General features: G+C 60.1%; 52 protein-coding genes and 1 tRNA gene (1 of these 53 running past the window's edge). 34 read left to right on the top strand and 19 right to left on the bottom strand.

Annotated features, from left to right (window positions below; genetic code table 11):
* The 4 genes from hemP to M0D68_RS34015 all read right to left on the bottom strand — a co-directional run.
* Positions 1-197, bottom strand: the 5' portion of a protein-coding gene (gene hemP / locus M0D68_RS34030; protein WP_266226683.1) for a hemin uptake protein HemP. Its footprint begins 64 nt before the window's first position; only the first 197 of its 261 coding nucleotides appear in the window; its start codon is at positions 195-197; its stop codon lies beyond the left edge, outside the window.
* A 129-nt stretch (positions 198-326) separates the two neighbouring features.
* Positions 327-809, bottom strand: a complete 483-nt coding sequence (locus tag M0D68_RS34025; RefSeq protein ID WP_200620843.1) for an SRPBCC family protein — start codon at positions 807-809, stop codon at positions 327-329.
* Positions 810-934: 125 nt separating this feature from the next.
* Positions 935-1,333 carry an OsmC family protein gene (locus tag M0D68_RS34020; protein WP_054042165.1) on the bottom strand — a complete coding sequence of 133 codons (399 nt, stop codon included), beginning with the start codon at positions 1,331-1,333 and terminating at the stop codon, positions 935-937.
* 193 nt (positions 1,334-1,526) lie between these two features.
* On the bottom strand, positions 1,527-2,405 hold the full coding sequence (locus M0D68_RS34015) for a pirin family protein (RefSeq protein WP_200620844.1): 879 nt from the start codon (positions 2,403-2,405) through the stop codon (positions 1,527-1,529).
* 123 nt (positions 2,406-2,528) lie between these two features.
* On the opposite strand from M0D68_RS34015, the gene M0D68_RS34010 reads away from it, so the two are divergent.
* Positions 2,529-3,518, top strand: a complete 990-nt coding sequence (locus tag M0D68_RS34010) for a LysR family transcriptional regulator (RefSeq protein ID WP_093646614.1) — start codon at positions 2,529-2,531, stop codon at positions 3,516-3,518.
* A gap of 403 nt (positions 3,519-3,921) precedes the next feature.
* Here M0D68_RS34010 and M0D68_RS34005 read toward each other — a convergent pair whose 3' ends face one another.
* The 8 genes from M0D68_RS34005 to M0D68_RS33970 form a co-directional block, all read right to left on the bottom strand.
* Positions 3,922-4,341, bottom strand: a complete 420-nt coding sequence (locus M0D68_RS34005) for a biopolymer transporter ExbD (protein WP_093646616.1) — start codon at positions 4,339-4,341, stop codon at positions 3,922-3,924.
* A 16-nt stretch (positions 4,342-4,357) separates the two neighbouring features.
* Positions 4,358-5,086 (bottom strand): MotA/TolQ/ExbB proton channel family protein, encoded by a 729-nt coding sequence (locus tag M0D68_RS34000; RefSeq protein ID WP_093646618.1) that lies wholly within the window; start codon positions 5,084-5,086, stop codon positions 4,358-4,360.
* A gap of 27 nt (positions 5,087-5,113) precedes the next feature.
* Positions 5,114-5,839 (bottom strand): energy transducer TonB, encoded by a 726-nt coding sequence (locus M0D68_RS33995; RefSeq protein WP_266226656.1) that lies wholly within the window; start codon positions 5,837-5,839, stop codon positions 5,114-5,116.
* Positions 5,840-6,127: 288 nt separating this feature from the next.
* The gene (locus M0D68_RS33990) at positions 6,128-6,364 is read right to left on the bottom strand and encodes a bacterioferritin-associated ferredoxin (RefSeq protein WP_054042125.1); all 237 of its coding nucleotides are present in this window, start codon (positions 6,362-6,364) and stop codon (positions 6,128-6,130) included.
* A gap of 216 nt (positions 6,365-6,580) precedes the next feature.
* Positions 6,581-7,468 (bottom strand): glutamate racemase, encoded by an 888-nt coding sequence (murI, locus tag M0D68_RS33985; RefSeq protein ID WP_266226655.1) that lies wholly within the window; start codon positions 7,466-7,468, stop codon positions 6,581-6,583.
* A gap of 101 nt (positions 7,469-7,569) precedes the next feature.
* Positions 7,570-8,049 (bottom strand): bacterioferritin, encoded by a 480-nt coding sequence (bfr, locus tag M0D68_RS33980; protein ID WP_054042121.1) that lies wholly within the window; start codon positions 8,047-8,049, stop codon positions 7,570-7,572.
* A gap of 198 nt (positions 8,050-8,247) precedes the next feature.
* The gene (locus M0D68_RS33975) at positions 8,248-9,771 is read right to left on the bottom strand and encodes a fumarate hydratase (protein ID WP_154565531.1); all 1,524 of its coding nucleotides are present in this window, start codon (positions 9,769-9,771) and stop codon (positions 8,248-8,250) included.
* A gap of 57 nt (positions 9,772-9,828) precedes the next feature.
* The gene (locus tag M0D68_RS33970; protein WP_200620848.1) at positions 9,829-10,437 is read right to left on the bottom strand and encodes a TIGR00645 family protein; all 609 of its coding nucleotides are present in this window, start codon (positions 10,435-10,437) and stop codon (positions 9,829-9,831) included.
* A gap of 803 nt (positions 10,438-11,240) precedes the next feature.
* Between M0D68_RS33970 and acs the strand changes: the two genes are divergently transcribed.
* The 5 genes from acs to M0D68_RS33945 all read left to right on the top strand — a co-directional run bounded on the left by acs (position 11,241) and on the right by M0D68_RS33945 (position 17,164).
* A complete protein-coding gene (gene acs / locus M0D68_RS33965) occupies positions 11,241-13,223 on the top strand; it encodes an acetate--CoA ligase (RefSeq protein ID WP_266226682.1) in 1,983 nt (660 codons plus the stop codon).
* Between the two features lie 148 nt (positions 13,224-13,371).
* Positions 13,372-13,764 (top strand): DUF4212 domain-containing protein, encoded by a 393-nt coding sequence (locus M0D68_RS33960; RefSeq protein WP_200653547.1) that lies wholly within the window; start codon positions 13,372-13,374, stop codon positions 13,762-13,764.
* A 4-nt stretch (positions 13,765-13,768) separates the two neighbouring features.
* The gene (locus tag M0D68_RS33955; protein ID WP_200620849.1) at positions 13,769-15,787 is read left to right on the top strand and encodes a sodium:solute symporter family protein; all 2,019 of its coding nucleotides are present in this window, start codon (positions 13,769-13,771) and stop codon (positions 15,785-15,787) included.
* A gap of 60 nt (positions 15,788-15,847) precedes the next feature.
* Positions 15,848-15,938: transfer RNA gene (locus M0D68_RS33950), tRNA-Ser, on the top strand.
* Positions 15,939-16,327: 389 nt separating this feature from the next.
* Complete coding sequence (locus M0D68_RS33945) at positions 16,328-17,164, top strand: cytochrome c (protein ID WP_256456270.1); 837 nt, start codon at positions 16,328-16,330, stop codon at positions 17,162-17,164.
* Here M0D68_RS33945 and M0D68_RS33940 read toward each other — a convergent pair.
* Positions 17,118-17,864 carry a molybdopterin cofactor-binding domain-containing protein gene (locus M0D68_RS33940; protein WP_266226654.1) on the bottom strand — a complete coding sequence of 249 codons (747 nt, stop codon included), beginning with the start codon at positions 17,862-17,864 and terminating at the stop codon, positions 17,118-17,120. The two genes, M0D68_RS33945 and M0D68_RS33940, sit on opposite strands and share 47 nt — an antisense overlap.
* A 242-nt stretch (positions 17,865-18,106) precedes the next feature.
* On the opposite strand from M0D68_RS33940, the gene M0D68_RS33935 reads away from it, so the two are divergent.
* The 20 genes from M0D68_RS33935 to M0D68_RS33840 all read left to right on the top strand — a co-directional run bounded on the left by M0D68_RS33935 (position 18,107) and on the right by M0D68_RS33840 (position 44,539).
* Positions 18,107-18,613: a filamentous hemagglutinin N-terminal domain-containing protein gene (locus tag M0D68_RS33935; RefSeq protein ID WP_256456271.1), complete on the top strand. Its 507-nt coding sequence runs from the start codon at positions 18,107-18,109 to the stop codon at positions 18,611-18,613.
* The gene (locus tag M0D68_RS33930; RefSeq protein ID WP_256456272.1) at positions 18,613-20,445 is read left to right on the top strand and encodes a ShlB/FhaC/HecB family hemolysin secretion/activation protein; all 1,833 of its coding nucleotides are present in this window, start codon (positions 18,613-18,615) and stop codon (positions 20,443-20,445) included. Before M0D68_RS33935 ends, M0D68_RS33930 begins: the two co-directional genes overlap by 1 nt.
* The gene (locus M0D68_RS33925) at positions 20,442-32,714 is read left to right on the top strand and encodes a hemagglutinin repeat-containing protein (protein ID WP_266226652.1); all 12,273 of its coding nucleotides are present in this window, start codon (positions 20,442-20,444) and stop codon (positions 32,712-32,714) included. Before M0D68_RS33930 ends, M0D68_RS33925 begins: the two co-directional genes overlap by 4 nt.
* Before the next feature lie 3 nt (positions 32,715-32,717).
* A complete protein-coding gene (locus tag M0D68_RS33920; protein ID WP_154561256.1) occupies positions 32,718-32,942 on the top strand; it encodes a hypothetical protein in 225 nt (74 codons plus the stop codon).
* Positions 32,943-32,961: 19 nt separating this feature from the next.
* Positions 32,962-33,768, top strand: coding sequence for a hypothetical protein (locus tag M0D68_RS33915; RefSeq protein ID WP_256456274.1), 807 nt, complete (start codon positions 32,962-32,964; stop codon positions 33,766-33,768).
* 2 nt (positions 33,769-33,770) lie between these two features.
* A complete protein-coding gene (locus tag M0D68_RS33910; protein ID WP_256456275.1) occupies positions 33,771-34,043 on the top strand; it encodes a hypothetical protein in 273 nt (90 codons plus the stop codon).
* On the top strand, positions 34,040-34,168 hold the full coding sequence (locus M0D68_RS33905; RefSeq protein ID WP_266226649.1) for a hypothetical protein: 129 nt from the start codon (positions 34,040-34,042) through the stop codon (positions 34,166-34,168). The genes M0D68_RS33910 and M0D68_RS33905 overlap by 4 nt, the downstream gene beginning before the upstream one ends.
* Positions 34,169-34,172: 4 nt before the next feature.
* A complete protein-coding gene (locus M0D68_RS33900; protein WP_256456276.1) occupies positions 34,173-34,994 on the top strand; it encodes a hypothetical protein in 822 nt (273 codons plus the stop codon).
* Positions 34,978-35,361, top strand: coding sequence for a hypothetical protein (locus M0D68_RS33895; protein ID WP_256456277.1), 384 nt, complete (start codon positions 34,978-34,980; stop codon positions 35,359-35,361). Before M0D68_RS33900 ends, M0D68_RS33895 begins: the two co-directional genes overlap by 17 nt.
* Before the next feature lie 21 nt (positions 35,362-35,382).
* Entirely contained in the window at positions 35,383-36,420 is a 1,038-nt protein-coding gene (locus tag M0D68_RS33890) for a hypothetical protein (RefSeq protein ID WP_256456278.1), read from the top strand.
* Positions 36,417-37,043 carry a hypothetical protein gene (locus M0D68_RS33885; protein ID WP_256456279.1) on the top strand — a complete coding sequence of 209 codons (627 nt, stop codon included), beginning with the start codon at positions 36,417-36,419 and terminating at the stop codon, positions 37,041-37,043. Before M0D68_RS33890 ends, M0D68_RS33885 begins: the two co-directional genes overlap by 4 nt.
* A 76-nt stretch (positions 37,044-37,119) precedes the next feature.
* Positions 37,120-37,899 carry a hemolysin gene (locus M0D68_RS33880; protein ID WP_256456280.1) on the top strand — a complete coding sequence of 260 codons (780 nt, stop codon included), beginning with the start codon at positions 37,120-37,122 and terminating at the stop codon, positions 37,897-37,899.
* A gap of 33 nt (positions 37,900-37,932) precedes the next feature.
* Positions 37,933-38,337, top strand: coding sequence for a hypothetical protein (locus tag M0D68_RS33875; RefSeq protein ID WP_256456281.1), 405 nt, complete (start codon positions 37,933-37,935; stop codon positions 38,335-38,337).
* A gap of 18 nt (positions 38,338-38,355) precedes the next feature.
* The gene (locus M0D68_RS33870) at positions 38,356-39,231 is read left to right on the top strand and encodes a hypothetical protein (RefSeq protein WP_256456282.1); all 876 of its coding nucleotides are present in this window, start codon (positions 38,356-38,358) and stop codon (positions 39,229-39,231) included.
* 2 nt (positions 39,232-39,233) lie between these two features.
* Positions 39,234-39,710, top strand: coding sequence for an Imm42 family immunity protein (locus M0D68_RS33865; RefSeq protein WP_256456283.1), 477 nt, complete (start codon positions 39,234-39,236; stop codon positions 39,708-39,710).
* 104 nt (positions 39,711-39,814) lie between these two features.
* Positions 39,815-40,894, top strand: a complete 1,080-nt coding sequence (locus M0D68_RS33860; protein WP_266226647.1) for a hypothetical protein — start codon at positions 39,815-39,817, stop codon at positions 40,892-40,894.
* 385 nt (positions 40,895-41,279) lie between these two features.
* Positions 41,280-41,510, top strand: coding sequence for a hypothetical protein (locus tag M0D68_RS33855; protein WP_256456285.1), 231 nt, complete (start codon positions 41,280-41,282; stop codon positions 41,508-41,510).
* Positions 41,511-41,524: 14 nt separating this feature from the next.
* Positions 41,525-42,964 (top strand): hypothetical protein, encoded by a 1,440-nt coding sequence (locus M0D68_RS33850; protein ID WP_266226645.1) that lies wholly within the window; start codon positions 41,525-41,527, stop codon positions 42,962-42,964.
* A 134-nt stretch (positions 42,965-43,098) separates the two neighbouring features.
* Positions 43,099-43,659 (top strand): hypothetical protein, encoded by a 561-nt coding sequence (locus M0D68_RS33845; RefSeq protein ID WP_256456287.1) that lies wholly within the window; start codon positions 43,099-43,101, stop codon positions 43,657-43,659.
* 406 nt (positions 43,660-44,065) lie between these two features.
* A complete protein-coding gene (locus M0D68_RS33840) occupies positions 44,066-44,539 on the top strand; it encodes a hypothetical protein (RefSeq protein WP_266226643.1) in 474 nt (157 codons plus the stop codon).
* 138 nt (positions 44,540-44,677) lie between these two features.
* Here M0D68_RS33840 and M0D68_RS36665 read toward each other — a convergent pair whose 3' ends face one another.
* The 4 genes from M0D68_RS36665 to M0D68_RS33825 form a co-directional block, all read right to left on the bottom strand.
* Positions 44,678-45,007: a DUF6678 family protein gene (locus M0D68_RS36665; RefSeq protein WP_367619321.1), complete on the bottom strand. Its 330-nt coding sequence runs from the start codon at positions 45,005-45,007 to the stop codon at positions 44,678-44,680.
* A gap of 193 nt (positions 45,008-45,200) precedes the next feature.
* Positions 45,201-45,419 (bottom strand): DUF6434 domain-containing protein, encoded by a 219-nt coding sequence (locus M0D68_RS33835; RefSeq protein WP_266226642.1) that lies wholly within the window; start codon positions 45,417-45,419, stop codon positions 45,201-45,203.
* Between the two features lie 165 nt (positions 45,420-45,584).
* Positions 45,585-46,127: a hypothetical protein gene (locus M0D68_RS33830; protein ID WP_266226640.1), complete on the bottom strand. Its 543-nt coding sequence runs from the start codon at positions 46,125-46,127 to the stop codon at positions 45,585-45,587.
* 193 nt (positions 46,128-46,320) lie between these two features.
* Positions 46,321-46,995 carry a hypothetical protein gene (locus M0D68_RS33825; RefSeq protein WP_266226639.1) on the bottom strand — a complete coding sequence of 225 codons (675 nt, stop codon included), beginning with the start codon at positions 46,993-46,995 and terminating at the stop codon, positions 46,321-46,323.
* 147 nt (positions 46,996-47,142) lie between these two features.
* Between M0D68_RS33825 and M0D68_RS33820 the strand changes: the two genes are divergently transcribed.
* The 6 genes from M0D68_RS33820 to M0D68_RS33795 all read left to right on the top strand — a co-directional run bounded on the left by M0D68_RS33820 (position 47,143) and on the right by M0D68_RS33795 (position 53,406).
* A complete protein-coding gene (locus tag M0D68_RS33820) occupies positions 47,143-47,481 on the top strand; it encodes a hypothetical protein (protein ID WP_266226637.1) in 339 nt (112 codons plus the stop codon).
* 48 nt (positions 47,482-47,529) lie between these two features.
* Entirely contained in the window at positions 47,530-48,102 is a 573-nt protein-coding gene (locus tag M0D68_RS33815; protein ID WP_266226635.1) for a hypothetical protein, read from the top strand.
* A gap of 165 nt (positions 48,103-48,267) precedes the next feature.
* On the top strand, positions 48,268-49,530 hold the full coding sequence (locus M0D68_RS33810; protein WP_175054312.1) for an MFS transporter: 1,263 nt from the start codon (positions 48,268-48,270) through the stop codon (positions 49,528-49,530).
* Between the two features lie 109 nt (positions 49,531-49,639).
* Positions 49,640-50,584 carry a LysR substrate-binding domain-containing protein gene (locus M0D68_RS33805; protein ID WP_093646638.1) on the top strand — a complete coding sequence of 315 codons (945 nt, stop codon included), beginning with the start codon at positions 49,640-49,642 and terminating at the stop codon, positions 50,582-50,584.
* A gap of 204 nt (positions 50,585-50,788) precedes the next feature.
* Positions 50,789-52,096: an MFS transporter gene (locus M0D68_RS33800; protein ID WP_093646641.1), complete on the top strand. Its 1,308-nt coding sequence runs from the start codon at positions 50,789-50,791 to the stop codon at positions 52,094-52,096.
* 62 nt (positions 52,097-52,158) lie between these two features.
* Entirely contained in the window at positions 52,159-53,406 is a 1,248-nt protein-coding gene (locus M0D68_RS33795) for an amidohydrolase family protein (protein ID WP_266226632.1), read from the top strand.
* Positions 53,407-53,451: 45 nt separating this feature from the next.
* On the opposite strand, the gene M0D68_RS33790 is transcribed toward M0D68_RS33795, so the two are convergent.
* A complete protein-coding gene (locus tag M0D68_RS33790) occupies positions 53,452-54,363 on the bottom strand; it encodes a DMT family transporter (RefSeq protein WP_266226631.1) in 912 nt (303 codons plus the stop codon).
* A gap of 124 nt (positions 54,364-54,487) precedes the next feature.
* On the opposite strand from M0D68_RS33790, the gene M0D68_RS33785 reads away from it, so the two are divergent.
* Positions 54,488-55,408, top strand: a complete 921-nt coding sequence (locus tag M0D68_RS33785; RefSeq protein WP_266226630.1) for a LysR family transcriptional regulator — start codon at positions 54,488-54,490, stop codon at positions 55,406-55,408.
* Positions 55,409-55,556: 148 nt separating this feature from the next.
* A complete protein-coding gene (locus M0D68_RS33780) occupies positions 55,557-56,666 on the top strand; it encodes an asparaginase (RefSeq protein WP_266226629.1) in 1,110 nt (369 codons plus the stop codon).
* Positions 56,667-56,690: 24 nt separating this feature from the next.
* Here M0D68_RS33780 and M0D68_RS33775 read toward each other — a convergent pair whose 3' ends face one another.
* Positions 56,691-57,470, bottom strand: coding sequence for a hypothetical protein (locus M0D68_RS33775; protein ID WP_266226627.1), 780 nt, complete (start codon positions 57,468-57,470; stop codon positions 56,691-56,693).
* Positions 57,471-57,671 lie beyond the last annotated feature (201 nt).

Here is a 57,671-nt window from a genome sequence, read left to right as displayed (position 1 = left end):
AGGATGCTGACGTGGCTATGTCCTTGCAGCAGCGCGTCGCTGCGCACCACCCGATCCGACTTCTCGCTCGTACCGCTCGCGTGATTCGCTGCAGGCTTCGCGGCGGTTGCCGTTGCCGTCGATGCTTTCGGGCGGCTGGTCAGCGCGGCCGCCGGGCGGCGCAGGCTGAGTGTGGAAGAGCGGTTGAGATCGGTCATTCGTTTTTGCTGTTGGTCGATTCGATGGATTAATTCTAAATGATAACTATTCCCATTTACAAGAAAGAGAAATTCATCGGATTCGACTTTCGATAGTTGAATGACGCGGGCGGAATGCCCGCGCATGCATCAATGCAATGAACCGGGTTCCTGCTTGGCCTGCACGTACTGGCGGATCAGCCGCACGGTATCGATATCGTTCTCGCGATACGCCGACTTCACGATTTCCTGCGTCTGCACGGCGTCCTGGTCGTCGGACACGGGCAGGGTGGTCGTGTATTCGAAGCGCAGGAACAACTGCAGTTCGTCAGGCTGCTCGATCGTCATGGTCAGCGAGCCGCCGACATAGTCCGCCGTCGGCAGAATGTCGTAGCGCACGCTCTGGCGATCCTCCAGCGTGACACGGTCGCGTACGGTGGCCTGGCCGTAGTGCAACTCCCGTTCGAGCGTGTCGCCTTCTCGCGAAAGGATGGTGCAGCTGTCGAGTCCGATCACGAACAGTTGCGGCTGTTCGGCGCGCAGCACGAGACCCTCCCACAACTGCTCGCGGGTCATCGAGTCGACAAACGGATTCAACGGATCGTTGATCTGGATAAGGTGTTCGAAATTCAAAACGGCGGCTTCCTATGAAAGCGTTGCATAACGTTCAGCCCGGTTGAGCCGATCACGCCATTGTCGCGCTCCGCGAGCTATCGCGCCAATGTGCCGGCAACGAGGCCCGAATGGCCCGCACGACTTCAGACAACGGCAAGACCCGAGCGGATCGTGATCGAATGCGTGAGGATCTTGTGAACCGGGCACGCATTGGCAATTTGCAAGAGCCGTTCCCGCTGCTCGTCGGATAGATCGCCTTCCAGCATGATCTTGCGGTCGATGGTCGAGCCCGCGTCGCCGGTTTCGAGCGACAGCGCCACGCGCACGTCGGCGAGCGGCCAGCCCTTGCGCTGAGCGTACATCTTCAGCGTGATCGACGTACAGGCACCGAGGCTCGACAGCAAGAGCGAGACGGGCGTCGGCCCGCGATCGCCGCCGCCAAGCGACTCGGGTTCGTCGGCGAGCCATGTGTGCTTGCCGTCGTCGAAAAGGACCTGGAAATTCGTCGAACCGATGTGGGCGGTGACGGTGGACTCTGCCATGCGCGCTCCTGAACAGGGACGGAAATCGCCGCGCGCCACAATCCGTCACGCCTGGACGGTGTGGTGCGCGGCATGAATTGCTATTGTGAACGAATTCACCGGCCTTCGCGCCCATGCGCGGCGGCGGCGCGGGCGGCGTGGTGAGCGCCGCGCCACCGCAATCGTGAGCGGCGGCGCGTGCCGGCGTGGCAGATCAGTGGGTGATCGCGCCCATGCGCCCGGCCTGGTAATCGGTCACAGCCTGACGGATTTCGTCTTCCGTGTTCATCACGAACGGACCGTAGCGCACCACCGGTTCTTTCAGCGGCACGCCACCCAGCAGCAACACTTCAAGCGGCTCGGCGCCGGCCGTCAGCGTGATCGAGTCGCCGTCGTTCCCAAACACCACCATCTTCTGCGCGTCGATTTCCTGGCGTGCTTCCCCTTCGCCGTAGAAGCCCTTGCCGGACAGGCTGTAAGCAAACACGCGATAGTCGGCCGGCACCGGTTGCTGGATCGTCGCGCCCGGTTGCAGCGAGAAATGCTGATACAGAATCGGCGTGCGCGTTTCGATCGCTGCCTTCACGCCGAGCGCTTCGCCCGCGATTACCTTGACGCGGACCTTGCCGTCCGCGGACGTTGCGACCGGAATGCTGGCCGACGGTATCTCCTGATAGCGCGGCGCGATCATCTTGTCGCGGCGCGGCAGATTCACCCACAGTTGCACGCCATGCACGCGCCCACCGTCGCGCACGAACGACGGGTCCGGCATCTCACTGTGCACGACGCCTGCGCCCGCGGTCATCCATTGCACGTCGCCGGCACGCAGCGTGCCCGAATGGCCCGCCGAGTCCTTGTGGCCGAACTGACCCTCGAGCGCATACGTGACCGTTTCGAAGCCGCGATGCGGATGATCCGGCGCGCCTTTGGCCTCGCCCGGCGCGTAGTCGATCGGCCCCATTTCATCGAGCAGCAGGAACGGATCGAAATCCATCAGCAAACGGGTCGGAAACGGTCGGTGGACGATAAAGCCGCCGCCTTCGGTCGTGCGAACGGCGGGAAACGTGCGTTCGATCGTGCGTGTCGTGCTCATCAAAAGTCACCTTAAAAAATGGGGAATAGCGTTATTTTTGAAACATAGAGCTATTATAGGGACCGTTTTCCTAGGCGCCAGCCACCCTCACGCAATGGATTGTTCTATTACTGGAACGATGAGATGAAGATCGATTCACACAATCTGAATGACCTGATGTATTTTTCGCAGGTCGTCGAACATGGCGGTTTTTCTGCCGCCGAGCGCGTGCTGGGCATTTCCAAGTCGCGCCTGTCGCGCCGGCTCACTGAGCTGGAGGCGTCGTTAGGCGTACGTTTGTTGCAGCGTTCCACCCGCAAGCTGGCGCTCACTGAAGCCGGCCAGCTCTTCTACCAGCACTGTCAGGCGATGCTGAGCGAGGCTCAGGCGGCGGTCAATGTCGTGCAGCAACTGCGTTCGTCGCCGCGTGGCACGGTGCGCGTCAGCGTGCCGGTGACGATTTCGCAGACGATCCTGTCGCAGATCCTGCCGGAATTCATGCATCGCTACCCGGAAGTGCGGGTGGTGATGCGCGTGACGAACCGTGTGGTCGATCTGTTCGAGGATTCGATCGATATCGCGTTGCGTGTGCGCTCCGCTCCGCCTGAGAACGCCAACATCGTCGTGCGTCCGTTGTGGCGCACTCAGCAGATGCTGGTCGGCGCGCCGAGCCTGTTGCAGCAGAATGCGCCGCCGCTATTGCCTGCCGATCTGAGCCGCTTTGAAACGCTCGACGTGCCGACCGGCGACGGACGCCACGTCTTCGATCTGATTGCCCCCGACGGCACGCGCCACGCGCACGAACACGAGCCGCGCCTCGTCACCGCCGATCTGATGACGATTCGTGAAGCCGTGCTGTCCGGCGTGGGTATCGCGGCATTGCCGGAGATGATGTACGGCAGCGCGCTGCGCGCGGGGCAATTGTCGCCGGTGATGCCCGGCTGGACCCTTCCGACGCCACAGTTGTACGCCGTATTTGTGTCGCGGCAGGGAATGGTGCCGGCTGTGCGCGCGTTCGTCGATTATCTGGTCGAAATGCTCGATCCGGACGAAGGTAAGCATATTACGGGCGAGTGCCCGACGCGTGCGGCGGCGCAAGACGCAGCGCAGCCTGTTCTTGCAGTTGCGTCATAGCACTTATTAGACACGGCAACATCGCTTTTAGCATTTAAGCGCCGCCTGTCATGAGTACTTTCAATGGCAGTTTGCTTGAATGCGCGCGCTCGCGGGCCTATAGTGAAATCCCTTCGCTAAGGAGTCTCTTATGCGAAAACTCATGGCCTCTATGATAGTGGGCCTGATAGGGCTGACCGCGCTGTCCGTGTCGATCACGGCTGTCGCATGCGGTGACTCGAGCTATCAGTCATCTTCTGATGGTAAATGATCCCGCCGCCCGAAGGCGCCGAGTGCGCAAAAAAAAGGCCTTCATCTGACGATGAAGGCCTTTTACTTTTAGCCCTTGAAACAAGGGCTTTTCTGTTTTTTCGGCAGGCGCTGCGTAACAAGGGCAGCATTGCTGCGCTCAGATCGCTTGCGCTTATTTGCCTTTGGGCTGCGTGACGAAACCGATCTTCGTGAGACCGCCGGCCTGCGCCGCCGACATCACCTCCGCCACTTTCTCGTACGCGACCTTGCGGTCCGCATCCAGATGCAGCTCCGGCTGCGGATTCGCTTGCGCAGCCTCTGCAATCTTCGCGCGCAGCGCTGCGTCGTCGACCTTCTTGTCGTCCCACAAGACGTTGCCGTCAGCATCGACGGAGACCGTGACTTGCGCGGGCTTGGTGTCTTCCTTCTGACTGCTCGCGTGCGGCAGATCGATTTTGACCGCGTGACGAATCACCGGAATCGTCACCATGAAGACGATCAGGAGAACCAACATCACGTCGACGAGCGGCGTCATGTTGATTTCGTTCATCAGGCCGTCGTCATCGTCGCTGGCGAAAGGGCTCATTGCCATCGGAGTGCCTCGTCGATCAGTTGGCGCGCGCGAGGCGCAAACCGTCGCCGCGCTTGGATGACGACAGGCGGGCGCCCGTCACGAAGAACGCATGCAGACCGTGTGCAAAGCGGCTCAGCTTGGCGACGATCGCCTTGTTGGCGCGCGTCAGTGCGTTGTAGCCGAGCACGGCCGGAATTGCGACGAAGAGGCCAAACGCGGTCATGATCAGTGCTTCACCCACCGGGCCCGCGACCTGATCGATCGACGACTGGCCGCTCGCGCCGATCGCCAGCAGTGCGTGATAGATGCCCCACACCGTGCCGAACAGGCCGACGAACGGCGCCGTACTGCCGATCGAGGCGAGAATCGCCAGACCGCTTTGCATGCGCGCAACGCTTTCGTCCATCGTATCCTTCAGGCAGCGCGTCACCCAATCTGACACGTCCATGCGATCGTGCAGATGCGGCTGCGTCTGATGATGGTGATCGGCGGCTTCCTGGCCCGACAGTGCGAGTGCGAGGAACGGGTTGTCGTGCGGCGTCGACGCTCCGGCGCCGAGCTTCTTCACGCCGTCGGCGAGATCGTCCGAATGCCAGAACTGCTGCTCGGCATTCTTCGTGAGACGCTTCAGGCGCATCACATTCCAGCCTTTGATGACGATCACGCTCCACGACATAACCGACATGATCAACAGCGCGAGCGCGATACCGCGCGTCACGAAATCCCCTTGCGCCCACACGTGCGCCAGTCCGTAGTTTTGCATTGCAATTCCTTGTTTTTAAAATCTGCCTCAATCGTTCAGATTGAAGTTATAAGGCTGGGTGGCCGTGGCCCGAATGGCCTGGCCGTTCTCGAGATAGGGCTTGCACGAGCTCGCATGCGCGGCGGCGATGGCGGCGTCGTCCAGGCGGCTGAAGCCGCTGCTCTTTTTGAGCGAGATGCTTTCAACCTTTCCTGTCGGTCCGATGACAAACGTCACATAGGCCGTACCGGTTTCGCCGCGGCGCTTCGACAGCGCGGGGTAGTCCGGCGTGATCATGCTGCACTCGATGTGCGAGACGTTCTTCGGCGCCGTGATGTCCATGGTCGGACGGCCGATCGCCGGCGCGGCCTGAGCGGCTGGCGCCGCCGGTGCGGCAGGCGCGGGCGTCGGTTCGGGCGCGGCGACAGGCGTCGGCGACGGAGCCGCGGCGACCGGCAGCGGCGTGGGTGTCGGCGTAGGAGTCGGCTTGGGCTGGATCTTCGGCTTGGTGTGAACCGGCGGTGTCGGCTTGGGCGGCGGCGGGGCGATCGATTGCACCGCGACGGGCGCGGCGACCGGCGCCGGCGCCAGCAATTGCGCGGTCATCACCTTCGCTTCGATCACGGGTTGCAGCGGTTCATGACGCAGCGTCAGGATCACCGCAAGCAAAGCGATGTGAATTGCCGCGACCGCAGCAGTCGCGGTCAGCGCACGGGAATTCATTCGGGGGGACGAAGCCGACGTGGCGGCTGAAATGGTATGCGAGGCCTGCATGTTAGCGTGGCGGCGTGCCGTCGATGCGGCACGTCAGACAAGACATCGTCATGTTCGAAAGATCAGCAGCGAAATGAACAAAGTAGTCACGAAACCAATCAGCAATTCCATCTCGAACTCCTTTTAACGGGTGAGCGGGTAGCTGGCTGGTACGGATACTGGCTTGCTGACGGCAGTGGGATAACGCGTGAAGCAGCGCGTGAAACCGCGCTTAGAAACTGAGCATGAGGCAGTGAGGCAGTGAACACCCAAGGCGCGCCGCGTGGCGCCGCGCCCTCAAGCCGCGATTCAGGCGGCCTTGCGTTCGTAAAACGTCAGCGGGATAGCCTGCGAGTGATGATCGAAGCCGCAGCGGCTCGCGCACACGCCGCTTTCCATCATGACGCCGCGCACGGAATCCGCGCACTTGCCACAGCAGGAAGCGACGCCGAGTTCGAACTGGAGTTCGTCGAACGAGTCGACGCCATCCGCGATCGAGGCACGGATCTTTCGGTCAGAAACAGACTTGCAGACACAGACAATCATGGCAGGGCGTCATAGCTAACGTTAATGCGAACTATTATCATTTTGATTGGCCGGTTTGGCAAGCGTCCTGCATGATTTTTTGTAACAAAACCAGACTCTTAGAAGGGTTTCGCCTAAGGAACGGGCGTCCGGGCAAGCGGCGGAGAAGGGGCGAAAACGGCTAAAAAGCGCGCAAAAAGGCCACGCGGCGGCGCGAAAACGCGCTGGCGAGAGGTTTTATGCGGCTTGGGAATCCGGCGCTGCCGTGCGGCGCGACGGGATTACAACCTGGTCGACTGCGGCGTCGATTTGCAGAAGGGTCGCGGCGAGCTGTTGCTGATGGGTGCCGTCGCTGGTCGAATAAAAGCGGGGCAGAACAGCGCCGGCGCCTTCCGGGGCGGCGCGCAATCCGTGCTGGTCGAGTACCCGCTCCAGCTGACGCGCAATGGCCACGCTCGTATCGATCAGCATGAGCCGGTCGCCGACGATATCGCGGATCGCCGCATCGAGAAACGGATAGTGGGTGCAGCCGAGCACCAGAGTGTCGGCGCCGGCATCCAGCATGGGCTGCAGGTAGCTGCGCAGCAGCGCGCGCAGTTCGGCGGAGTCTACGTCGCAGCGTTCCACTGCCTGCACGAGCCCGTGGCCCGGCTGGCAAAGAAAACGGCAATCGGCGGCGTAGCGCTCCAGCAGCCCCTGAAAGCGGGCGCTGCGCAAGGTGACCTGGGTGGCGAGCACGCCGGCTACGCGTGTTTTCGACTGCAGCGCGGCCGGTTTGATGCCGGGCTCGACTCCCACCAGCGGAATTGCCAGCTTTTCGCGGACCAGTGCGATCGACTGCGCGGTCGCCGTGTTGCATGCGACCACCAGCGCCTTCGCGCCCTGGCTGGCGAGCCATTGCCCGATTGCAAGGGTGCGGTCGGCGATGAAGTCGTCGTCGCGTTCGCCGTAGGGGGCGTGGAGCGAGTCGGCGACATAGATGAGCGCCTCGCCGGGCAGTTGCGCCCGGACCGCCCGCAGCACCGACAAACCGCCCAGACCCGAGTCGAATATGCCGACCGGCGCTCGCGAACCGCCACCTGAGGTGGCAACCCTGGCACTTGAGGACGGCGATTCTGCGGTCATAGGCGATGAGGACACGCGCGGCACAGCGGTCACGGCAAACTCACGAAAACGGGGAAGTGCGCAAGTATACCGCTCGCGCGGGCCGTTCCAACGTGGTCCGATCAGGACTCGATCGAACCCATTGCGGTTTGCTGGTAGTTCTGGATGCCGACCTTGTCGATCAGGTCCAGTTGCGTTTCGAGCCAGTCGATGTGTTCTTCCGTGTCGTCGAGAATCTTCACGAAGATTTCGCGCGAGATGAAATCACGCACGGATTCGCAGTACGCGATGGCTTCTTTGCAGGTGCTTTGCGAAATCTGTTCGAGCTTCAGATCGCACTCGAGGATTTCTTTGGTTTCTTCGCCGATCAGCAGCTTGTGCAGGTCTTGCAGGTTCGGCAGACCGTCGAGCATGAAAATGCGTTCGATCAACCAGTCGGCGTGCTTCATTTCGCCGATCGATTCGTCGTATTCATGCTTGCCGAGTTTCTCGAGTCCCCAGTGCTTGTACATCCGCGCGTGCAGGAAGTACTGATTGATGGCGGTGAGCTCGTTCTTGAGCTGGGAGTTCAGATACTCGATAACTTTCTTGTCGCCTTGCATGGGGTTTCCTTATTAGAGACTTGAATTTCCCAGAACAATAAACGCCGAAGGGCAAAAAGCCAAGGCAAAAAAACAGTTTTTTGCCTTGATTTGCAAGGTTTTGTGCGTGATGCGTACCGTTCTCATTTCATCATAAAAAAGCCGGGGTTCGAGGCCCCGGCTTCTACTTTCCAGCTGTTACCGCCGATCAAACGCTGATCAAACCGTCGCGACAGGAATCTTGCCAATCTTGGCTTGCCATTCCTTCGGGCCAGTCTGGTGCACCGAGGTGCCGTTCGAATCGACGGCGACTGTCACCGGCATATCCTGCACGTCGAACTCGTAGATGGCTTCCATGCCGAGGTCTTCGAACGCGAGAACCTTCGCGCTGCGAATTGCTTTCGACACGAGGTAAGCGGCGCCGCCCACGGCCATCAGATACGCGGCCTTGTGCTTCTTGATCGCCTCGATCGCAACCGGGCCACGCTCGGCTTTGCCGATCATCGAAATAAGACCGGTTTGCGACAACATCGTCTCGGTGAACTTGTCCATCCGCGTGGCGGTGGTCGGGCCTGCCGGGCCGACGGCTTCGTCGCGCACCGGATCGACCGGGCCGACGTAATAGATCACGCGATTCGTGAAGTCGACCGGCAGCTTTTCGCCCTTCGCGAGCATGTCGGCGATGCGCTTATGTGCCGCGTCGCGGCCCGTCAACATCTTGCCCGACAGCAGCAGCGTCTGGCCCGGCTTCCATGCTGCGACTTCTTCCGGTGTTAGCGTGTTCAGATCGACGCGCTGGCTCTTTTCCGTGTCCGGTTCCCACTGCACTTTCGGCCATGCGTCGAGCGACGGCGCTTCGAGCTTGGCCACGCCGGAACCATCCAGTGTGAAGTGCGCGTGACGGGTCGCTGCGCAGTTCGGGATGATTGCGATCGGCTTGCTCGCCGCGTGCGTCGGCGCGGCCATGATCTTGACGTCGAGGACCGTCGCCAGACCGCCGAGACCTTGTGCGCCGATACCGAGCGCGTTGACCTTCTCGTGCAGTTCGACGCGCAGTTCTTCGATCCAGTCCTGCGGGCCGCGTGCGATCACGTCCTGAATGTCGATCGGATCCATCAGCGATTCCTTCGCCATCACCATCGCTTTCTCAGCGGTGCCGCCGATGCCGATGCCGAGCATGCCCGGCGGGCACCAGCCTGCGCCCATGGTCGGCACGGTCTTCAGAATCCAGTCGACGATCGAATCCGACGGGTTCAGCATCGCGAACTTCGACTTGTTTTCCGAGCCGCCGCCCTTCGCTGCAACCTGCACGTCGACCTTGTCGCCCGGCACGATCTCGTAGTGGATCACGGCCGGCGTGTTGTCCTTCGTGTTCTTGCGCGCGCCTTCCGGCGGGCTCACGATCGATGCGCGCAGCACGTTGTCCGGGTTCAGATAACCGCGGCGCACGCCTTCGTTGATCATCTCGGTGACGCCCATCGTCGCACCGTCCCAACGCACGTCCATGCCGACCTTCACGAACACCGTGACGATGCCGGTGTCCTGGCAGATCGGGCGTTTGCCTTCGGCGCACATGCGGCTGTTGGTGAGAATCTGCGCGATCGCGTCCTTCGCGGCGGGGCTCTCTTCGAGCTCGTAAGCGCGGCCCAAGGCCTGGATGTAATCGAGCGGGTGGTAATAGCTGATGTACTGAAGCGAATCAGCAATGCTCTGAATCAGATCTTCCTGTTTGATGACGGTCATGATGGCTAGCTCAGTGGGGACAATGGCGCTTGTTATCAGACTCGCAGGGCAGTGCGGTCAGTCGTGCGCCTTCAGGGGAGTGGAACCGTTAGAACCCAGCGGCTGTATGCCGACGGGTTCCTGAAAATGTTTTGGATGCGTATGCGTGGTCAGGCGGTCGACCAGCGCCATCACCACCGCCGAGAGAAGGAACGCGACGTGGATGATGACCTGCCACATGATGGTGTGCGTCGAATTCTGGTCGGGGCTGATGAAGGTCTTCAACAGATGGATCGACGAGATGCTGATCAGCGCCATCGACAATTTAACTTTCAGCACGCCGGCGTTCACGTGGTCGAGCCATTCCGGTTCGTCCGGATGACCCTCAACGCCCAGGCGCGACACGAAGGTTTCATACCCGCCGATGATCACCATGATCAGCAGGTTCGAGATCATCACCACGTCGATCAGGCCGAGCACCACCAGCATGATGTTGGTTTCGTCGAGCGTCATGGACGCGCTGACCAGATGCCAGACTTCTTTCAGGAACAGGACGACGTACACGCCTTGCGCGACGATCAGGCCGAGGTAGAGCGGCACTTGCAGCCAGCGGCTCATGAAGATGAGGGCGGGGAGCGGGCGCAGCGGACGGCGCTGACGGGCTGAGTCGGGGCGCGGAGCGGACATAGGCAAGAGTCAGATGAAACGCAGGTGACGGAACACGGACCAAATGCGCTGACCCGCGGCGCAAACCAGACGCGCGGATCAAGCACGCAAACGAGGCGCAGACGGCGCGGTACGCGGCCAGGGAGGCCGGAAAAGCTCGCGTCAGGCGCGCTATTGTACAGCGTCGGGTGAATTTGCTGCGCCGCGGCGGGCAGTGCGGTGCTTACGAGGCCACCGGCGGCATCGCTCGACCTTCAGGCTCGCCGGTCCGATCCCTGCCGTCGCGCATCACGCAGGCGAGGTAATGAGACGCAGGGAGTAGCGATTCAAGCTGGAATCCACACGGCTAGTTCAGTTAGCATTGTAAGAGGGCGTGTGAGCCAGCATAAAGGCGAAGTGCCGGTGGGGCGCAAGTGATGCTTCCCGTGGACCCGATTTCGGCATGGATCGCTTGTATCGGCATGTCGATCAGCACGCATGAACGGACCGTAACGCGTAGCATGCCGTGCGTGACCAGTCTGAACCGCGTAAGGGTTTTCGCCCGTCACGCGATGCACCGCGCGTAAGTGGCCGGTAAGTTGCAAAGTTTATGTTTAAGCATGAGAGCGGAACGCCAGCCATTCATTTATGTTGCGGTGCGGCATAGATGAAAGTGAAAGGTGAACGGGCCGCGGCGCAGCGATCGGTGATTGTTGCGCGAGGGATGGAGACAGCGCGCGGCCTATCGATCACGAATGATCACGAATGGCGGCGGCATCATGACATGGCGAGCCACAGGCGCGCCGGCACAGGTTTTACGTTTCATCTTCACCAAGGGGTTGTCGATGTCTGCGATTGAATCGGTTCTTCAGGAACACCGTGTTTTCCCGCCCTCCGCTGAAGCTGCGGCTGGCGCGTCGATCTCCGGTATGGATGCGTACCGGGCGCTTGCCGCTGAAGCGGAGCGCGATTACGAAGGTTTCTGGGGGCGCCTCGCTCGCGAGACGCTCAGCTGGAACAAGCCTTTCAGCAAAGTGCTCGACGAATCGAAGGCGCCTTTCTACACATGGTTCGAAGACGGCCAGCTGAACGCGTCGTATAACAGCATCGACCGTCATGTCGAAGCCGGCAATGGTGGGCGCGTCGCGATCATCTTCGAAGCCGACGACGGCACCGTCACCAACGTCACCTATCAGGATCTGCTGCAACGTGTGTCGCGCTTTGCGAACGCGCTGAAAAAACGCGGTGTGAAGAAGGGCGATCGCGTCGTGATCTATATGCCGATGTCGATCGAAGGCATCGTCGCGATGCAAGCATGTGCGCGGATCGGTGCAACGCATTCGGTCGTGTTCGGCGGCTTTTCGTCGAAGTCGCTCAATGAACGGCTGGTGGATGTGGGCGCCGTCGCGCTCGTCACCTCCGACGAACAAATGCGCGGCGGCAAAGCATTGCCGCTGAAGAACATCGCTGACGAAGCCATCGCCATGGGCGGCTGCGACGCAGTGAAGAGCGTGATCGTCTACAAGCGCACCGGCGGCAAGATCGCATGGGACGAAAGCCGCGATCTGTGGATGCACGAACTCACGCAGGCTGAATCGGATCAATGCGCGCCCGAGTGGGTCGGCGCCGAGCATCCGCTTTTCATCCTGTACACGTCGGGTTCGACCGGCAAGCCGAAGGGCGTGCAGCACAGCACCGGCGGCTATCTGCTGTGGGCCGCGCAGACCATGAAGTGGACGTTCGACTGGAAGCCCACGGATGTGTTCTGGTGTACCGCCGACATCGGCTGGATCACCGGCCATAGCTACATCACGTATGGTCCGTTGGCGCTTGGCGGCACCCAGGTCGTGTTCGAAGGCGTGCCGACCTATCCGAACGCCGGCCGCTTCTGGGACATGATCGCCAAGCACAAGGTCACGCTGTTCTATACCGCGCCGACCGCGATCCGCTCGCTGATCAAGGCGGCCGAAGCGGACGAGAAAGTGCATCCAAAGAGCTACGACCTATCGACGCTGCGCATCATAGGCACGGTCGGCGAGCCGATCAATCCGGAAGCGTGGGTGTGGTATCACGAGAACGTCGGCGGCGGCCGTTGCCCGATCGTCGATACGTGGTGGCAAACCGAAACCGGCGGCCACATGATCACGCCGCTGCCGGGCGCGACGCCATTAGTGCCGGGTTCGTGCACGCTGCCGCTGCCGGGCATCATGGCGGCCGTGGTCGATGAAACCGGTCAGGACGTGCCGAACGGACAGGGCGGCATTCTGGTGGTGAAGCGTCCATGGCCATCGATGCTGCGCAACGTGTGGGGCGATCCGGACCGCTACAAGAAGAGCTACTTCCCTGAAGAACTCGGTGGCACGCTGTATCTCGCCGGCGATGGCGCGGTGCGCGACAAGGAAACCGGCTACTTCACGATCATGGGTCGCATCGACGATGTGCTCAACGTGTCTGGTCACCGCCTCGGTACGATGGAGATCGAATCGGCGCTCGTGTCGAACCCGATCGTGGCGGAAGCGGCCGTGGTGGGCCGTCCTGATGCGACCACCGGCGAAGCTGTGTGCGCATTCGTGGTGCTCAAGCGCGCGCGTCCTGAAGGCGAAGAAGCAGTGAAGCTCGCCAACGAACTGCGCGCCTGGGTCGCCAAGGAGATCGGTCCGATCGCCAAGCCGAAGGACATCCGCTTCGGTGAGAACCTGCCGAAGACGCGTTCGGGCAAAATCATGCGCCGCTTGTTGCGCTCGCTCGCGAAGGGCGAGGAAATCACCCAGGACGTCTCGACGCTGGAGAACCCGGCGATTCTCGATCAACTCGGCGAGTCGCTCTGAGCTTAGGTTTGCCTGGGTTTGCAGCAAGGGTGTGTCGAACGATATGCCCTTCGCTGGACCCAGGTATCGATCACTTAGGTCAGGCAGTTAAAGCCACCGCGCGGACAATCCCGATTGCCTGCCCGGTGGCTTTTTGATACATAGGCGCATGGCTGCGCCACACCACACCTCTCACGCTACGCTCAATCCCGCACCCGAACCCCCTCCGGTCTCGGCAGCGATGGCGCGCGCGCATCGGAAATACTGGCGCTTCAATCTCGCGTTGATCGCGACGTTGATGACCTTGGGCTTCGTGGTGTCGTTCGTTTTGCCGCTGGTGGCGCCGGCGTTGGACCAGGTGCGCTTCATCGGCTTCCGGTTGCCGTTCTACTTCGGTGCGCAAGGGGCGATTCTGATCTACGTGGCGTTGATCGTCGTTTATATCCTGCTGATGCAGCGCGCCGACCGCCGTCTGCAACGCGCTTTCGATGCGGATGCCAGTGCTGGTGACGGTGCCAACGCCAGTGCCGATTCCACCGCGCCCGCTGCGCGCGGAAGCTGAGCCGATGAAGCTCACGAACCGGCTGATCCGCTCATACGCGCTCTATACGCTCGGTTTCCTGCTTTTCATCTATGTGATGTGGCGCATCGAGCGGACCACCGGTCCCGGCGTATGGATCGGCTATGTGTTCCTGTTCGTACCGATCGCGGTGTATGCAGTCATCGGGTTGCTGTCGCGCACGTCTGACCTCGTCGAATACTACGTAGCCGGACGGCGCGTGCCGTCCGTCTTCAACGGCATGGCGACTGCGGCCGACTGGTTGTCCGCCGCATCGTTCATCGGCCTCGCCGGATCGATCTATGCGACCGGATATGACGGTCTCGCGTATCTGATGGGGTGGACCGGCGGCTATTGCCTCGTCGCGTTCCTGCTGGCGCCATATGTGCGTAAACTCGCGCGCTATACGATCCCCGACTTTCTCGGCACGCGCTTTTCGAGCAACGCGGTGCGGGGACTCGCTGCGTTAGCGGCGATTCTCTGTTCGTTCGTTTATCTGGTCGCGCAGATTCAGGGCGTCGGCTTGATCGCGACGCGGTTTATCGGCGTGGATTTCGCTGTCGGCATTTTCTGCGGACTCGCGGGCATTCTCGTGTGTTCGTTTCTGGGCGGCATGCGTGCGGTGACGTGGACCCAGGTCGCGCAATACATCATCCTGATCGCGGCGATTCTGATTCCTGTTTCGATGATCGCGCATAAGGATGGTCTCGGCTGGGTGCCGCAGTTCAACTATGGGCGCTTGATGGAGCGCGTCGAAGGTCTGGAGAAGCAGGTGCGCGACGCGCCGCTCGAGCAGACCGTGCGCGACGACTATCGGCGGCGCGCCGAGCTGATGCAGATGCGGCTCGACACGTTGCCGCAATCGTTCGTCGACGAGAAGCTGCGTCTCATGCAGGAAGTCGCGGACTTACGGCGCCACAATGGTCCGCTGCGCGAGATCAAGGAACGCGAGCGCGCGCTCGAACAATTTCCACGCGATGCCGCCGCCGCGCAGATCGTCTGGACCCAACGCCGCGATGAGATGCTGATGCGCGCGGCCGCGCCGGTGCCGATGCACGAGCCGTTTCCCGTCACGACCGAAGAAGACAGGCGCACCCATGAACGCAATTTTCTGTCGCTGCTGCTGTGTCTCTCGCTTGGTACGGCGAGCCTGCCGCATATCCTGACGCGCTACAACACGACGACCTCGGTGGCGTCCGCACGACGCTCGGTCGGCTGGACGCTGTTCTTCGTTGCGCTGTTCTATCTGACGGTGCCTGTGCTGGCGGTGCTGATCAAGTACGAGATGCTGACCAACCTGGTAGGTCATCACTTTTCCGATTTACCGCAGTGGCTTACGCAATGGCGCAGGGTCGAGCCGAGTCTGATCAGTCTTGCTGACACGAACGGCGACGGTATCGTGCGCTGGAGCGAGATCCAGATGCAGCCGGATATGGTGGTGCTCGCCGCGCCCGAGATAGCGGGGTTGCCGTATGTGATGTCCGGGCTGATCGCGGCCGGTGCGTTGGCCGCGGCGCTCTCGACGGCGGACGGTTTGCTGCTGACCATCGCCAACGCGTTATCGCACGACGTCTACTACCACATGGTCGATCCGACGGCATCGAGCCAGCGGCGCGTGACGATCTCGAAGATTTTGTTGCTGGGGGTGGCGTTGTTCGCCTCGTATGTGGCTTCCCTGAATACGGGGAATATTCTGTTTCTGGTGGGCGCGGCGTTTTCGCTGGCGGCTTCGAGTCTGTTTCCTGTGCTGGTGCTGGGGGTGTTCTGGAAGCGGACTACGCGGCTTGGGGCCGTGGCGGGTATGGTGGCGGGGCTGGTGGTGTGCATCTACTACATCGTGTCGACGTATCCGTTCTTCACGCAGATGACGGGCTTTGCCGGCGCGCGGTGGTTCGGGATCGAGCCGATCAGTTCGGGCGTGTTCGGCGTGCCCGCGGGGTTTCTGGTGGCGATCGGGGTGAGCCTCGTGGACCGAAAACCGGATGCCTATACGAGGGCGCTGGTGGACTACATCCGGCATCCTTAGGCCGGTTTGCGCATGGGTCTGGCGCAGGGCCCGAAGTTTGCTATAATTCGGCTCCCCGCCGGAGAGATGGATGAGCGGTTTAAGTCGCACGCCTGGAAAGCGTGTATAGGTTAATAACCTATCCGGGGTTCGAATCCCCGTCTCTCCGCCACGAATTGAACGAGAAGCCGTTGAATCTAAAAGGTTCGGCGGCTTTTTGTTTTATCGCCCCACAAATCGACTATCAAGTGATTTTTCCTTATTCGTTGAGTACGCAGCAGAAAGCTCCTTACTACTGCGCGCGGGCGTCGTTTAGATCGGTCGGCATGAAAAAACGTTGGCCCGGCTGAAGCGCGATGTTTTTCAGTGTGGCTGTTCTTGTAGACGTTTCCTTTGCCGTTGTGTGTGTTTATGTCCGACGTACACCGCCCGGGCGAATACAATTCACCAGGTACCTGGGCGGATACTGAGAGCTTTAAAACGAAGAGCGGCTTGCCTTTCCCGGCGACTTCGGCGATTTTGCCTCCGACGCCGTCGGCAACAACAATGCACGGAGGACAAATGTCGAAGCGCGTGTTGTTTGCGGCTTTGCTCCTGACGCTCGGCGTGATCGGGCAATGCGCGGCCGCGCAGTCCATGATCGAACTCAGGATTGGCGGCAAGACCCAGTCATTTAGCCAAGGGGCGTTGCTGGCGCGTCCGGATGTTGCTGAGATTCACGTTCCGGTAGATGTGGCCTACGGTACGTCGACGACCTATCGGGCAGTGCCGCTGGCCGACCTGCTCGGCAGCGCGACGTTGCCCACGGACAGCGTGCTGGAGGCACGTGCGACCGACGGCTTCGCCGCGCAACTGCCGATGGACCTCGTGCGCAATCGTGATCCTGCGAAAGCCGTCGCATGGCTCGCGGTCGAGGACCCGGCGCAGCCGTGGCCGAAGCTGCCAGGCAAGCCGGTCAGCGCCGGACCGTTCTACCTGGTATGGGTCGGCAGGGAAGCGGCATCCGTGCGCAGCGAACAGTGGCCTTACCAGATCGCGCAACTTGCTACGCAACCCTCGCCATCCGCGCGTTGGCCGGTGCTCGGCATCGATCCGAAGCTGCCGGCAACCGATCCGGTTCGCGCGGGCCAAAGCCTGTTCATCACGCAATGTCTTGCCTGTCATCGGCTCAACCATGCGGGCAGCGCGGATACTGGGCCTGACCTTAACGTGCCGATGAATCCAGTCGAGTACTTCCAGCCCGCAGCATTGCACCGTTACATTCGCAATCCGGCATCGGTTCGAGACTGGCCCGGCCGGACCATGCCTGCTTTCCCGCAGGACCAACTGAGCGATCGCGAGATCGATCTGATCATCGCTTATCTCGCGTACATGGCGCAGCGGAAGGTTGGGCGGTAAACCCACTACGAAAAGCGCTGCGGCCAAATTTGTTTGCGTGCGGCGCACTCCTCAAATCAGCTTGTCCAATGTGATCGGGAGGCTGCGGACCCGCTTGCCGGTAGCGTGATAGACCGCATTCGCCTCCGCTGCTGACAGCCCCGTCACGCCGATTTCGCCGATGCCGCGGGCGCCAACATTCGGCCGCTTCGAACATCTCCATCCCGATCCCCATCACGATGCTGCCTTCCACCTGGTTACGCGCGGCAAGTGGATTGACCACCTTGCCGACGTCGATTGCGCTGACAACCCGCGCCACGCGCAGGCGTGAAATGCTGGGATCCCCGCGGACTTCCACAAAATGCACGCCGAATGAACGGAAGGAGAACTTCGACATATCGGCGCCATCGCTATGGAGGAAACCTTCCGCGCGAGTCAGGCGCTGGCTGGCGAGAATGTCTGCGAACGATACGTGCCTGTCGCCGGCTGCAAGCGTGCCGTTTTCGGCGAGAAGGGAATCGGGCTTTGCACCCGCGAACGGCGCAGAATCCGCCACTGCGTATTGCCGCAAGCGCTTGATCGCTTCGCACGGGGCGCCGGCGATTACCGACATCACGATTGCTGTCGCCCACGAACCGCCCGAGACGGGCCCGGCGGGGAATGACGAATTGCCGAGTTCGACTTCAATTTTCTCTAGCGGCAATCCCGTCAATTGACTCACGGAATATCACGTCCGCGATCATCGGGCTTCAGGACGGCTGGCCCGTCTGCTTTCGCAGGCAGTGCGGGAATGGGCCAATAGGGACTCAGCCTGAATCAATGAAAGCAAAGCGTAATAAAAATATTTCCAATTATTTCTAAAGAACTCGCCGGTAAGGTCGTTATTCGTCTTACGAATGCTGCGACCGTAGAAGTCGCGCGTATAGAACGAATCGACCAAGAGAATCCGCAACGAACAGTTGCGTGAAAACGGGAATGTTAAGCAGCGCACGGGGAAGCAGCGCGGGCCATGGGAGCCCGCGTCTGCGTTATTTTCAATTCAGGCTAATTGTCGTCGCACCTATTGCCGTGCAGGGCAGCGCGTCTGCAATTGGAATATCGGTCGACGGTGGAACGGCGACCACGATTTCAAGCGCTGCAAATAGCCATCAGACCGTCAATATCGCATCGATCGTCGCCGGGGTTTCGAGCGATACGTATAGCAGTTTCAACGTGAACGCGGCCGTCGTGTCACTCAATAGCGTTGGTATTAATGCCCAAGCGATTCTCAATCGGGCAACGGGTACCCATCCCAGCATTATCGGCGGACCTATCGGCGTAATCGGCCCGCGCGCAGACGTGATATTGGCCGATCCGAGCGGCATTGCGATGAACGATGCTTCGTTCGCAGGAATACGGGCCAGGACCTGCTCCCAGTTTGACGTTCAGAACTGCTGCGTCGATTCCGGCGCCATAACAAGATCGACGTAATGAAAAAGAACAAATCCGGGCGGATCGCACGATCGTCGAAAGCGACGCGCAATTTTGCAGGCACAGGTTACGTGCATTGGGGAACGTTAGGTCGGCTCGTGTCGGTATGTGCCGCGCTGTTGGCAGCCTCGCACGTAGACGTCGCATATGCGCAGGCGGCCGATCCGCTGGGCGAGCAGGAGCAGCGCCGCCGCGCGCAGGAACAGGCGATCGAGCGCGAGCGTGCGATCAATGCGCCAAACGTTGCGCTTCAGCCCGTCGAGCGTCCGGCCGAAGACGACGGCAAGGTTCCCGTCGAAACACCGTGCTTCAAGGTCGACGAACTGACGCTGGAAGTGCCGCCCGGTTTGAGCGATTCCGTGGAGTCGGCTGGTGCACGTGCGTTGTTGCCCAACCCCCTTTTCCCGGGCGAACTGATGTTCGTCAACGACTATCTGCAGCGCTATCGAGGGCAGTGTGTCGGCAGGGAAGGGCTCAACCTGATCGTGCATCGCGTCATGGCGCTCGTGATCGAAAAGGGATACTCCACGACACGCGTCGTCATCGCACCGCAAGATCTGTCGACCGGCAAGCTGAAGCTTCAACTGATCCCTGGCGTCATCAGCGCGATTCGCTTCGCCGATCCGTCGACGTACGGCACGTGGCGCAACGCATTTCCGACGAAGGCAGGCGATCTGCTGAATCTGCGCAATCTCGAGCAGGGCCTCGAGCAGATGAAGCGCGTGCCGAATCAGGATGTTGACATGCAGATCGTGCCGGGACCGTCGACCGGTGAAAGCGACGTCGTGATTTCGGTCAAGCGCACGAAACCGTGGTCGCTTTCCGTGAGCGCCGACGATAGCGGGCTCAAGTCGACCGGCCAGTTTCAAGGCAGCGCCAGCCTGACGCTCGACAATCCGCTTGGTCTGTCCGACCTCTTCAACGTCAGCTACAACCACGACATCGACGGCCATACGAGCCAATACGGCACGCACGGCAGCAGCGCGTATTACTCGATTCCCTGGGGCAACTGGACGTTCACGTCCACGGCCAGCCAGTACGACTACCACCAGCAGATCGCAGGCGCGTTCTCGACGCTCGTATCGAGCGGCAAGTCCAGCAATTTCGACGTCAAGGCGGAATACCAGTTCTATCGCAATCAGGTGCAGAAGAACACGGTCGAGTTCCGCGTTGGTAAGCGCTTCAGCGAAGCGTTCATCGACGGTACGGAAATCGGTGTTCAACACCGCGACAATAGCTATGCGGAAGTCGGCTGGGAACACAAACATTACTTCGGCGCTGCGCAACTCGACAGCACGCTCGCCTATCGGTGGGGCGTGCCGTGGTTCGGCGCACAGCCGGATCTGCCGGGTGCGGGCGCAGGTATCCCCACGTACTACTACCACATGGAGACGGTCGACGCGACGTTGAGCGTGCCGTTCACCATCGCGGGTTTCCCGTTGCGCTACTCGACAACGGTGCGTGCGCAGAACACGCCCAACATGCTTTATCCCACCGAATACTTTTCGATCGGCAGTCGCTATACCGTGCGCGGGTTCGATGGCAACACGATGCTGGCTGCCGAGAGGGGCATCTTCATTCGCAACGATCTGGAGATTCCGTTTTCGCGTTTCGGGCAGGCGCTGTATTTCGGCATCGACGGCGGCGAGGTTTTCGGTCCCGAAGCAAACAATCTGCTTGGCCGCCGTCTGGCGGGTGCCGTGGTCGGTGTGCGCGGCAGCGCATTCAAGCACGTCAGCTATGACGTTTTCATCGGCGGTCCTTTGTACCAGCCGGCCCGTTTCCCGAACCACTGGCCGGTGGCGGGCTTCAGCGTGAGTTTCCTGCTATGAACAAGAATATCTATCGCGTCATTTTCAATGCAGCGCGTGGTCTCTGGACGGCTGTGCAGGAAACAGCAACAGGTACAGGAAAGGGTCGCTCGGCCGGCACGCCTTTTAGCACGCATCGTCGCGCGCCTTCAATGCACGTACGTGTGGGCTTCGTCGACATGCTGTCGATGCGGCACGTCGCGTTCGCGGCATTGTGCGTACTCGGCATGCAGCCGCTGTGGGCCGATGCCCAGGTCGTCGCGGCACCTGCATCGGGTAGCAAGCCGATCGTCGGCGTAACCGCGAACGGATTGCCGATCGTTCAGATTGCCACGCCGAATTCGGCCGGCGTTTCAAACAACCCGTACACGCAGTACAACGTCGGTTCGCAAGGCCTGATCCTGAACAACTCGCCGGGCAATGTGCAGACCCAACTTGGTGGGTACGTGACGGGTAACCCGAATCTTGGTGCCGGCAGCGCGCGCGTCATCGTGAACCAGGTCGTGGGTGGCAACGCGAGCCAGTTGCTTGGATATACCGAGGTGGCAGGCCAGAGGGCAGATGTTGTTATCGCCAACCCGGCCGGCATCTACTGTAGTGGCTGCGGCTTCATCAACACGAGCCGCGGTGTCCTGACGACTGGCACGCCGGTCTTCGGCGGTACGGGCAGTCTCGATGCTTTTCACGTGACGGGTGGCCAGATACAGATTGGAACGGCGGGGCTCAACGGCAGCAACGTCGACCAGGTCGACCTGATCGCGCGCAGCGTGGCGATCAACGGCAAGGTGTGGGCAGGGCAGTCGCTCAATGTCGTGGCGGGCAACAACGACGTACGCTATAGCGATCTGAGTGCGCAATCGCTCGGGTCGGACGGCAATAGCCCGGGAGTGGCGATCGACGTCGCGCAGCTCGGTGGTATGTACGCCGGCAAGATCATGCTGGTGGGCACGGAGGCAGGCGTTGGCGTCAATAGCGCCGGCACGATTGCGTCGCAAGGCGGCGACGTGCAGATCAGCAGCCAGGGCAAGATAACCTTGTCAGGCTCGACGAGTGCGAACGGCAATGTCGCGATCTCCGCAGCGGGCGACGCGGCGAACAGCGGCTCCGTCTATGCGACGCAAAACACCACGTTGAACAGCCAGGGGCAGGTGACCAACAGCGGCACGATCGCTGCGCTCGGCAACACAAGCGTCACGGGCGCGAGAATTAATTCGACCGGCTCACTCGGCGCGGGAGTCGACGCGAACGGCAACATCACCGGAACAGGCAACCTTTCGGTGACGGGCTCGGGTGCCGTGACTGCCGCCGGGCAGCAGATGGCGGGTGGCAATCTCGCGCTGTCGGGTAGTAGTTTGAACATGGCAGGCGGGCAAACGCTGACGAAGGGCAACGCGTCCCTGACAGCGACTGGCGCCGGCGGCGACACAGGCAACATCGTCCATACGGGTGCGTCGCTGCAGACGAGCGGCATCCTGACTGCCAATGCCGCGGGGACCGTCACGAACGATCAGGGGCAGGTGAGTGCCGCGCAGTTGAGCGTGACGGCAGGTGGCATTTCAAATCGCGGCGGTACGTTGTCGCAAACGGGCGCGAGCGACACGACGTTGGCAGCATCCGGCGCGTTCGACAACACCGGCGGCACCGTCACGACGAACGCGCAAAACACCACGATCCGTTCGGGCAGCCTGACCAACGCGAACGGGGCGATTAGCCAGGCGGGCACGGGGGCGCTGGGTGTCAAGACCGGTGCGCTCGATAATGGTCGCGGCAGCATTGGCACGAACGGCGTAGCGACGATTGCGGCTACCAGCCTTCAGAACGGTTCAGGCTCGATCACGTCGGCTCAGGCGCTCAACGTGGCGTCGAGCGGCAACATCGACAATACGGCGGGCCGGCTCGAAGCGGCCGGCGCGGTGAACGTGTCGGGCGCGAACGTGCAGAACACGGCCGGACGCATCGTGTCGGGCAACGGCGATGGCCTCACGCTCACGGCGAGCGGCCAGATCACGAACGCTGCGGGCGCGACGGCCCAGGGCGCGACGGGCGGTGTAATTGGCGGCAACGGCAATGCGACGATCAACGCGGCAACGCTCGCCAACAGTGGCACGGTCACGGCCGCGCAGAACTTGCAGGTAGCGACATCGGGAACCCTCGACAACAGCGGGGGATCGATGAGCGCCGCGACGCTCATAGCGAATGCAGCGTCGTTGAAGAACGCAAACGGCACGATCAGCGCCAGCACCGTGTCAGTCACGGCGCCGCAGTTCGACAATAGCGGCGGGAAGATTACCGCGAACCAGATCAATGTAAGCGCCACGAACCTGACGAACCACAACGGTGCGCTCACCCAGCTTGGTTCGGGGGCAATCGGCGTGAATGTCAGCGGCACGCTCGACAATTCGGGCGGCGGCCTGATCCAGACCAACAGCACGGATCTGACGCTTGCGCCGTCGGCGTTGAACAACAACGGCGGCACGATCACCCATGCAGGCACCGGCACGCTGACGATCGACTCGGGCAGCGGCACGGGGTCGCTGACGAACGTCGGCGGCAAGATCGTGACGAATGGTCTGGCAAACCTGTCGGCCGGCAGCATGGACGACACGGGCGGCACGATCTCCGCACAGACCGGATTGAATGGGACTGTTGCGGGTGCATTGAACAATACGAATGGACAGCTTGAATCGAACGGGGACCTGAGCGTCACTAGCGGTTCGGCCATTGCGAATGCCAACGGGACGATCGCCGCAGCGGGTAACGAGTCCGTGCAGGCAGCTTCGTTGACGAACAGCGGCAGCGTGACTGCGGGCCAGAATCTCAACACTACCGTCACCGGCACGCTGGACAACAGCGGCGGGACGCTCAGCGCGCAAACGGTCACGGCTAACGCTGCGTCGCTGAAGAATGCGAACGGGACGATCAGTGCCGATACCGTGTCGGTAACTGCCGCGCAACTCGACAACAGCGGCGGGAAGATCACGACGAACCACCTCGCTCTTGTTGCCACGAACCTGACGAACGAGCATGGGTCGATCACCCAGCTCGGAACGGGCGCAATGGGGCTCGGCGTGAGCGGCACGCTCGACAACTCCAACGGTGGCGTGATCCAGACGAAAAGCACTGATCTGACACTTGCCCCGGCGACATTGAACAACAACGGCGGAACTATTACGCATGCCGGGACCGGCACGCTGTCGATCGATACAGCCAATGGCACGGGCGCGGTCACTAACGTCGGTGGCTCGATTATCAGCAACGGTCGGACGGCGCTGTCCGCAGGCAGTGTCGACAACACCGGCGGAGCGATCGGCGGTCATGCCGGTCTGGTCGCGTCGGTTTCTGGTGCGCTGAACAACACGCACGGCCAACTGGCGTCGAACGTGGATTTGAGCGTGTCGAGCGGTGGCATCCTGAACAACGCCAGCGGTGTGATTGTTGCGACGGGCAATAACTCGGTGCAGGCCGCGTCGTTGACGAACAGTGGCAGCATCACGGCCGGACAGAATCTGGACACCATCGTTGCTGGTACGCTCGACAACAGTGGCGGCACGCTGAGCGCCCAGACGGTGACGGCAAGCGCCGCGTCATTCAGGAACACGAACGGCGTCGTGAGCGGCAACGCGGTGACGATGTCGATTGCGCAGCTCGACAACAGCAATGGCCGGATCACCACGAACCAGCTTGGTGTCACCGCGACGAACCTGACGAACGAAGGGGGATCAATCACGCAGCTCGGGACCGGCGCGATGGGCCTCGGCGTGAGTGGCACGCTCGACAACTCGAACGGCGGCGTGATCCAGACGAAAAGCACCGATCTGACGCTTGCGCCCGCGACCTTGAACAACAACGGCGGCACGATCACGCATGCCGGCACCGGCACGCTGTCGATCGATGCAGCCAATGGCACGGGTGCGGTCACCAACGTCGGCGGCTCGATTGTCAGCAATGGACAGGTCGATCTGAATGTGGGCAGCCTGGACGACACAGGCGGGAGCATCGGCGGGCAGTCCGGGCTGAGCGCGACGCTCGCCGGCGCCCTGAACAACACCCGGGGACAACTCCAATCGAACGGGAACCTGAGCGTCACAAGCGGCGCGGGCATCACGAACACCAGCGGCACGATCGCTGCGTCCGGCAATAACACGGTGCAGGCCGCGTCGCTGACGAACGGCGGCAGCATCACGGCCGGACAGAATCTCAGCGCCACCGTCAGTGGCACGCTCGACAACGGCAACGGAACGTTGAGCGCGCAGGCGATCACGGCAAACGCCGCGTCATTCAGAAACGCAAACGGCGTCGTGAGCGGCAACGCGGTGACGATGTCGATTGCGCAGCTCGACAACAGCAATGGCCGGATCGCCACGAACCAGCTTGGTGTCACCGCGACGAACCTGACGAACGAAGGGGGATCAATCACGCAGCTCGGGACCGGCACGATGGGCCTCGGCGTGAGTGGCACGCTCGACAACTCGAACGGCGGTGTGATCCAGACCAATAGCACGGACCTGACGCTTGCTTCCGCGTCCGTGAACAACAACAGCGGCACGATCACGCACGCCGGCACCGGCACGCTAACGATCAAGCCGAGCAATGGCACCGGGTCGCTGACGAACGTCGGCGGCAAGATCGTGACCAATGGACAGGCCTCGGTGTCGGTCGGCAGCCTCAACAACACCGGGGGCAAACTGGCGTCGCAAGGCGTCATGACTGCGACCGTCCAGGGGACGCTGAACAACACGAACGGACGGCTGTCGTCGGGCACCGGACTGACCGCCACCAGCGGCGGTCAGCTGATCAATGCCGGCGGCGTGATCGGCGCGGGCGGCGCGGCGACCGGCAGCACGCTGAGTCTCGCTGCATCGTCGATCGACAACTCGGGCGGGGCGATCACCAATCTCGGGAATGGCGCGACGACGATCAACGGCGGCAGCCAGATCGCCAATAGCAATGCGGGCGGCGCCTCCGGCATGGGTTCGATCAGTGGTAACGGCAACGTGACGCTGAACGCGACGTCTGTCTCCAACACGCAGGGCGGGCAACTGAGCGGCGCGAACCTGCAGATCAACACAGGCAATCTGGACAACACCGGCGGGGAAATCGGCAATGTCGCCAACATGACGGGCGACGTCGGGATTGCGACGGGTATGCTGACCGCCACGAGCGGCCAGATCAATGCATCCCGGAATCTGTCGGTCACTGCGAATACGCTGGCAGGCGGCGGCACGTACAGTGCGGTCAACGATCTTTCGTTGAACCTGCAGGGGAACTTCACCACTTCGCCGAACTACGGCTTCAGTGCAGGGCACAATCTGAGCTTCACGCTGCCCGGCACGTTCAGCAATGGCGGCGCGCTGTCGGCCGTAAACGGGCTGAACATCAATGCCGGCGACATCCAGAACTCGGGAACGCTGGGGGCCGGTGGCCTGCTGACCACGCACTCGAACACGCTGACCAATACGGGCACGATCGTCGGCGGCAGCGTGTCGCTGAATGCCACCCAAAGCCTGTCGAATCTGGGCACCACCGCGCTGATCGGTGCGACGGACAGCGCGGGCACGCTCGAACTGCTTGCGCCGGACATCGAGAACCGCGACGACACAACCGGGACCGACACGCAGGCGATGACCGCGATCTACGGTCTCGGCAAGGTCGTTCTGGCTGGCGGCAAGGATGGGAGCGGCAATTACACCAACGCGAATCTGATCCGGAACCAGTCCGCGCTGATCCAGTCCGGCGGCGACATGGAGATCGATGCGAACCAGGTGACGAACACGCGCCGCGTGATGACCACGGGCGGCTTCACGTCGTCGATCGACCCGGCCCTGCTGCAAAGCCTCGGCATCAGCCTGTCAGGATGTGACGCCACTTACCTGGCTGCGTGTGGGCCGGGTAATCCGCAGGTCCTGGGTTCCAGAGGCGCCCCGACGCTGATCGGTGGCGTGCCTACCGATCCGCCGCACGGCGGCCAGTGGAACAGCACTTACCAGTACACGACCTATACGGGCGACGCAGTCGCCAATACGGTCACGTCCGTTAGCCCTGAATCGCAGATCATCGCCGGCGGCAACCTGAAAGCGTCATCGGTCGGGACGTTCCAGAATTACTGGAGCCAGGTGGCCGCGACGGGCAACATCGCGTCGCCCACGACACTCGACCAGAACAGCTGGCAAGGCCAGAGTGCTCCGCAGGTGCAGGTGACGTACTCGGGGCAATATCACTACGACAACTACGACAACAGCGAATACAACTGGCAGTTGCCGTTTGGCACTGCCCATTTTGTCACCTCCAATCCCGGCGGCTACACTCAGGCGGCGCCGGCCGACATCCGCACGTATGCGCTGCCGGCGTACGAATCCTCGTTCACGGCGGGCGGTACGCTCAGTGGCACGGGCGTGACGATCAACAACACGGCGGGCAACGCAGGGGTGACGCCGCTCGGGCTCCTGCCCGGGCAGACTTTATCGGGCTCGGGAGCTGGTTCCGTGAGCGGGACGATCGGCGCGCAGGGTGTCGGCGCGATTGGTGCGGGCGCGGTGAGCGGAACGATCGGCACGAATGGCGTGGGGGCGATTGGCGCGGGTGTGGTGAGCGGATTGATCAGCGTGGGCAGTGGTGTGCATCCGGGCGCGGTGGCAATCCAGGGCGGCCGCCTTCTTAACAGCGGCCTTGCGAACTGCAACAATCCGATCATTGCGGCTGCGACGGCAGTCAAGGTGCTCAACAACATCACAGTGCCGCAAGGCGGGCTCTTCCACGCGGATACCGCGCCGAATGCGCCGTATCTTGTCGAGACCAACCCCGCCTTCACGAACCAGCAGCAGTGGCTGTCGAGCGACTACTACTTCCAGCAGATGGGCATGAACCCCGGCCAGATCCAGATGAGGCTGGGCGATGGGTTCTACGAGCAGAAGCTCGTGCAGGACCAGGTCCTGTCGATGACCGGAAAGTCGGTGCTGACGAACTACGCGAACACGCAGGACGAATTCAAAACCCTGATGACGTCAGGCGCTGCACTCGCGAAGTCGCTCGATCTGGCGCCTGGTACTGGCCTGTCGCCCGAGCAGGTGTCGCAACTGACGAGCAACGTCGTGATCATGCAGACGCAGATCGTCGACGGGCAGTCGGTGCTCGTGCCGGTGGTCTATCTGGCACAGGCGAGCCAGGAGAACATGGGTAACGGTCCGGTTATCGCGGCGACGAACATCGATCTGCAGAACGCGCAAACGGTCACCAACAGCGGCACGATCAAGGCGGCGAACAGCTTCGCGATCAGTGGGCAGAGCATCGACAGCTCGTTCGGCACGCTGCAAAGCGGCGGGCAGATGTCGCTGGTGACGACGGGTGATGTGAATCTCACGTCGGCGACGCTCAATGCGGGAAGCCTGGCGCTGCAGGCGGGTGGCAACCTGGTTCTGAACACAGCGGCGAACACGCTCAGCCAGGTCAGCGACACCGGTGCGACGCGTGTTACGACGACGCTTGGCCCCGTAGCTAGCATCAACGTGACGGGTAACGCGGCGATTACGACGGGCGGCAACTTCGAGCAGGACGCGGCCAGCCTGAATGTGGGTGGCGCGCTGGGCATGAGCATTGGCGGCAACTGGAACCTCGGGGTGCTGCAGACCGGGGAGACCAAGGTTGTGGCTCGTGCGAACGGTATTTCCGATACGCACATTGTGAGCGATGTGGGCAGCAGCGTGAAGGTCGGGGGTGTGTCCTTGATCGCTGTGGGCGGAGATCTCACGGCGACCGGTGCGAACATCAACCTGGGCGGTGGAGGAACTGTCGCGGCAGGGGGCAACGTGACGCTGCAGGCGGCGACCGCAACGTCGACGGTGGACAGCAACAGCTCCGGTAGTGATCATCACGGCAGCTACGCGGAGACGTTGCACACGTCCGACGATACGGTGACGGGCACTACGCTCAAGAGCGGCAACAGCCTGAATATCGTGTCCGGTAAGGACATCAACGTGGTGGGCAGCACGGTCGATCTCGACAAGGGCAATGCGTTGCTCATGGCGGCAGGGAGCGTCAACGTCGACGCGGCAACGGAAACGCATGTCGACAACTCGAATGAGACGCATAGCCACAGCGGCGTCGCGAGCCACACGAGTGCGGCCAATCGCGTCGACCAGACGACGACGCAGGCCGATGGCAGTGCCATTTCGGCGGACGGCGTGTCGGTCATCAGCGGCAAGGACATTAACGTGACCGGCAGCAGCATCGTCGGAACGAACGCTGTTTCGCTCGCTGCGAAGGGCAGTGTGAATATCCTTGCTGCGACTGACACTTATCAGGATTCCGAGTTTCACGATGTCAAGCACTCGGGACTGTCGGGAAGCGGCGGCTTTGGCTTCAGTGTTGGATCGAGCGAGCAGAAAGATCAGTACGATGCGAATTCCGTTACGCAGAGCCAGTCGCGCAGCACGGTCGGTGCTGTGCAGGGCAACGTGTCGATCACCGCGGGCAAGGACGTTCATATTGGCGGTAGCGACATCATCGCCAACCAGGCTGCGGACGATGTGACGGGCAAGACCGGCAACATCGGTATCAAGGCGCAGAACATCACGATCGACCCGAGTCAGGACACGGCACAGTCGCGGGATCAGCAGTCGGCGCATTCGAGCGGCGTCACGGTGGGTGTGAGCGGTACGCCGCTCGACACTGCGCGCAACCTCAAGGCGGCGGGTTCGTCGGGTAATGCTTACCAGCGCGGCACCGGCATTGCGAATGAGATTACCGCGAGTACGCTCGACACGCCTTCGGTGACACTCTCGTACGGGCACAGCAGCAGTTCAAGCACGACCACCCAGTCGAGCCTGTCCAATGCGGGCAGCACGGTGCGCGGTGGCAACAACGTGAGTCTGGTCGCGACCGGCGGCGCATTGACCGACGCGAACGGCCAACCGCTCGACGGCGACATCAGCGTGACCGGTTCGACCATCAGTGCGAAGGGCACGGCGATCTTCGACGCGAATCGCAATGTCACGTTCCAGGCCTCGACCGACCAGATGCAGCAGAGCTCGCAGTCGAGCAGTTCGAGTTCGAGCTTTCAACTGGCGAGCCCGAGTCTGGGCGATCTGTCGCGCTGGATTCAGGGCGGCCCGAATGCGGGTGGCGTGAGTTCGTCGCCGTATAACGCGGGCAGGAGCAGCCAGGACGGCAACTCGTCGTCGACGCAGCAAACCGCGACAGTCGTGACCGGCAATAGCGTGATCGTGAAGAGCCACACGGGCGACATCGATGTGATCGGTTCGGGTATCAGCGGGACGCAGGGCGTCGATCTGGTGGCGAGCGCCGGCGCGATCAATGTACTGGCTGGCACGGATACGAACACGAGCCACCAGGAGTCCAGCGGCCATCAGTTTGGCAGCCTGGGCAGCAACGGCAGCGGCACGGGCTTCACCGTGGGCGTAGCGAACAGCCATTCGGTGCAGGACACGGCCGGCCAGACGCAGAGTACGATCCGCAGCCAGATTGTGAGCGGCAAGGGCAACGTAACGCTGGATGCGAATCAGGACATCACTGTACAGGGCGCGGACCTGACTGCGGGCAAGGACCTGACGCTGATCGGGCAGAACCTGAATCTCGATCCGGGCACGGACGCGCAGCAGAGCAGCATGAGCCAGAGCGCGAGCCAGTACGGCGTGACGCTGGCGCTGGGCGGTGCGGCAGGCAACGCCGCTGCGGCGATCAACCAGGCGGCCGGCTCACACCGCGCGAGCGATCCGCGGCTTGCGGCGATCGACAGCGCCAAGGCGGCGCTGGCGGTCTACGACGTGGTCAATACGGCCGAGCAGCTTGCCAGTACCGGGACGAGCAGTCAGGCGCTGGTCAAGGTGACCGTCAGCGTGGGTGGCGGCAGCAGCCGCAGCGAGTCGCAGCAGAGTTCGACGGTCAACGGCGGCAGCACGCTAGGCGCAGGCGGCACCGTCACGCTGGTGGCGACCGGCAGCGGCGCGAAAGACGCGAGCGGCGTTGCTACCGACGGGGACATCAATTCCCGCGGCACGGTGATTTCCGGCAACGACGTGGTGCTTAACGCGGCGCGGGACATCAACCTGCAAAGCGCACAGGACCTGGCGCACCAGACGAGCAGCAACAGCAGCAGCAGCGGGAGCATCGGCGTGGGTTTCGGGCTGGGAGGCCAGCAGAACGGCTTCACGATTGAGCTGGCCGCGAGCGCTGCGAAGGGCCACGCGAATGGCGACAGTGTGACCAATCGCGACACGCAGATTACCGCCGCGAACAACCTGTCGATCACCAGCGGGCGTGATACGAACCTGCGCGGTGCGGAGGTGGCGGGTAACACGGTCGATGCGAACGTGGGCCGCGACCTGAACATCCAGAGCGTGCAGGACACGGACAGCTACGACAGCAAGCAGGTGAGCGGTGGCTTCAACATGAGCATCTGCGTGCCGCCGATCTGCTATGGCTCGACCGTGAGCGGTAGCGCAAGTGCCAGCGACGAGACCATCAAAAATCGCTTCCAGTCGGTGAATGTGCAAAGCGGAATCCGTGCGGGCGACGGTGGATTCAACATTCAGGTGGGCAATCACACGCAACTTGACGGCGGCGTGATCGCGAGCACGGCGACGCAGGATAAAAACACGCTGTCGACGCAGACGTTCGGCTATACCAATCTGCAGAATACGGCCGAGTCCTCGGGTTCAACGCTGGGTGCGAGTTTTAGCGGCTCGGCGGGTGAGAGTTCGCCCGACGGGGTGACCTTTAGTCCGTCGAAGGATAGCCCGTACCAGAACCAGCTGGGGCAGGCGGGTCTTGGGGTGGCGGGCGTGAGCAGCAGTGCCTCGGGGACGACGTATGCGGCGGTGAGTCCGGCGACGATCACGGTGCGCGGCGACGCGGGTACCGGGCACGACAGCACGGCGGGTCTGAGCCGGGACGTGGCGGGCGCGAACGCCGGCGCCGTGCAGAACACGTTCGATGCGCAGAAGGTGCATGACGACATGGCCGTGCAGCAGGGGACGGTACAGGTCGGGATGCAGGTGGTGGGGGACATTGCGACGAAGCTGGAGGACCAGGCAAACCGGAACGTCGACAGGGCGAAGGCAGCCAGGGATGCGGCGAGTGATCCGCAGGATGAGGCGCAGGCCCAGGCGGATCTGGACGCGGCGAACCGGGAGGCGGCGCTGTGGGGCAACGACGGGGCGGCGCGGATCGCATCGCATGCGGTCGTCGCGGGGCTGGGTGCGGCGCTGGGCGGAGGCAGCGTTGCTGGCGCGGTGGGCGGCACGGTGGCGGGTGACCTGGTCGGGAATGCGGCCAGCAATGCACTGGGGGATACTGCGGGCGGGAAACTGCTGTCGAATGTCGCGTCGGGACTGGCGGGGGCCTTGGCGGGTGGTGCGCTGGGCGGCTCTGGCGGGGCAATGAGCGGGGCGAATGGGGCGTTGGGTGCGGATCTGTTCAACCGGCAACTGCATCCAGAAGAACGCACCTGGGCAATGCAGCATGCGAATGATTTTGCAGCGTATTACGAGCGCACTACTGGTCAGGCGATTTCATCGACAGATGCGCAAAACATGCTGCTCGCGAACGGCTACATTCGAGTCGATAACGCCGCTGCGAGCGGGCCTGGTTACAACGCAGTGGCAGCGCAGTACCTTACGGCGAATGCCGGAAGCCTGTTCTCAGCGACGCCGGCTCAAATGGCAAGCCCTCTGTCGGGCGGGAATCCAGATGGTACGCCGACACCTGAGCAGATGGCCTTGCCGGGTTCAACGGCGCATCCGGCGATTGGTTTGGCAATTGCGGGAGCGTTGGCAGCGCCCGCTATACTCCCCGCATTGGCAGCGATACCGGGCGCACCGATCTTGAGCTCAGGCGGTGCATTGGGTTCGGGGGCATGGGCTTCACCTGTTGGAATTGGCGTTATCACTGGCGCAGTGAATGCTTCATCGCAGTATATCCAGACTGGCTCTGTCAATCCTGTTGACGTAGGCTATGCTGCTCTTGCTGGTGGGCTAGGTACTGCCGGTGGACTTCTATGGAATATCGCTGTCAATGCGGGAACGGGAGCAGCGGATACCTATACAAACAATAAGATTTTAGGAAAAAGCGATAGCATCGCTACTGGGTCACTAGTAAACGCTGGTGCAGCGATCATCGGTTATGGTATAGGCCTGACGGCTCAGAATTTGCTTCCGGCGACCAACTGGTTTATTCCGAACAATATACCCGTCATTGGCGCAGGTGCAGCAGGTGCTGCGGGGTCGGAGATGGGCACCAAAGCCATCAATGACGCAAAAAGCAATATGGGAAAATAGAGCATGTCTCATCTGATTTCGATTTATCTTAAGTTGATTATCCTATCGCTCATTGGAATGGCTGCGGTAAAAATTTGGGCAATTTTTATTGTTGTTTGGATGCATGGCGGGAAGTATCAATGGACCTGGATGGATGCCAAATCAATTTTGGTAAATGGCTTGGTACTTGCTGCGGTATTTTGCGCCATTGCAACTATAACCATTTATCGCGAGAAAAATAGATCGTAGGTACCTGTTCAACCGGCAGTTGCATCCGCAGGAGAAGACACTCGCGCAGCAGCTTGCAGCGGCCAGTAGTGGTCAGTACACCGAGGCGCAGATCGAAGACCAGATGCGGATCATGGGTGTGTCGGTGAATGGCGCATACGAACCAGGGACTGCGAGCACGCTGATCGGCCAGATGCCCACTGACTCGGGTGCCCGGTGGATGGCCTCGCCACAAACAGCCGGCGGGCAACCGGTTCTGACGCAGATTACCGCGCAGCCCAATTCACAACTGCAAGCGTACATCATGGCGAATTACAACTCGGTGGCCCCGGGCGGAGTGCCGAGCGCGATGACCTACACGCCCACACCGCCGCAGCCACAATACGGATCGCAGGGTATTTCGACGGGTTCGTCGGCCGGTACCATCTGCCCCAATGGAAACTGCGGGGTAAGCTATGGTTCCATCCCCACGCAGCAGCAAATGTCGGACGCAGCCGGGACGGCCTCGGCGCAACTCGGCGTGGTCAGCGCAACGGCGGCAGCCGTTGCAGCTCGAACGGCGGCAGAGCCATACATTGCAGAGCCTGCGGCGGCTTTTTCGATCACCACAGGTGCCGTGTCTTTCATGCTTGGAGGCGTGCAACAGATGCTGAAGCCTAATGTTGGGCAATATCTTACCGAAGGCGTGGCTATCGGTTATGGCACATATGTGCTTGGTAACGCGTACCCGCTACTTGGACCAGTAATTACGCAACTGGGCAACGCGGCCCCCGATCTCGTTCCAGCCATCACATCTTTCGAAGATAAGTTCAACGTGTTTTTCAATGGAACTTCCGACCGGAAATAATCATGAGTTTTGATTTCATCAAAGACGGAAACATCTCGCGACCGTACAGAGTCGGCATTTATCTTGTCGGTCTTTTGCTATTCGTTTTGCCGGTCGAATATATGGCCTCGTCATGGATCTCAAAAGCGATTGTAATTTCCGGGGCGGTCGTAATGGCCGTTGGCGGTTACACCTCGTGGGCGAATACTATCGGCCTGAAGCCGTTTGATAACTCGTATAAAAAAGCGCGCGAGAGCTACGAAAGCAGAGATGAAGACCAAGATAAATCGCAATGACGAAAGACCTGTACAACAGACAGCTCCATCCCGACGAGCGGCAATGGGCGAAGGACCACGCGAAGGACTTCGCCGCTTTCTATGAGAAAACCACGGGGCAGGCGGTCACCGAGGACCAGGCATGAAAACATGCTGCTGGCCAACGGATACCGGCTGGTCGACGCAGCGGCAAATCAGGGGCCGGGTGGTAACTCAGTGGCAGTGGCGTATATAAGTCAAAATGCCAACGGTCTGTTTGTCAAGGATCAGTACTACAACAATCCCTTCATGTTTGGGAACAAGGATGACTCGCTGACGCCTGAACAACTGGCATTGCCGGGAGCCATTGCGACTCCGACTGCGGGACTTGGCATTGCGGCGGTGCTCACGGGTGGCTTGGCATTGGGACCGGAAGCATCAGCAGCGGCTTTGGCGGCAGCAAAGACATGTGCGGCGAACCCGGTCCTTTGCTTTAATCAAGCGACAATCGCTATCGGCGAACTGATCGCAGGACCTGCTATGCCTGCGGGGACGGGCGCTGCTGTCGTGCTTGCTTCGAAGATCAATAACTTTTATCGTGATGGCGCATCGCCCGAAATCATTCAGCAGACGTTCAACCAAGCCGCCCTGAGTTCTACGCACAACGCCGGCGCAAGTGAGGTCGTTCTAGGAAAATACATCGCCGGGAGCGACAGTTCATACGAAGCAGTTGCCCAAGCGCGAGGGTCGACGTATTTTTCGATGTCTGATTGGGCTACAGTGCAAGGGCAACTGGGCGAATCGCAGATGTGGAATATTAATAAGGCGTTCCTTGACCAGCAAATGGCTGCCGGGAAGAGTTTCATATTTACGGCTGACCCAGCTCAGGCTAGTTTAAGGTCTTACACTTATCGTGAATACCAATATCTGCAAAATTCGGGATGCGAAATTAGCCTTGGAAAGGACGGGTATTATCATGCAGTTAACAAGTGACATCGATAGCATTAATCTCCTGGATGAGACGGTTAGAGATTACTACGCGAAAAGCGGGAACAGAAGCGCCATACGTTTTCTACACAGAAAAGGGGGTGAGGGCGATAACTTTTTCACGCACTTTCTGATTGATAGAAAGCATGTGATTTGTTATGAAATCGGCACAGACAGAGGGATGTGGCTAGGCGCAGTGTCATTAGCAATTGGCCCGCACTATTTTGGGCCAGCAGATTTTTGGTCCTATGAAGCCAGCGAGCGATTCAAGATGGACGCCAGCACCGATGCGGTCATACACAATCTAGCACTCCTTGATGAGTTCTTTGGTTACCCGGATGCACTGAAACATGCTTATGGTTACAAACCATAGTCACTTCTGTACAACCGGCAGTTGCATCCACAAGAAAAGACCAAGGCCCAACAGATAGCCGCGAATGCGGCAGCGCAAGGTATCACGAACCCCGATGGATCGCCTATTACAGCGGATCAAATTGAGAACGCGATGCGTGCGGCTAACAACAGCCAGTATGGAGAGATTGTCGCGACGGGCGTCGTGGTGCCGTTGAACGCGAACACCCCCGCCAGCGCGGTCTACGACACAACGGGCATGAAGACGGTAAGCGACAGTTCGGGCAACTATCTTGTGCAGGATCCGTCGATGCTCGCGACGCCTTCGCAGGCGCTGCAAAACCTGATTCAGCAGAACACCGGCGGCACGAACTCACCCTACAGTTGGAATCCACCGTCTACTCAAAAAGCTGTGGCGCCGACAATCGACGCGACGGGGCCATTTACCCCGAATGCTAACGGTCAGTTGACCGCCGAAAGTGTCGCTGGCATTGCTGAGACACCAATGGAAACCCGATCATGGGAGCAAATCCAGCAGGGGCAGAATCGACTCGTTGCTGGTGTGGCTACAACAGTCGCGACCGCAGGCTGGGGCTTTGCTGTTGAGTCCGGTGCAATTGGCGGAGCGCTGGCCTATGGCGGTGCAGGGCTGATCGGTGGCGCCGCAAATGCTGGCGTGCAATACGCGAACACAGGCAAAATAGACTGGATTGATACAACGGCCGCAGTGGGAACGAGTGTGCTTGGTGGCGCCTTTACAGAGTATACAAGCACCTTACCCATTAGCAGCGCCCTGCGGAATTATCTGGCTAATCCAGTTGGCTTGGCGGGGATCAATGGCGTTGGCGGGGCGGTTACTACCGTCGTCAAAAACAGCATGGATGGGACTGACGAAAGCGCCCTCAAAAGCGCGGCCATTGCTGCCGCTGCTACAGTTGCAGGTTATAGCGTAGGTTTTGGCGCGACTCGGGGTAATCCGGATAGCCGGCCGATCCTTAACAATATCCTTGCTGCACCATCCCAGGAACAGTCATCGGTGCTTCTAAATCAGGCGACCACGAGTGGAGAGACAAAGAAATGACGCAGCCAGTTCAAGACCCGGCAGAAGGACTAGGTGATACTCGTGTCGAAGTTTACGGCTCTCCGCCGAAGATGCTGGCTTCAGTCTTGCTGTCCCTGCTCATCGCATTTACCTTGTTTGGCGTATGGGTAAGCGCAGCCCGTCACCACACGCATTCAGCAAGCGTTGGACAGCTAATGTTTGCAATCTGCCTAGGTTTAGGTTACGTCGCGGTTGTGGTGTGGGTTAATAGGCTGGCGTTCAAAAGATTGGCCGAAAATTCGATTGGAATCTTGCGTGGCAAGCCCATATACGTGCTAACACCGCGATTCATTAGCTTTCTGGACGTTTTCGAGGTGCAAATCAACAACGTCATAGACGTCAAAGAGGTCGACCTGAGTACGGGTGGAATCCCCGGTTATGGAAAAAAAGTAGTGATACTAATAACACGTAGTGAAATTCATCTCGGCGGAAATAGTTTGGAGCGTCGAAGCTACGAAAGCAAGATCGGCATGTTGATTTCGACTGCTCGCCAGAGAAAAATCGAGCTTTCAGAACGAAGGGTCGTGCTAATGGATTTGTCGGGAACAAATTTTGGCACTCGTGAAATCTACACGACGGTGAAGCGCCTGTGCGGAGCCTGAGTTTACCGCTGTCTCAACACTTCAACCAACCGACCTGTACAACCGGCAACTGCATCCAGAAGAACGCACCTGGGCAATGCAGCATGCGAATGATTTTGCAGCGTACTACGAGCGCACTACTGGTCAGGCGATTTCATCGACAGATGCGCAAAACATGCTGCTCGCGAACGGCTACATTCGAGTCGATAACGCCGCTGCGAGCGGGCCTGGTTACAACGCAGTGGCAGCGCAGTACATTACGGCGAATGCCGGAAGCCTGTTCTCAGCTACACCCGCTGAAATGGCAAATCCCCAGTTGGGTCGAAATCCGGACGGCACACCTACTCCGGAAGTGTTTGCTCTGCCTGGCGGATCTGCTGTTCCTGGTGCAGGTAAGGCTGCAGCCGCAGGGCTAGGACTGACCACCCTAGGCGTCGCTGCGCCCGCGGTCGCGACGGCGTGGGCACTGGGTACGGCATATGACTATGCTGGCGATACAATCGGTCATCTAATCAACCCTCAAGTTAACGATTCACCAGATTTCTCAAAGTCCTTTACCGTCGGTGGCGTTGCTGGTCTGATGGCGCCGTTGTTGCTCCCGCTTGAGGCAATGGGACCCAGCGCACTTGCCAAGATTGGTGTGACTGGCTACAACAGCATTGTCACTGGAACTGCCGCATTTGGAGGTACAGCTATCACCACACCCGAGAGTAGCCCGTCCCTGTCTGGGGGATTGGGTGCCACTGCAAATGCTGTTGGCGTAGCAGCTCAAACTTGGCTGCCCAAGTATCTCGGTAATATCGTGAACCAGATCGTACAGGTACTTCCAGGTCCCACCCAGTCGGGCATTGAGCACAGCGGCAACCAGCAGAAATGATCATCAACGCAAAGCTACATGAGGCATCCATCTATGGATTTACCAGATCTCGTACTGTTGCCAATGAATTTGCTGCATCGGGGTTTAGGTGGAGTCATTTTAGGGATCGGGTTGCTAGTGATCTATGCAGCCTTGGTTTTCATCGTGCTGAAAGTAACGTACTGGGTGGCTAATCTCTGGGGCGTTAAGACGAGTGTTGGTACTGCAACCGTCGTTGCCAAGCGCACAATATCGGCCCATCGCGAATTGCAAGGGCGTTTTCCGGTCAATGTTCCAGAACAGTACGTCGTGGACCTGAACGTCAAGGGGCAGAAAGTTACCTATACGCCACCAAAGTGGATATTCGATGAGACTGTTGTCCCGGCAAATGAACCAGTTGAATTTTTAGTTGGCCGGATTGACGGGACGGTTCGTGTAACACGTTTCAAGCATCTCTGAGAACTTTACAACAAGCAGATGCACAAATCACAGAAGGACAAACTGGCCGAGCTGCAAAAGGGTGAGACACCGGACGAACAGCAGAGGTTAGCTGATGCGGCTTGTGCGCTGGTCGGGTGCGCAGCAGGCCTCTCGGATAACGATCCCGCGAAGGCAGCGGCACTGGCCTCGCAGCAGCGTGGTGCGGGTTATGTGACTGAACTTGGCGAGTTGCAGGCGACCGGATTGTTCCCGCAGTACAGTAATGCCGATGCGGCGGCCGACATTGCCAGCCAGGCGAAAGACTGGGTTGCGCAGTATCTGGCGAGCGTAGGCCGTGGCGCGGCGAATTTCGGTAACGCCTATCTGAACAAGATTGTGCAGAACGGCCCGCAGGGATCTTACGTCAACCCGGACGACCTGAACCGGACGAACGGCGGGGGCGATGGGACGCCGCCGACACCGGCAGTGGTCACTCCGTCGGGTACGTTAATGACCCCGGAAGGGCCTGTGCCGATCCCAGGCACGGCGGTGCCGGGTATGCCGGGCTATGTGCCGGACAACGCGACGCTTGCGAGCGGCGGTAACGATAACCGCCTTCCGATTCCCGACACAGTCACAGCTGATAACGGGCTTGACGTGAAGTCGAATTCGAAGCATACCCCCGGGGCGCAGGGAAACAATCCCTCTGCGGGGACTGAACCGCGCAATTCGCTCGACTTGTTTAATTCCTCAGTGCCAGGCGGGGACGACGTCCGATACGCTATCGACTCAAGCGGCAACATCAATCGATTCTCGTCGGATGGGAACGGAGTTTTCCATTGGTCTGGATCTACGGGTGACACCGCTGTTCCCCTGAATGTCTCGAAGATTCCTATCGATGTAAGACGGACCCTCGGATTCAAAGGAAAATAAAAATGCTATTTGGAAACCCTGACACGTTCGCTATATGGTGCGATGCGGTTGACGCTTGGTCGACGCCTGGCTTTCAGAACGGGTGCTTCGGCTACTTCATTGGTGGCAAGCTGATCTGGTCGAGACGGTCAACGCTTGGAGTTGACCTACGCAGACTTTCCAAGTTGCACTGCATGAGCAACGCCGTCGAGGACGTTCGCTTGTTCAATTGCCCAATCAGTGCCGCTTACGACGACCTTTGCGAACGAGCATTCCCGTCCATCGATTCCGACGTAGCAAGCAACGATGTTACGCATCTGGTATCCGTGGAAAGTCTCTCTGACGATGAACACAATGTGTTTCTAATCGAATGCGGGGCCCAAGCGAAACTAATCTATGGATTCAATGGGGACTCGAGCAGCGTCCATGAGGTTGCCTTGGTGCGCGGCGAATTTCAATCTGTGGTGCATGATTTATTGACGCATTCAAAAACATCATAGGGTGTGAACGGGGTATGGGCCGACTACAGCAACATTAGCTGATAGCGGAAAGCTAGGTGCCGCGATGGGGGGGGGGGAATGTGCTTGGCGCTGTCGGCGGAACGGTGGCTGGCGATGTGGCCGGGAATGCGGTGAGCAGGGCGTTGCCGGACACACTGGGCAGCAATATTCTGTCGAATGCTGTGGCCGGCGCGGTAGGCGCGGCGGTAGGCGCGGCGGTGGGCGGGGCGCTGGGCGGTTCGTCAGGGGCGTTGAGTGGGGCGAACGGGGCGCTGGGGGCGGATCTGTACAACAAGCAGTTGCACCCATTGGAGAAGGCCCTGGCGAAGAAGCTCGCTGACGCGAGCAATGGGCAATTCACTGAGCAGCAGCTGGACGATGCGCTCCGACTCTCGGGTATCAAGGGCAGTTCAATCACGCCGGACTCAGTGGCAACGGTCAACGTCGCTAGCGCCGGGGCCGTTTACGACACTCCGGGCTCGAATGACTCAGGTTCCCAGTTTATGTACGACGGTAAGTCGACCATCGGCACGCAGATCCTGCCGACCGCCGACCCAGCGGCAATTAAGTACATTATTAGCCAGACTGGGGGAGCGAACTCGCCTTACTATTGGAGCTCCCAGGACACGACGCCGGCGCCGGTGTATTCCAGCACGCCGACAAACTACGGCTCGCAGATTGGTCCGCACGGAGCAGGATATTTCTCATGTGCAACCACCGACTGTCTGGTCTACAACGCGAACGTCGATCCGAAGAATCCGGGCACGCAAGCGATGTATCAGAGTGAAAACACCGCACTACTCGTCGGCGGTACAGTTCTGAGCGGAGCGGCGAGCCTTGTAGCACCGGAATTGGGTGCTGCAGCTATCGGCGCAAATGGCGGGGTGCGTCTCTACACTGGTTCTGCGGCGGCTGCGGTGAATGCGGCTTCACAGGGAATCCAAATGTCGACAGACCCGAAGAAGGAATTTGACTTTGTTGACACGAGTAACGCGTTTTTGACGGGCTACGCAACATACGGGACAAGCGCAGCAGTCACAGTCAGCGCCACAGTCGCAACGTCTCTGGCCGCTGATCTTCTGGTTAAGCCTGTGACAAATAGTAATGCTCCGAGTCTGGGAGACGCGACGGCTAATGCAGTGACAAATGCAGTATCAAGTCGTGCAGGTTACGCATCTTGGTGATGCAGCGGGAGAGATGGCTGGGCCGTTTGCTGGATCGGCACTTTCGGAGTTTCTTAACTGGGGAAGCAGCGCCTTGCAGAATTGAATTACATTTCCCCACCGAAGACAGAGGGGAAATAGTCAATGCGAAGACGTTTGATTGTTTGGTGTCTCTTGACGAGCGCGTTTGTATCTGCGGTCCTTTTGCTGTTGCCGCTAAAGCTCGCCGCAAATCACTATCTGGGCGGTCATCCGTGGCCTAGGTGGAATGAACTTGGGTTATCCGTTTTGCTGCCTTTGCTCTGCAAACTTGTGCTGTTGGCCGGCTTGGGATCATTCTTTATAGTGTTGGCCAACTGGATATGGCCGCAGAAGTTTCCTCTGCGCGCAAGATTCGGGCGAAAGGATGACTGACCTGTACAACAAAAAGATGCACCAATCACAGAAGGACAAACTGGAGGAGCTGCAAGAGGGTCGGACAGCGGACGGACGGCAGAGGCTGGCTGATGCGGCTTGTGCGTTGGTCGCGTGCGCAGCAGGCCTCTCGGATAACGATCCCGCGAAGGCAGCGGCACTGGCCTCGCAGCAGCGTGGTGCGGGTTATGTGACCGAACTTGGCGAGTTGCAACCAACGTGAAGTAATAAGACCAAATGTCAAAAAAAACACTAACCACACTGACCATCGCAACCACTCTCGCGTCAATGCTCGCATTGACCGGCTGCGCCCATCGACGCACTCCGGCGGACCAGGCTGCCGCGCGGCAACAAGAGACACGCGCTCGGCAACTTCAAGCGGAAAGAGCCGCCGACCCGAATGCAGCGAAGCTGACGTTCACCTCCAGCGGAATGCCGATGGGCGTCATGTTTTGGAAGAGCACGTCGACACAGGCATGCAGCGGCTTCGAGCCTGTCGGCCACGTTTTCCACAGTGGCAGGGAGGTCCTGCTGCCGGGGATTGCGAGCTTGACGGAGAAACTTAACAAGGCGCTGCTTCGTAACGAAACCTCCCGGAGCCAATATGTAGAGCCCGGCGTACCCGTCCAGGTGAAAGGTCTGTTCGGAGCTGAAGTGCCGGACCGCCATTCCGATTCATGCGGACCGATTGTCACATCGTTCACACCAGAACAAGGGCGAAAATATCACGTTGACTTTGCTTTCCAGGGTACGAGCAGTTGCTCGCAAAGCGTGATGGATATTACGGACCCGGATCACCCTGCTCCCGTGGGCCGCCCAGTTGCATGTCCGAAGGGACGCGACTATCTCGCGCTCGACAACGTGAAGAAGAATTTCTTGGAAGCCGACCATGAACGGCAACTCGAAGATGCGCGGCAACAGGAGGCGGTGGCAACATCCGACGCGGACAAGGCGTCGGCGATGAAAAAGGAGGCCGCCGCGCTCGATTCCCTCGGTCGATCGAAGGAAGCGCTCGAGGTTATCGATCGCGCGATGTCCCTGGCGAAGACAGGGAGCAACGGTGATCTGATCGCGACGAAAGCGGGCATTCTGTTCGCACTGAACGATCCGCAGGCCGCATTGACGCTCCTCGCTCCCGAGATCGACAACACGCGAAAACGCGCTGCGAGCCAACCCGCTGAGCAGAGGTCCGTGATATTAGGCACCTACACAGAGGGATTCGTCACGGCCACATTCGCGCACATGCAGCTGGAGCAATGGCGAGAAGCCATTGATACGCTGGCGGATGCGCAGTCCCCCCTTGAAGGCCCGAGCTTCCTCGCGTACAGGGCAGTGCTGTACCGGTACATCATGGCGAGAGCGCAGAACCCATCGCTAGCCAATGCCGCGCTTGAGCACGATGCAGCGTACTACGCCGAGCATGACAGCAGTCACTACGGCACCTTGCTGCGTATGTGGCGAGGGGACGGGACGGCGCTGGAAATGACGGCAATTCTTGCTCGCATGTCTGGTGTCGACCAGCAAGAGGCTCGAGCCGAGGTGCTTTTCTATCAGGGCGCGTACCGGAAGTTCGTTAAAGGAACTTCGGCGGGAGCCAGCTCTGCGCTCGTCGAACTTAACCAGCTTGCTCCTTACGGCAGTATCGAATGGATCTACGGTCAACGCGTGCTGCAGTGAGTGCGTCGATGATGAACTGATGCCTGAAGCCTGCGGGAGCTAGCCTCCGTGTCTCCTGCAGCGTTTGACGCATTCGATCCCACCACACAAACAGAAACTCCATACCAAACCACAACGCCAGAAGACCTCGTACTATGAAAAAACTCCTCCTCACTGCACTCTGGCTCTCAACGACCTCCGCCTTCGCCGCCAGTCAGGTTTTACTTGAAACCCCGGTCACCTACGCACCGGATGCCAGCGTCGTCGATCAGATCAAAAACGAATGCCACATCGAAGACATGCTCACGACCCACGTCGGTGAGGCGCTCCGCAAGCTCAACAGAACTGGCGACGGCACGATCGCATCGCAAACCGACGCGGGCGGTGCAAAGGTTCTTAGATTGCAGATCACCCATGTACTGGGCGTCGGCGGCGGCGCGTGGAGCGGCCCTAAGGCTACGACGGTGAGTGCAGATCTGATTGAAGACGGCAAAGTCATCCGTCACACCAAGATAAATCGCTGGTCGGTCGGTGGCATGTGGGGTGCGTTCAAAGGAAGCTGTTCGATTCTGGATCGCACGACCATCGTGATCAGCAAGGACCTGAGCCGTTGGGTGCGCGACCCGTCCTATGAGATCAAGGAAGAGGCGCCGCCGAAAGAGGCTTCCGCGCCAACCGCTCAAACCGATTCGGCGAGTTCCGCGAAGGCGGAGTAAACGGTCGACCGTCAGCGAGTGCACACTGCGTCGAAAGTAGGCGAGAACTCGCTGACGTCGGTGCTTTTGGCGCGAGAAGATGATCTGCGGCATCGGTGCGATTGCGGACAAGATCCCGAATGGATGAAGCGGGTATGGACATCGACATGCAGATCGACCCGATCGACGTGGCTGGCGAGAATGACGCCATCGTTCCTGTGAAGATTCGCTGATCGAACGGGCTGTCAGCTCCGGATGGGGTCAGTAGCCTAGTGCGAGACAAGCAGCCAAGGCGCCGAATGGCTGCACCACCCCAATTTATATTGCAGCGACGGGATCATCGAACTCGATAACTTGAGTACCTAATGGGGCATTGCCTAAGACCGCGTGTGCGACGGCACATTGAACGTTTAGCGTGGAGCCAATCATGGAATCGTCCAATCTTCGGAAACTAAAAAGTCGTATCGTAGGTATACCGCTATTCAGCAACGTTGGTCTTCCAATAGCGGACACCAGTAACCCGCGTATCTCTCAATGGGACGCATGGTTTGGCCCTGAGAATTCAAGGTCGCTTGCGATTGCAATCCGACAGCAGGAATTGCACGACATCCTGGTTCCATCCTCGGGGGAAAAGGAATGGAATGCTTCGCTGAGGCTTGTTGTGGAACACGTGAAGACACTCATTCCCTATGATTTTGACGAGGACGGCTGGCACGCGCCCACGACAGCAGCATGGAGCGCCGCATGGATCTTTTCATTGGAGCAGCTTCATGACGCGTCTGGAATTCTGCTTCCAGCCGATCTTTCAGCTCAGCTTGTATGGTATGAACGGGGACGCTGGCCGTGTGCGTTGGTCGAGGAATCATCGGGTGCCAACCTGGAGGATTATGTGATCTTTTAAAGAGCTCTGTTTCGGAGTTGCCAGCACGGCTTTGAAGCATCTAACAGTAGGACAGCATGTTACGGGTGACAGGCTGAAGGCTAACGGCGATTGTCAGCAATCCAGCCCGCAGTGCCGAGTGTCCGAAAGTGACGGCACCTATTGCCATTGCGGTTGGGTCCCTGGCCGCGTATAGCCCCAGACTCGGATTACACCCGCCTCCACGGAGTACGGAATACTCCAGCGTCGCAAAGTATCGCGGAGCCAGACTTCCGACTTCGACCGAAGTTCGATCCATTCGAGGTCAGCGACAGGTTGAAGGTGATAGTAGAACTCTCCGTCCCATTCGGTGCAAAAGCCAGGAGGGGCGAATACGCTGCGACCTCTGAACTGAAGCGCCATTTCGCGCGACGCGGACAACATCGCTGCGCGGAGTTCGGCCCACTTCGTGTGATTCATAACAGGGTAAAGCTCGCCTCGGCTGAGCATTGTCGCGAGCCGCTTCGCCTCGGTGGGCGTCGGACGCGGCATTGTTTTTGGCCTCCATCCAAGCTTCTGGTCAGTCATGGCGTTCCTCGGTGAATACCCTGCTTGGCCAAACGTTGCCGCATAGGCGAACGGCCGCTCCTGACCGTACCCTGTCTTCAACGACGCGCTGTGCCTCGCGCCAATACTGTCTTGCTTAGGCAAACTGATCCCGCCGCCGTCGGGACCATTCGTCGGCAACGTCACCGATACTCTTGTGCGTTCCGTTTCGAATCCATGCCATGAAGTCCCGATCGAATTTGAAGTCCGGCCCACACTCAACGATCAGAAAGCGACGCACATTCTGTGTATTTCTGTAGGCCGTGTCGACCGGTGTGGTCCTCGTTATATGCCCGCCATGCCAATCGAAGTTCATCAGGATTCTTCCTTATCGTTGCGCGACGAACTGATGCTCAACGGATTGAGAAAACCTCTCGAACGCGTCCCCAACCAGCTTGTGCCTGCTTGCGATCGGCAGAGGATGACCTCCAAGGACCGTTCGCGTTTTCCGAAAGCAACCATCCAACACCAACCAGAGATGCTAGCTAACTAATACTTCACCGGTCACGTAATCAAGCCAATATAGACTTCCGTTGAAATCCACGGCTTCGATATAGTCGGGCAGCAAGCGAAAACCTTCAGAAAAAACGTCGGCGCCAGACGCCTGCCAAACCAGATCTCCTTCTAACGAGAGCCGGGAAATCTCCAGCTCTCCGTGTGAAATGAGGAAGCCTCGACTACTTTCCCAGTGGAGACCGAAGCACGTTGCCATATCGACTCGAGTTGACCATACCAACCCATGGGGCGATGACAACGAAAGGCAAGCAGCGTGATCTCCGACTGCGAGGTATAGCTTGTCATTGAGCACCAGCGCAGAACGATCATGCACGGATGAGCATCCTCCGTCCGCGCCAACGACTATTATTCCGGTGGCGTTCAGCGCTATCCCGTGAACAGAAGTTGGCTGGTTTCGCGTAAGCAGTACCTCACGCCCGTACGTCCGCACATTGTCTTTCGAGTCAAATGAATAGGCAAGCTCGTTCACAATGCTGACTGTACCAAATTGCGTGTCAATTATTTGCATTTGAATTTGTCATCTGCCGGATTAACCTCGATTGTCGATCATTCGCGTATCGGTGTCGAACGGCCGTTCCTGGATGCACTGAAACAGATCACGATCGTCTCATATCGAAACCGAGCGGTCGTCTGCGTCCACAGTACGGGGACACTCATAACGGCTTATCCAGAGGAATGTTCGATTGACGGTCACTGGGGCCTTAACCCTCCCAACCGTCCACCTCGCGTACGACTTCACGCCAGTCGGGCACGCTGTTTAACTCGTTCAAGATTACGGCGACTTCGGGTTCGAATCTTGCACGATGCAAAAGGGGGCCTACTGCGTATCGCTTTGCCTCATCGGAAACACGCGCGAATTCATGATGGATATCTGCAATCGTGCGTTCTCGCCCGATTCTCTTAGCTGCCAGGCGAACCAGTATCTCGATCGCGTTACCTTGCGTCCAGTCATATTCTCCCCAAGCGATTTCACGAAGAACGCCGAGAGCAGACTCGCCGCACTGGAACAGAATTTCAAAGATGGCGAATTGCGAGGCAGCCAGCCATCCCCCCAGACCTCGCTCGCGAGACTCGAACCCTGTCGGTACTGGCGACGCAGGCGTATGAAGTCGGGATATCAGCACGGCAATAGCGTCCGGGCCTACTTGTCCAGCAACCTCAGTTGCAAGCGCGCCAAACGCTACGTGATCATCGATAAGCATTGCAACAGAACGGATCTCCACGTCCAGAACATCGTTCTTCGGACCGTCTGTCGCGTGATCATATTTGCGTCGAGCGAAAAGAGATCGAAGAATTTGTTGCATAAGAGGGGCAGCCAAAAGAATAGCGGTCGTGCCGCTTGAGCCACATGGAGACTCGATGGTATGCGGTTCCATAGTCGACGATTCCAATATCTAATGCGAGTGACCGCTTCGGGCCGGGCGGAATTTGCCCGATGTCTGCGGCCGTTGCTCAAATGCCGGCTTCTTGGCAGGATGGCGTATCTTAACGATATGGCGTTTTGTATTTGAAGGGACCCGAAATTGCACGAACAACAACGCGCAGTTTGCCAACGATTCCGTACTCAATTCTCCGCCTGCGACATGCATCTGAAATTGGGTGTGTCCTTGAACGTGAAGAGCGGAGTCCGCCCGCTGAACGGCATGAGAATCAATGCGGATCGTGGCACTAACGGCTGGTTCATCTGGGCGGGCGAAACATTTTCACAGGATCCCGACTTCTTCGTCCCGTTGCACGGCGAACATCTCAAGGAGTGGGCGCCGCTTGCGCTGCCATATCTGGCTCTGCCGCCGGGCTGGAGATTTCTCATTGCCGAAGGATACGAGGATGTCTGGGAAGATCTCACTCTGCTTGGACAATAAATTCTCAACTGTATCGATCGACAAACAAGCGCCACATAAGACATGTGATTGTTGACGATCCATCCACGCGGCGCCGACGACCTCAACTGGCCGGTTGCTGCTCGCTATGCCAACGGAGCCGTTTCGTCTCTGACCGAAGCTGAAAGCAATCTTACCGAAATCCCAATCCGCACGCGCACAACTGGGACGGTGCCAGTCGCGATCAGGGCTGGCCGATTTCAATACTTCCATAGGGTTTCCATGACAATTGCAGAAACACTCGAGCAGTTCGGCCAGTTCCACGATTGGTATCTAGACATTGTCGCGGTCGGACCCAACAGCGAGCCGCGCACGCTAACGCTGGGCCTATACCGAGGCAATGAACGCGCAACGGTTACTTTTGAGGGGGTGACGTGTTTCCGCCTGGAGGGCATGGGCTTGCTCAACATCGTTTTCAAAATCGTATTGCCGCAGCACGGCAGCGAGGACCATTCGATAGCACTCACAGCGCTGGCTAACGTAGACCGTCTAAGCGACCGGAAGGCTTCGCAAGTGGCATATCTGTATTCCACTCTTGGCGCAGAGTTGGCCAATGAGTTCGACTCTCTATCAATCGGCAACGAAACCAGACCCACGAACTGAGCGTCGTAGCGCATGCCACCATCTACAGATGAGCCTCGACCAGGCTCGCTCGCGAAATCCGAACGCCGCACCTAAAAATTCCCCGCATACCCATAAAAACAAAATAAACAAACTTGCTCTAAACTACCTGCCGCCCCAGCCCGCCCAGTAGAGAGCAAGAACCCAATGCCCATACCCCCAGCCGACCCCGCCGGCGACCCTAACTTCAGTCTGCCAAAACACCCCGCATTCCAGCGTTTCTGGTGTACCCGTATCCTCTCATCGCTGTCGTTCCAGATGCTCGCCGTGGCCATGGGCTGGCACATCTACGCACTCACGCATAGCGCCTTCGCATTAGGCCTCGTCGGCCTCGCCCAATTTCTACCCATGTTCGTGCTGACGCTCGTAGTCGGCCATGTCGCCGACCGCTACGACCGTCGCCGGATCGCGGCCATCTGTCAAAGCCTCGAAAGCGTCGCTGCATTGTTATTCGCCTTCGGCACCTTCGGCGGATGGATCAGCGCGCCGGTCATCTATGTGCTGGCCGCATGCGTGGGCGCGGCCCGCGCCTTCGAATCGCCTGCGGTTGCATCGCTGTTGCCGGGCGTCGTGCCACGCGGACAATTGCCCAAAGCGACGGCATGGGCCACCTCCGCAAATCAAACCGCGCAGATCGCAGGTCCAGCATTGGGCGGCCTGTTGTACGGTGTCGGTCCGGGCGTGGCCTACCTCGCGTGCACGCTGTCATTCGCGGCCGCCGCTGCCACTGTGTGGGCCATTCCGTTGCAGGCCAAGCTGGCGAGCCGCGCGCCGGTGACGCTCGAATCGGTGTTCTCGGGCATCGCCTTCATCCGCAAGGAGCCCGTGATACTCGGTGCACTATCACTCGATCTGTTCGCCGTGCTGTTCGGTGGCGCGACAGCGCTGCTGCCGGTTTTTGCGCGTGACATCCTGCATACCGGGCCGCTCGGTCTCGGCCTACTGCGCTCAGGCACCGCCATCGGCGCGCTCGCGGGCACCATCTGGCTCGCGCATTTCCCGCTACGCAACCGGCCTGGCGCTGCGATGTTCGGCGGAGTGATTGCGTTCGGCGCGGCGACTGTGGTGTTCGGTTTGTCGCATCAATTCTTCCTGTCGCTCTTCGCGCTCATGGTGCTGGGCGCATCGGACACCATCAGCGTGGTGGTGCGTCTGTCGCTCGTGCAACTGCGTACGCCGGACGAAATGCTGGGTCGCGTCAGTGCGGTCAATTCGCTTTTCATCGGGACGTCGAACCAACTGGGTGAATTCGAATCCGGTGTGACGGCAGGGTGGTGGGGCGCGCAACCGGCGGTACTGGTGGGCGGCATCGCAACGATTGCCGTCGCCCTGCTGTGGATGCGATTTTTTCCGGAACTCAAGCACACGCGTTCGCTGGAGCGGGAAGAGGCGTTGGCGCCCAGTCATTGATCGCAACGTTGGAGGCGAAACCCTGCAATTGCGCGCTGCATCGCACGCGTGATTCGACGTGTGCTTCGACCCGCTATGATGGTGGCAACCTCACTCGGCCACCTTCATCATGCGGATCGCCCCTTTACCCCCGCTTCAATGCCTGATCGCGTTCGAGTCGGCCGTACGCCATGCCAGCTTCACTAAAGCGGCCGTAGAACTGCATCTGACGCAAAGCGCGGTCAGCCGCCAGATTGCGCAGCTCGAAGACTTCCTCGGCCGCTCGCTCTTCGTGCGCGAACATCGCGCCCTACGGTTGACGATCGCCGGCGAACGTTACGCGAAGCATGTGCAGTGGCTGCTTGCCAATTGCTCGGAAGCCACACTCGACGTGATGAAGCGATACGGCGATCTGGAGTTGACGATCGCGTGTTCGTCGGGCGTGGCGGTGTTGTGGCTTACACCTCGCCTCGGTGCGTTTCGCGCCGCCCATCCTAACGTGAAGATCCGGATGATCGTGCGCGACGGGCTCGCATCTTTGTCGCCCGCGGAATTCGACGTAGGTCTGTACTACATCCGCCAGCACGCCGAGCCGCATTTCACCGCCCGCCGCATTTTCGACGAAGACGTGTACCCGGTATGTTCACCCGGATATCTCGCCGGCCGCGTGCTGGAGCCCGCCGATCTCGCGCATGAAACATTGCTGATGCAGGAAGACGGCCAGCGGCAATGGATGTCGTGGCCCGAATGGTTCCGGCTTAACAATGTGCAGATGCCTGGCTCGCCACAGTCGGTCGTCATTAATCACTATCCGCAACTCGTGCAGATGGCGATTCTCGGCCAGGGTGTCGCGCTCGGCTGGCGTCACATGATTGATGCGTGTCTGAACGAGGGGCTGCTGGTGCGCGCCACGCGAGCATCGGCGAGCCACGGTGGCGGCTACTACGTCGTGTCGCCAAACGACCGCGCTGAGAACCAGGCGGCGCGCCTGTTTACGCGCTGGCTTTTCGAGCAGGCAGAGGCGCAGGCAAGCGGGCAAACACTCGCTGAGACGAGCAACACACGCGCAACCTGACTGCCTTTCGCATGCGCTACGCGCATGCGTGCATGCGAATCTTTCGTTTCGAAAACAAATCAGGTCTCTCTACGATCGGCTTTATGCATGCAGAGGCGACGTTCGATTCCGACGTGCCGCCTTGCTGGCAAACGCTCGCCCGACCCGTAGCCACGCAGCAGCCGCATCAATAGCGGCACAAGCAGCCTGATAAGGAAAGAGACCATGCAAGGAACGCTTTCATCCAACGTCGCGATATCCGTGGATTCGCTCGCGCAGCAGCGGCGCCGCGCGATTATCGCCACTGTGCTCGGCAACGGGCTCGAGTGGTTCGACTTCACCGTCTATAGTTTTTTCGCGGTGATCATCGCCAAGCTATTCTTTCCGACCGGCAATGAACTGACCTCGTTGCTACTCGCCGTCGCGACGTTCGGCGTAGGCTTTTTCATGCGGCCGGTGGGCGGCATGGTGCTCGGCGTGTACGCGGATAAAGTCGGACGAAAAGCGGCGCTCTCGCTGACCATTCTGCTGATGGCGGGCGGCACCGCACTCATCGGCCTCGCGCCGACCTATGACCAGATCGGTCTGTGGGCGCCGGTGCTGATCGTGGTCGCCCGCTTGCTGCAAGGTTTTTCGGCTGGCGGCGAAATGGGCACCGCCACCGCGTTTCTCACCGAATATGCGCCGGCGGGCAAGCGCGCATTCTATTCGAGCTGGATTCAGTCGAGCATCGGCTTTGCCGTGCTGCTGGGGGCCGGGGTCGGCACTTTTGTAACGTCGAGTCTGAGCGCCGATGCGCTGCATTCGTGGGGCTGGAGAATGCCGTTCCTCATCGGCATTCTGATCGGACCGGTCGGCTATTTCATTCGCAGCCGCATGGACGAAACACCGGCGTTCAGCGCGGTTACGGAAGAAGCCAAAAGCGATTCGCCGCTCGCGGAAGTGTTCCGTCGCTTTCCGCGCGAGACGTTCGCGAGTTTCTCGATGGTGATTTTGTGGACGGTGTGCACCTACGTGCTGCTGTTCTATATGCCGACTTATTCGGTGCGCACGCTGCATCTGCCGCAATCGATGGGCTTTCGTGCCGGCATGTTCGGTGGCTTGATGATCATGTGTTTCTCGCCGGTGGTCGGCAAGCTCGCTGACCGCTTCGGCCGCCGCCGCTTCCTCTCTGGTGCCGCGGCATTGATCCTGGTGCTCGCTTGGCCGATGTTCGCTTACATCAACAGCGCGCCTGGGCTGGTCTCGCTGATGGTGTTTCAGGGCGTGTTCGGCTTGCTGATCGCCGCCTACACCGGCCCGATTCTCGCGGCCTTCTCCGAGCTGTTTCCGACCAAGGTTTTGTCGACGGGTCTTTCCGTTGCGTACAACTTCGCGGTGACGATTTTCGGCGGATTCGCACCGTTCTTCATCACGTGGTTGATCGCGTCGACGGGCAGCAATATGGCGCCCGCGATCTACGTGATGATTGCAGCGACCATCAGCCTTGTCGGCACGTTCTATGTGCGCGATCCGCGCCGTAGCCACGCCTGAGCGGCAGCGCGTCCGGCGAACAAAAACCGGACGGATTCCTTCATTCAGTCAGGAAGATATCAATGAGCATTACGGTAATCAGCGGCGGCAACGTACTCGATCTGGTCCAGGGTGTGTTGCTCGAACATCATCACGTCGTGATCGAAAACGGCTATATCGTCGAAGTCACCGATCGTCCTGTCGATCTGCCGAATGCGCGCGCAATCGATGCACGCGGCAAGACGGTGATGCCCGGTCTGATCGATTGTCACGTGCACGTGCTGGCTTCGCGCGCCAATCTTGGTGTGAATGCGACGCAGCCGAATATCCTCACCGCTATTCGCGCACTGCCGATCCTGAAGGCGATGCTCGGCCGCGGCTTTACGACGGTGCGTGATGCGGGCGGCGCGGATTGGGGCTTGACGCAGGCGCTGGAGAGCGGATTGATTCCGGGGCCGCGTATTTTTCCGTCGGGCAAGGCGTTGTCGCAAACCGGCGGTCACGGCGATTTCCGTCCGCGTGGCGATGTACTCGAGCCCTGTTCATGCGCCTTTCGCGCCGGGGCAATTGCGCGAGTGGTTGACGGTGTCGATGCGGTGCGGCTTGCCGTGCGTGAAGAGATTCAGAAGGGCGCGACGCAGATCAAGATCATGGCATCCGGCGGTGTCGCTTCGCCGACCGATCCGATCAGCAACACGCAATATTCCGAGGACGAAATCCGCGCGATCGTCGCCGAAGCGGAAGCAGCCAACACATACGTGATGGCGCATGCTTACACTGGCCGCGCGATTTCGCGTGCGATTCGCTGCGGCGTGCGCACGATCGAGCACGGCAACCTGGTCGACGAAGCCGCTGCAAAACTGATGCGCGAGCACGGCGCGTTCGTCGTGCCCACGCTGGTCACCTACGACGCGTTGGCCAAACACGGCGCCGATTACGGCTTGCCTGCCGATTCGATTGCCAAGGTCGAGACCGTGCGGCAAGCGGGGCGCGACTCGCTGCAGATTTATGCAAATGCCGGTGTGCCGATGGGATTCGGTTCGGACCTGCTCGGCGAAATGCATACGTTCCAGAGCGACGAATTGCGCATTCGCGCCGAGGTGCTCGGAAATCTGGAAGCATTGCGTTCGGCCACCACGATTGCGGCCGATATCGTCGATCGGAGCGGCAAGCTCGGCGTCATCAGAGCGGGGGCAATCGCCGACGTGCTGGTGGTCGACGGTAATCCGCTCAAGGATATCGGCGTGTTGACCGGGCAGGGCGAGCGCCTCGAGTATGTCTTGCAGCATGGCGAGGTGGTGAGCGAGCGGGGCACGGTCGCGTCGCGCTAGTCGGCAGATGCGTGTGCAGCGATCGGCGCGGGCCTCGGAAAATCTCTAGGCCTGCGCCGCGCTCACACGCAATGCGGTCCATCGCACAGTCGCGAGAACCGATGCCGCAACGATCAACGCACCGCCGATCCATGCCGCCGTCGAAATCCGTTCACCTAACCAGATGCACGCGAACAGCGCACCAAAGGCGGGTTCGCTGCCCATCAGCAACGACACGCGCGTTGGGCTGCTGCGTTTGATCGCAAAGTTCTGTGCGAAGAAGGCGAACAGCGTACACGCGATCACCAGATAGCCGATGTAGCCCCAGAACACAGCATGCCCGGCAAGCGACGGCAGCGGTTGCCACTGTTGCGGCACAAACAGCACCGCCACCGCCGCGCTGCCAAATGCCACCACGCCTGACTGAACCGCCGTCACCGACAAAGGCGGCAACGCGGAGTCGCGCATCACACGTTTAGTCACGCACACGTTCAGCGCGCGCAGCAGCGCGGCGAGCAGAATCAGCGCGTCGCCGGGATTGAAACTCAGCGCGCCATCCCCCGCTAGCAGCCAGGCGCCGAATAGCGAAAGCGCGACCGCCGCCCATTCGATGCGAGTCGGCTTGCGCTTGAGCAGCCACCATTCGACGAGCGGCGTCAGCACCACACATAAGCTGATCAGAAACGCTGCATTGGCCGCGCGCGTCAGCAGAATGCCGAACGTCTCGCAGAGAAAGATACCGAGCAGCAAGGCGCCCGCGATCAGCACGCCGCGCAGCGTGCGAGCATCGGCGGCGCGCAAATGACGCAAGGCGGGCGACAGGATCAAGAAGGTGATGCCGAAGCGGATCGCGAGCAAACCCAAAACTGGATAGAACACCAGGGCGCTTTTGACGACGCCGTAACTGGTGCCCCACACCACGGCAACCGCTAGCAGCATCAGATCGGAGAGCAGAAGCAGGCGTTCTTGTTTCGACATGGCGGACCTCGTGCAGATGAGCGCATATTGTCGAACTTTGCCTGTAAGGCGATAATCGGGTCGCTGCGCATAGCATTTATGTTTCAGATGCATCAATCGGCTCAAACCCCGCGAGCGCCCGACGATGAACCCAACCGATCTTTTTGCGTTGCTGCCGGATATGGCGGTTTTCGCGCGCGTCGTCGATGCCGGCAATTTTTCGGTCGCCGCACGTCAGCTCGGCAGTACGCCGTCCACGGTCAGCCGTCAGATCAAACGGCTCGAGGACGCGTTGGCGACACGCCTGCTCGAACGGTCCACGCGCACGGTGCGGGTCACGGAATCCGGTGCACAGGTGGCGCGTTTCTGCCGCGACATGTTGAGCGCGGCATCGGGCGCGGTGGATGCCGCCGGGCAACTGGCGGCGCGGCCGCAAGGCAAAGTCCGCGTGAGCGCGCCCACCGCGTTCGCGAAGACCGTGATTCATCCGCTGATCCCCGGCTTTCTGCGCGCCTACGACGAAGTCGACCTGCAATTGCTGTTCACCGATCACGACGTAGATCCGCTTGCCGACGATGTCGATCTGGTGATCCGCCTGACCGAGCATCCTCCGCAAGGGCTCGCGGGACGCAGGCTGCGGACCGTGCGCTGGCTGCTGGTTGCATCGCCGGCTTATTTGCGTGAGCACGGCACGCCGGTGCAACCGCGCGATCTCCTCAAGCACGATTGCATCTACCTCGGCGAAACTGCCGACGACAACCGCTGGCGCTTTCGCCGTGGCACGGAGACGCAAACCGTCGACGTGAAAGGGCGTTACATCGCCAATCATGCAGGCGCACGGCTCGAAGCCGCACAGCAGAATTTCGGCATCGCGAACCTGCCCGAGTTTGCCGCCACGGATGCATTGCTCAGCGGCGAACTCGTACAGGTGTTGCCCGACTGGAATCTCGAAGCGCGCGCTTACGTGGGGTCGGTGTGGCTGCTGTATCCACCGAACCGTTTCTTGCCGCCGAAGGTGAGAGCGCTCATCGACTATCTTGTCGAGCATATTCACGAAGCGGCTTAAGCACTGGCTTATCGCGTCGCGTAAGTCGTTTGCATGCCGTGGCCGGCCAACGGAGATTTGGATTGAGCGAAAGACGAACGTAGAATCGCTCGCGTCACCATGATTGATAACGATCGCGACGACCGACGCGATCAGGAGGAGAACGAACATGACTTTGCGTGAAACCGGGCCGATTGCGGCGACTGTCTATCGCGGCGAAGCGATAGAGAATACACATATCGCCCATGTCGCGGTGGTTCAGGCCGATGGCCGCCTGCTGTATTCATTCGGCGATCCGTCGCGTATCACGCTGGCGCGCTCAGCGGCAAAACCGGCACAGGCTTTGGCGGTAGTCGAGACGGGCGCGCTCGAGCGTTTCGGTTTCGACGAAACGGATCTTGCACTCATGTGCGCCTCGCATAGCAGCGAGCCGCGCCACATCGAACGCACGAGACAGATGTTGACCAAGGCACAGGTCAGCGAAGCCGATCTGCGTTGCGGCGGCCATCCCCCGCTGTCCGACGCGGTGTACGTCGACTGGCTGAAGCGCGACTTCAAGCCGGATGCCGTGTGCAGCAATTGTTCGGGCAAGCACGCCGGCATGCTGGCCGGGGCGCGTTCGATCGGCGCGGCAGTAAGGGGTTATGAACTGCCGGAGCACCCGCTACAGGTGCGCGTGAAGCATACCGTCGCCGAGGTATGCGACTTGCCGGACGATGCGGTGCAATGGTCGATCGACGGGTGCAATCTGCCGACGCCGGCGTTCCCCCTCGACCGACTCGCCCGGCTGTTCGCGAAGCTCGCTGCCGCGGAGGATGAGGTTTCGGCTTCGTCCGCGGCTTCTTCGTCCATTCCTTCTTCCATATCGCCACGCACCGCTGCGCTCGCACGCATCTATCGTGCGATGGCCGCGCATCCGGAGTGGGTAGCAGGCGAGGGGCGTTTCTGCACCGCCTTGATGCGCGCGTTCGATGGCGCGCTGATCGGCAAGGTCGGCGCCGACGGTAGCTACGCGATCGGCGTGCGTGCGTCCCGGCAAACTAAGCAGCTCGGCGCCAACGGTGCGCTAGGCATTGCGGTGAAGGTGGAGGACGGCAACATTGGCGTGCTGTATGCAACCGTTGCTGAACTGCTCGCGCGACTCGATATCGGCAGCCCTGAGCAACGTGCGCAACTAGACGCGTTTCATAAGCCGCGCATGATCAATACCATGGGCATCGAAATCGGCCACATGGCCTTTTCGCTTGCGCTTGAAGCGCATTCACACCGCGAGGCGTGAAGCTATGCGGGGCGCTGCAGCGGGTTACGCGTCATCTTTCTTGAAGCGATCTTGTATGGCGATCAGCTGATCATCGCTGGTGGCCACGATCCACAGACGGGCGCGCTCGGCCATCAGGCGATTGTGATCTTTTAGCACGCCCATCGACACGGCCGTTTTCCACGCGACGGGTGCGGCGCGACTGGTTCTTCCGGACGGCGTGCCGACCAGCAATGAATAGGGCCCGAGGGGCAGCGAGACGAACGGCATGGCGGGTTTGACGCGCACTCGCCAGTCGATGAAGGGTGAATCGCTGAAGAGAAGCGGCGTGGGCAGACTGTGCAGCACGGTGAAGTCATAGAGCGCCAATTGTTCGCGCATGGGTGTGTAGACCCGTCGAATATCGTCGACGAGCGCCGCACGGATTTCGTCGTCGAACATTGCTTCTTGGGTGTAGTGGTCGACTGCTTGCAGCGCGTCGTGCTGATAGGCGCTGAAGATTGCCAGGTCGAGACAATCATGAACGGCGCGTTGGACTTCGGCGGCGGAGCCGGCTTCTTCGGGTTTGCCGAGTTGCGCGGCGCGGAGGAAGCGGGCGAGGGCGGCGTCCTGGGTTGCGGGGCCGGTGGCTAGTGGGTCGTCGGTGGCGTCTTTGTCGAGCGGGACGTAGAGGTATTTTTCTGCTGCGAAACGGGATTTTTTGCCGTCATCGAAGCTGATTTCGCCGGTGGCGCAGTTGAGGTAGCGAGTGCCGATGTGGCCGTGTTCCCACACGAAGTTTTTCAGGAAGGGGCGAAGGGGATGGAGTGGGTCAGGGTGTTGCATTTTTTTGTTGCACTCCGTGCGGGTTCTAGTTTGGGTATGGTCACATAGAAATTGGGGTTTATGGTTTTTTCCCTGCGGGGCGGTTGTTTGTCAGTGTTCTTAGGGCTTTGGGCTTTCCTTGTTCTGGCTTTGGTGCCTTTCCTTGTATTGTTAGTGGTCTATTAGCGTTGCCCCTGTGCGGGGCGGCACTTACTTTCTTTG

This window comes from Paraburkholderia sp. SEWSISQ10-3 4 (assembly GCF_030464785.1).
Lineage (GTDB): Bacteria > Pseudomonadota > Gammaproteobacteria > Burkholderiales > Burkholderiaceae > Paraburkholderia > Paraburkholderia aspalathi.
Note: the sequence above shows the minus strand (reverse complement) of the source record. Positions and strands in the feature narration are given on the sequence as shown.

Bases quoted from the DNA above. Each gene is read 5' to 3' on its own strand.
- M0D68_RS33955 (WP_200620849.1), top strand. From the start codon at position 13,769: ATGAAGCTCACGAACCGGCTGATCCGCTCATACGCGCTCTATACGCTC.
- M0D68_RS33910 (WP_256456275.1), top strand. From the start codon at position 33,771: ATGAGTTTTGATTTCATCAAAGACGGAAACATCTCGCGACCGTACAGA.
- M0D68_RS34010 (WP_093646614.1), top strand. From the start codon at position 2,529: ATGAAGATCGATTCACACAATCTGAATGACCTGATGTATTTTTCGCAG.
- M0D68_RS33900 (WP_256456276.1), top strand. From the start codon at position 34,173: ATGCTGCTGGCCAACGGATACCGGCTGGTCGACGCAGCGGCAAATCAG.
- M0D68_RS34015 (WP_200620844.1), bottom strand. From the start codon at position 2,405: ATGAGCACGACACGCACGATCGAACGCACGTTTCCCGCCGTTCGCACG.
- M0D68_RS33885 (WP_256456279.1), top strand. From the start codon at position 36,417: ATGACGCAGCCAGTTCAAGACCCGGCAGAAGGACTAGGTGATACTCGT.
- bfr (WP_054042121.1), bottom strand. From the start codon at position 8,049: ATGCAAGGCGACAAGAAAGTTATCGAGTATCTGAACTCCCAGCTCAAG.
- M0D68_RS33875 (WP_256456281.1), top strand. From the start codon at position 37,933: ATGGATTTACCAGATCTCGTACTGTTGCCAATGAATTTGCTGCATCGG.
- M0D68_RS33800 (WP_093646641.1), top strand. From the start codon at position 50,789: ATGCAAGGAACGCTTTCATCCAACGTCGCGATATCCGTGGATTCGCTC.
- M0D68_RS33945 (WP_256456270.1), top strand. From the start codon at position 16,328: ATGTCGAAGCGCGTGTTGTTTGCGGCTTTGCTCCTGACGCTCGGCGTG.
- M0D68_RS33855 (WP_256456285.1), top strand. From the start codon at position 41,280: ATGACTGACCTGTACAACAAAAAGATGCACCAATCACAGAAGGACAAA.
- M0D68_RS33870 (WP_256456282.1), top strand. From the start codon at position 38,356: ATGCACAAATCACAGAAGGACAAACTGGCCGAGCTGCAAAAGGGTGAG.
- acs (WP_266226682.1), top strand. From the start codon at position 11,241: ATGTCTGCGATTGAATCGGTTCTTCAGGAACACCGTGTTTTCCCGCCC.
- M0D68_RS33785 (WP_266226630.1), top strand. From the start codon at position 54,488: ATGAACCCAACCGATCTTTTTGCGTTGCTGCCGGATATGGCGGTTTTC.
- M0D68_RS33960 (WP_200653547.1), top strand. From the start codon at position 13,372: ATGGCTGCGCCACACCACACCTCTCACGCTACGCTCAATCCCGCACCC.
- M0D68_RS33920 (WP_154561256.1), top strand. From the start codon at position 32,718: ATGTCTCATCTGATTTCGATTTATCTTAAGTTGATTATCCTATCGCTC.
- M0D68_RS33790 (WP_266226631.1), bottom strand. From the start codon at position 54,363: ATGTCGAAACAAGAACGCCTGCTTCTGCTCTCCGATCTGATGCTGCTA.
- M0D68_RS33880 (WP_256456280.1), top strand. From the start codon at position 37,120: ATGCAGCATGCGAATGATTTTGCAGCGTACTACGAGCGCACTACTGGT.
- M0D68_RS34020 (WP_054042165.1), bottom strand. From the start codon at position 1,333: ATGGCAGAGTCCACCGTCACCGCCCACATCGGTTCGACGAATTTCCAG.
- M0D68_RS33905 (WP_266226649.1), top strand. From the start codon at position 34,040: ATGACGAAAGACCTGTACAACAGACAGCTCCATCCCGACGAGCGGCAA.
- M0D68_RS33840 (WP_266226643.1), top strand. From the start codon at position 44,066: ATGGAATCGTCCAATCTTCGGAAACTAAAAAGTCGTATCGTAGGTATA.
- M0D68_RS33830 (WP_266226640.1), bottom strand. From the start codon at position 46,127: ATGCAAATAATTGACACGCAATTTGGTACAGTCAGCATTGTGAACGAG.
- M0D68_RS33775 (WP_266226627.1), bottom strand. From the start codon at position 57,470: ATGCAACACCCTGACCCACTCCATCCCCTTCGCCCCTTCCTGAAAAAC.
- M0D68_RS33780 (WP_266226629.1), top strand. From the start codon at position 55,557: ATGACTTTGCGTGAAACCGGGCCGATTGCGGCGACTGTCTATCGCGGC.
- M0D68_RS33970 (WP_200620848.1), bottom strand. From the start codon at position 10,437: ATGTCCGCTCCGCGCCCCGACTCAGCCCGTCAGCGCCGTCCGCTGCGC.
- M0D68_RS33990 (WP_054042125.1), bottom strand. From the start codon at position 6,364: ATGATTGTCTGTGTCTGCAAGTCTGTTTCTGACCGAAAGATCCGTGCC.
- M0D68_RS33930 (WP_256456272.1), top strand. From the start codon at position 18,613: ATGAAAAAGAACAAATCCGGGCGGATCGCACGATCGTCGAAAGCGACG.
- M0D68_RS33845 (WP_256456287.1), top strand. From the start codon at position 43,099: ATGAAAAAACTCCTCCTCACTGCACTCTGGCTCTCAACGACCTCCGCC.
- M0D68_RS33850 (WP_266226645.1), top strand. From the start codon at position 41,525: ATGTCAAAAAAAACACTAACCACACTGACCATCGCAACCACTCTCGCG.
- M0D68_RS33995 (WP_266226656.1), bottom strand. From the start codon at position 5,839: ATGCAGGCCTCGCATACCATTTCAGCCGCCACGTCGGCTTCGTCCCCC.
- M0D68_RS33895 (WP_256456277.1), top strand. From the start codon at position 34,978: ATGCAGTTAACAAGTGACATCGATAGCATTAATCTCCTGGATGAGACG.
- M0D68_RS33810 (WP_175054312.1), top strand. From the start codon at position 48,268: ATGCCCATACCCCCAGCCGACCCCGCCGGCGACCCTAACTTCAGTCTG.
- M0D68_RS33865 (WP_256456283.1), top strand. From the start codon at position 39,234: ATGCTATTTGGAAACCCTGACACGTTCGCTATATGGTGCGATGCGGTT.
- M0D68_RS36665 (WP_367619321.1), bottom strand. From the start codon at position 45,007: ATGCTCAGCCGAGGCGAGCTTTACCCTGTTATGAATCACACGAAGTGG.
- M0D68_RS33825 (WP_266226639.1), bottom strand. From the start codon at position 46,995: ATGGAACCGCATACCATCGAGTCTCCATGTGGCTCAAGCGGCACGACC.
- M0D68_RS33805 (WP_093646638.1), top strand. From the start codon at position 49,640: ATGCGGATCGCCCCTTTACCCCCGCTTCAATGCCTGATCGCGTTCGAG.
- M0D68_RS34005 (WP_093646616.1), bottom strand. From the start codon at position 4,341: ATGGCAATGAGCCCTTTCGCCAGCGACGATGACGACGGCCTGATGAAC.
- M0D68_RS33835 (WP_266226642.1), bottom strand. From the start codon at position 45,419: ATGAACTTCGATTGGCATGGCGGGCATATAACGAGGACCACACCGGTC.
- M0D68_RS33975 (WP_154565531.1), bottom strand. From the start codon at position 9,771: ATGACCGTCATCAAACAGGAAGATCTGATTCAGAGCATTGCTGATTCG.
- M0D68_RS33925 (WP_266226652.1), top strand. From the start codon at position 20,442: ATGAACAAGAATATCTATCGCGTCATTTTCAATGCAGCGCGTGGTCTC.
- M0D68_RS34000 (WP_093646618.1), bottom strand. From the start codon at position 5,086: ATGCAAAACTACGGACTGGCGCACGTGTGGGCGCAAGGGGATTTCGTG.
- M0D68_RS33795 (WP_266226632.1), top strand. From the start codon at position 52,159: ATGAGCATTACGGTAATCAGCGGCGGCAACGTACTCGATCTGGTCCAG.
- murI (WP_266226655.1), bottom strand. From the start codon at position 7,468: ATGACCGCAGAATCGCCGTCCTCAAGTGCCAGGGTTGCCACCTCAGGT.